The organism is Bacillus sp. PK3_68, assembly GCF_003600835.1.
Taxonomy (GTDB): Bacteria; Bacillota; Bacilli; order Bacillales; family Domibacillaceae; genus Pseudobacillus.
Genome location: NZ_NQYC01000001.1, coordinates 2830253 through 2887923, shown reverse-complemented (window position 1 = coordinate 2887923; position 57671 = coordinate 2830253). Strand labels below are relative to the sequence as shown.

Genomic DNA, 57671 nt, shown 5'->3' with positions numbered 1-57671 from the left:
ATAGTTTGCCGGCTAAAGCAAAGATGATGATCCCTACAAACACAGTATCTGTCTGCATAAAGGAACGGGCATCCTGAATCATAAAGCCAACTCCTTTATCCGCCCCTAACAACTCAGCAACAACTAAGCACATCCATGCAGTGCTCAAAGCCAAACGGATGCCAAGCAAAATGTTAGGCAACGAAGCAGGAATCATCAGCTTCGTTACTTTCTCCAAACGGCTGTACTCCAGGATTTGAGCCACGTCGTATAACTTTTTATCCACATTACGGATACCTAAAAAGGTTTGTAAATACAAAGGGAAAAAGGCCCCTAATGCAATAAGCAACACTTTCGATAACTCGCCGAAACCAAACCACATAATGAACAGAGGCGTGATAACGAGCAAAGGAATGGTTCGTAACATTTGGATACTTGGGTTCAAATATTGTTCTGATTTTTTGTTCATCCCGACAATGATGCCTATGAGCAAGCCCAAAAAGCTGCCTAAAGCGAAGCCAAGAAAAGCGCGGGTTAAACTAATTTGTAAATGAACAGCTATTTCTCCCGACCGAATCAATTCAATAAAACGGCTGATAATCAGGAAGGGCGAGGAAAATAGCTGAGCCGGCAAAAGGCCCATCGAACTGAGCAGCTGCCACAAAAAGATGACCATTGCCGGAAGAGCCGCTCCCCTGAAAATCACCGCTCCCTTCTTTACTTTTACTTTTTTAATAACCATGCTTTTAGTTTGTACCACTGTGTGTGTAGACATATGATCGCTCTCCCCTTTTATTAAATACTCCAGTCTTCTATGTCAGCAGCTTGATGATCCAAATGCTTTAAAATAACAGTTCTGTATTCTTGAAATGACTTCGAAGCCCCTCCTCGCGGATAAGGCAAATCAATGGGGACGACAGATTTAATCCGTCCTGGCTTTGCTCCCATTACTACCACCTTCGTTGACAGAAAGATCGCTTCATCAATATCATGCGTTACGAGGACCATTGTCGCCTGATTGGCCTTCCATATTTCCAGCAGTGCTTCTTGCAGATGCGTGCGGGTAAAAGCGTCCAGCGCGCCGAATGGTTCATCCAGCAAAAGCACTTTCGGATTGCGCAGCAAAGCGCGAGCGATGGCTACGCGCTGGGACATGCCTCCGGACAATTGCCGGGGATACGCCTTTTCGAATCCAGTGAGCTTCACGAGCTCAACTAACTCACCTACTCTGTTGCGAACATCCGGATCTTTAAGAGACAGATTGCCTGCAATGTTTTTCTCCGCAGTCAACCAGGGAAACAAGCGGTGCTCTTGAAAAATAAACCCGCGGTCTTTAGAAGGCCCTTTCACTTTCTCTCCTTCTACGAGGATGTCGCCTTCAAAGTCGGAATCCAGCCCGGCAATCAGCTTTAATAATGTGCTCTTTCCACATCCGCTCGGCCCAATAACGGCTACAAACTCCCCTTTTTTAACAGGAAGGGTCAAATGCTCCAGAACGCGGACATTTTCCTTTTCATTTTGAAACGTTTTGCTGACACGATGAATTTCCAGCGTAGTCACCATAATGAGTCATCATCCTTTCTAAAATAAAATAGGAGACTCAACGAAGGGGCAATTAAGCCCTTTCGCTGAATCTCCAGTTGTCTAGTGGATTCAGTTGGATACTGTATAAACAACAGCTGTTTGAATATTTGATTATTAACTTATCACTTATTTTAAACATTATCAACTATTAATTCTTACTAAACTTATAAGAATTATTAAATATAGTATTGACAGTTTAATTTGTCTGGTGTTACTATGCATTCAAGCACATGAGACTATTTGAATAAATGAAAAGTGAACCGACTGGACGACCAGAGATTCGATAAAGAACAACCTTTTATGTTCTTTATTGGGTCTCTTTTTTTGCCGGTAAACCAAGTAAATCTATGTGCTAAATAAAAATTAAAGGAGGGAGTATATGAAGAAGTATAGCAATTATTGGTTAGCGGTCCTGTTTTTTATCGTAAGTGCCGCCAGCTTATTAGGATGCAGCTTAGCTTCAGGATCAAACTTAACGAAAAAAAACGAACCAACCGAAGTAAATGTCGCCATTAACGGCGGTCTGAACCCTCTCATTATCGGGAGAGAAAAAGGCTGGTTCGAGGAAGAGTTCGCCAAATATAATGTCAAAGTGAAATGGAGTGAGTTTCCGAGCGGACCGCCTTTATTAGAATCACTTGCTTCCAATCGAGTTGACTTATCTTTTCTTGGCGACGGAGCGCTCATAGCTGGCCTCGAAAAAAAACTTCCATTTGAAGTAATTGGGCAAACCGGAACTGGAGAATCCGCCGTACGAATCATCGTGCCGACTAATGGAAAAGTAGAGAAAATTGAGGACTTAAAAGGAAAGAGAATCGGAGTAGCTGCTGGAACAACGGGCCATGTGTATTTAATTAAGGCTTTGAAGAATCACGGCTTATCCATAAATGATGTGAAGATTATCAATCTGCAGCCGGACGATGCCCAGGCGGCCTTTGAAACAAAGCAATTAGACGCATGGGCTACATGGAACCCCTATATCACTAATAACGTCGACAAAGGAACAGCTATCGAACTGAAAGTAAACGGGAAAATATTGGCCCCGGGCGGCATCATCGCCCGCACAGACTTTGGCAAAGAACACCCCGATATAGTCGAAGCTTATTTAAAAATCTATAAAAAAGCGGCGGATTGGCAAATTGAAAACCCCGATAAAGCAGCAGAAATCTATTCAGCAGAAACAAAATTGCCGGTTGAGATGGTAAAGAAAATCATTACCGCTGAACCCCCAAATATGTTCTATACAGAACAAGGAATTAAAGCCCAGCAAGATTCAATTAAAACGTTAGCAAAGGTAGGCTACATTAAACGAGAATTTCAATTTAAAGATCATATAAACAATAAATATATCAATGCGGCATTCAAAAAATAAAAAATTTTTAGGAGTATGTTTATCGTGACAACTATTCCAACAAAACAAATTCAGGTGGTCCCGGCGGCAGGAAGAATTGGAGCAGAAATTCAAGGAGTTCAATTAAGCGCAAATGTGGATACTGCTGTTTTCAATGAAATCAAAAAAGCGTTAGATGAATACAAAGTGATCTTTTTTAGAGGGCAGCATCATGTGGATGATAAAAGCCAGGAGGCATTTGCCAGACTGCTAGGCGAACCTTATGCCCATCCGACTGTCCCAGTGAAAGACGAGACAAATTATATCTTTGAGTTAGACTCCCGCTTAGGAGCCAAAGCGAACCATTGGCATACAGATGTCACTTTCGTTCCGGAAGTACCAGCTTATTCTATTTTAAGAGGGGTGACGATCCCGCAAGTGGGCGGAGACACTGTCTGGGCAAATACAAATTCAGCGTATGAGGACCTGCCCGAGGGGCTGAAAACATTAGCAGAGCAGCTATGGGCGATTCACACGAATGAATTCGATTATGCCAATTTCAACAGGTCTCATTCATTAAATGATGAAGCCAAGAAATACCGTGCTGTCTTTGAATCGACTATTTATCAGACACAGCACCCTGTCGTTCACGTTCATAAAGAAACAGGCAAAAAACATTTGCTGCTCGGGGGCTTTGCCGGAAAGATAGACGGCTACTCAACGAGCGAATCCGAGAAGTTGATCAGCCTCTTTCAATCTTATATAACAAGGCTGGAAAACACCGTGCGCTGGCAATGGCAAGAAGGTGATGTAGTTATTTGGGATAACTTAGCGACTCAGCATTATGCTGTCGCCGATTACGAAGACCATCACCGGGTAGTCCGCCGCGTAACAGTCGGAAAGAGCATTCCCGTCAGCCTTGAGAACAAAGCAAGTACGCTGCTTGCTAAAAAGTAACGAGGAAATCATCAAAAACTGCCGCAGGAACCAGCGAGGAAATGCAAAAAAGTAAGAAGTAAACATAAATATAGAAAAAGGCTTAGATTTTTCTCTAAGCCTTTTTCTATGAAATATACTGTAAATGTATAGATGAAACAACTACGATTAATCGTTAGATATTACATGCGGTTTGCTGTTTTGCACCCCACAAGTAAACCCGTTACTATTTTTGTACAGGGTCAGCCATATCCTTATGAACAAATGCCTTAAATGGAAGAGTGGTCAGTGTTTGACCAGTAGCTGAATCGGTTAAATGTTCTTCTAAATGAAAATCAGCTATCGGCTCAATACGTGAATATTTCTTCACAAAAGAGGTGAGAGCAACCTTTGCTTCCAGACGTGCAAGCGGTGCTCCTAAACAAAAATGCGGGCCGTTTCCAAATGTGACATGTTTCTTGTTGTTTGGCCGGTGAATGTCCACTGTAAACGGATGTTCAAACATCTCTTCATCTAAATTCGCCGCGCTCAGCCAGGCAACCACCACATCTCCTTTTTTCAGATTCACTCCCAACAGATTATTATCTTGCTTTACCGTGCGATCTATTTTAGATAATTGAAAACGATATCTGAGCATCTCCTCTATTGCTTGCGGCACCAGTTCAGGATGATGATGCAGTTCTTCGTAGACCTTATTGTTGTCATATAATAAAGAATAAAACGTATTAGCCAGCAGGTGGCTTGTTGTTTCAATCCCCGCTCCCAAAATGAGCATCGTCGTCCTTATCACTTCATCATCCGTAAAGGTCTCTCCATCCACTTCTGCTTTTAGCAAATCAGATATAATATCATCTGCCGGCTGTTGCCTTTTCTGCACGACAATAGGGTACAGATATTCATAATATTCCCTCGCGGCCACCTGTTTCTTTTTATTAATGTCTTCTTGCTCTTCTTTTTTAAAAGGCAGAAACAAAGTATCTACCCATTTCTTAAACAGTAACCGGTCTTTCGAGGGAACGCCCATCAAGTCAGACATGATAATGATGGGAAGCTGGCTCGTTAGTGATTGGACAATTTCAATTTCAGTGTCTGTTCCTAACTGTGCAATGAGCTCATCTACAATTTCTTGAATGCGAGGTTCCCAGTTTTTAAGACTTCTAGGTGTAAAAGCTGCCGATAGTAACGAACGACGCTTTCTATGCTCCGGTGGATCAGCATCAATGAGATTCGTCTTGTCAGGCGCAAATCCATCTTTGCTGTCCACCCCAACAGCAATTGTCGTACGAGTGCGAGCACTGGAAAAATGTTCATAATCGCTAATCACACGCTTTACATCCTCGTATTTAAAGACATTCCACGTATGGGTTTCTTCATGGTACATTACCGGATTTTTCTCCAGCATCTGTTTGCACCAGGCATATGGATTAAATTCGTCCGAACGCGTCTTAAACGAGGGGATTTCCTTTACTGCAATAATTTCTTTCATCGAACTAGATCCTCCTTCTTTGCAAAGATAATAACAAAAGGCTTACAAGCGCCTTAAGCCTCTCGTTACATAAATTAACTCTATTTCCTTTAAATTCATTACAATTAAATTATAGGATAATAAATTATTGGAAACCATGCTTCATCCTTACCATCCTGAAAACATAAAATTAGGCTCATGAAATTTCATTATTTTTATGTCTCGCTCTAATTCAGATAGAAACCGATTGTAAAATAAAACCGATAGCCAACGGCTATCGGTAAATATTCTTTTCATAGATGGTTGATTTTTTATAAAATAACCGGGACTTTCAACTTGTTATTTCTTATGAACTAACTTCTAAAAATAATATTTACATTTTATCTACCATCGCTACCTATACGGCTCCTAGATAAAACCCAGCCCCTAAGACAGTGTTCTCATATAAGATGGATGACAAAAGCACTCCAATGTATGATCATTAACCATTCCTACCGCTTGCATATACGAATAGCAAATGGTGCTGCCCACAAATTTAAATCCATCCTTCTTTAACTGTTTGCTCATCTTGTCGCTGATGGCATTTGAAACAGGGACTTCTTTTGCTGTTTTCCACCAATTAACGACTGGCTGGTGGTCCACGAATCCCCATATGTAATTAGAAAATGAACCGTACTCTTCTTTCATTCTCAAAAATGCCTCGGCATTCGTTACCACGCTTTTGATTTTTAATTTGTTTCGGACAATTCCTTTGTCTTCTAGTAATGATTGCAATTTTTCGTCTGTATAATCGACTATTTTTTCCGCTTCAAAATCATCAAAAGCTTTTCGGTAATTTTCTCTTTTTTGTAAAATGGTCCACCAGCTAAGTCCCGCCTGTGCCCCTTCCAGGCATAGCATTTCAAACAGTAATCTATCATCGTAAACTGGTACACCCCATTCCTTATCATGATATTCAATGTATAACGGTTCTTTTGTTACCCATGCACATCGTTTACTCATTCGTACCCCATCCTTATATATTTCAACTGAATCATTATTAGAAAGATAGTAAAGCTTTTCTAACTTGATCGCTCATTTCTTTATATTCCCTCGGACAACTAAGCTGTCATATTCTTGACTGAAAGATAACATCCTGTGTAAATAACAGGGTGTTATCGGAAATCCCGCTCATTAAACAGATTTCTTTTTCCTTTGCTGAAGATACTTTTCAGTTAGCATACCGGTATTGTACACGGATGAAATCAACACAAAGTAAAAGAGTATTTTGGAAAACCGCCCCTCTTCCGTGAATTCGATATATGAAAATACTGTGTACATAAATCCAATTGATACTAATATTGATAGAATCAATTGTCCCTTTATAGATTTAACCATAATATCCCTCCCGCCTATTTCGATTATACATTATATGGAAAACACTTTAAATTCCGATCTCTTAGCCGCGAAAATCAAGTATTAGTCTCTACTTACGGGCAAAGAAAGAGTCGATACTGCTTTTTTGAGCATCGACCTTTATCTAGAAAGCATATATTTAAGTCACCTGTACAATCAAGCTATTCGGTATGAATTGCTTAATGTGTGCAGGCTCACTGACACTTGCCTTATTACTAAATACCACACAGCCTTGAGCGTCATGTGCAAAAGCAATGATGGCTTCATCTTCTTTTAAATCAACAAATTGATAGCCTCTTTGATAATGCATCTGCTCGCATTGTGAAAGGGTAAAAGCTTCATTTTGGATTGGCAAATAAAACAATTCCTTAAATACTTTTTCAAGCGCTGCCTCATCACAGATCGCCAATGAAAATGCCGGTACTTCCGCACTGTATACTTTCAAAGCTGTCATCGTTAAAACCGTTCGTTTGGAATCCTGATACCGAATCTGATACGGCTGCCACTCCTTTAACAACTGTTCCTTCATGTCATCATATGCCTCAAAGTGGAGATAAAACGGATAATCAAATAGCTTTTTTGCTAATGCCTTTGCTGTCTCTTCCGTCGCCTTCGTATAGTCATCTGCCCAATTCCAAATGCCTAATGGATGCGCAGCATTCCTTACTTCGATAAGAGCCGCATCATTATCACGATAAATGTCTAAATAAATAGGTTCATTATCTACTTCTATATAGTTCACGTCCGGCAAATCAGCTGACAACTCATAGAAAATGACACCATGATCAAGCAGCGCCATGATTTTGCCTTGATGGTCTAAAAAACAAAGAGAACACGCAGGCGTAAAAGCTTCTTCATATCTTAAAATACCGTCAACGACTACCGGTGATAACTGAATTGTTAGTTCGTATTTTCCATAGGCCATCTTTTTCTTCCTAGCCGTTTCGCCTTTTGCATCAAGAGCTTGCAGCAACCGTTTAAGTTCACGGTGATGAATGTCCATTTGTACACGCAATGTGGCAGCCCGCCGCAAAAAATAATAAAATAGCTGCTGTTTTTGCTGTTCAATTTCTTTATCACGCGCTTCATACTCCACTTCTTCTGTTGACAAAGAAAACATATTTTCAATATTTAAAACGTACACGCTCTACCTCCACTTTTGTAAGCTTATTTACTGTCTTTATATTCACGTGAACAGATAAAGATAGTAATTGATAATCCGATTGCTCTTTTATTATTACTGTGTTTTATCACCTTTCAATAACGAATACATATACAAATCATCAAACTTCCCGCATGTAAACTCTTGCTTTTCAACTAAACGAACCTGCTTTGACAAGAGAGCAGTCAAAAGTAGGCTCTTTTTTATTTTCTATAGATAACTTTTCCCCTGTTAAGATTACTTTTTTAGTATACCCAAGTATTCTTGCCAGGGTCCGACATCACCTCTGTATCTATCGGCCATGACCCGTACAATTTGAGAAATATGCGTCAAGTCATGAACCACCCAGGCAGAGAGTAACTCCCTCAGCTTTACTCTGCCGAATTCGGGATGTATGCCCGTTAATTCAAGGTGCAATTCCGGCTCAATAAGTGCCTTCAGTTTGGTCAGATTTTGTGCTCTAACCTTTTTAAATTCAAGCAAACTTTGTTCTATCGGCTTCTCAGTACCTTCATTTAAATGTGAAAAACGATCAAATGATGGAAAGGGGGCAGCTTCACCTTCCTGAAGGATCATTTCCAGCCTTGGCAGCCAGTTTTCTTTTTCTCCCTCAATGAGATGCTTCACCACTTCACCAGCATTCCACGTTCCATCTCCTTCGTTACACTGTAACCAGTCTTTAGATAAACCAGATAAAAAACACTCCAACGTATGTGGTGTACGCGCCAGTATCTCAATCGCTTCTTCCATTTGAAAATTCATGTTTGCCTCCTACAATGAATCTTACGCCTTTTCAAATCCTATTCCTCTTCCTCGTTACTCATTACCTATTCCCCTTCTCCTCTTAATCTAGTATTCATTTATTTCTCTATCTTACACAAATGTTCAGATGAGTAATATTTCCTTAAAATACTATTGTAATAAATCTAAATATTCACTATAATTTTACTGATCAGAACTCTGCTAAAAATGTAAAATGACAGATCTTTATTTCATTTAGGTACCGCAATTGTTCATTCTTTCCAATGGATAGCCATGCATTTTACTGAATGTAGCAGTTTTTCTTAAACCATTAGAGGAGATGTCTATGAAAAATCAATTTAAGAAGTGGAATCAATTGAGTCTAGTAAAACAAATCATTATTGGGCTGATTGTTGGTATCGTTCTAGCTCTAACAATTCCAGAAGCAGCAAAACCTGTTGTGATTTTAGGCTCATTATTTGTAGGTGCTTTGAAAGCCGTTGCACCTGTATTAGTGTTATTTCTAGTTATGTCAGCGATCGCTCAGCATAAGAGCGGGCAAAAGACAAATATGAAATCTATCATCGTGCTTTATCTTTTGGGAACTTTTTTAGCTGGTCTTATCGCTGTTATCGTAAGTTTTATATTCCCGGTCAATTTAACGCTAGCCAAGACTACAGAAGACTTGGCAGCTCCCGGCGGTGTTTCTGAAGTGCTAAAAACGCTGCTGTTGAATGTGGTGGATAACCCAGTAAATGCCCTTACTAATGCTAACTATATTGGCATATTATCCTGGGCTGTTCTTCTAGGCGTGGCGTTAAAACATGCCTCTGACACTACCAAAACAGTGATTTCTAATTTTTCAGATGCCGTATCTAAAATTGTGACATGGATTATTAAGTTTGCCCCATTAGGAATTATGGGGTTAGTCTTTGAATCCATTACGACGAACGGAGTAGATGCTTTACTCAGCTATGGAAGATTACTTGCCGTTTTAATTGGCTGTATGCTTTTTGTGGCTCTCGTCATCAATCCCGTCATTGTATTTTTAGCTGTACGCCAAAACCCCTATCCACTCGTATTTAAATGTATAAGAGAAAGCGGTATTACCGCCTTCTTCACGCGCAGCTCAGCAGCAAACATTCCAGTCAATATGAGACTGTGTGAAAAATTAAATTTAGACAAGGATACTTATTCTGTATCCATCCCTCTGGGTGCAACGATCAATATGGCTGGTGCTGCTGTTACTATTTCTGTTTTGACGCTTGCCGCAGTTCACACACTGGGCATTCAAGTGGACATTCCTACAGCTATTATTCTAAGCGTACTGTCCGCTGTATGTGCTTGTGGTGCTTCAGGAGTAGCCGGCGGTTCCTTGCTGCTTATTCCACTGGCATGTAGCCTGTTTGGCATTTCAAATGATGTAGCAATGACCGTAGTAGGTGTAGGCTTTATTGTAGGGGTTCTGCAGGACTCTTTCGAAACGGCCCTTAACTCATCTACAGACGTTCTCTTTACAGCAACAGCTGAATTCAGGGAGCGACGCAAACAAGGACAAAAGATCAATATTAAAAAACTAGCTTAAGAAAACAAGGCCCTGGCTTCAAGGAAGCCGGGGCCTTTGCTTTTCATATAGACTTCTACAGTCGCTTGCCTTTTGTCGTTCTTTCCTGCCTGCAAAAAAATCCATTCATCTTTTACGTAAAATATTCTAATTTTGCATCTGGGAAGAACTTTTCCATATAGGAATAAAGATGATTTTTTATATCCTCTTCTTCTTCTTTTTGATAAATGTATTTTCCAATTCCGTACTTTCCCCATTTATACCTTCTTTTCTCTTCATCTAATTCTAATTTTGTCATGGGATAGTTTTTTTCAATGACTCTTTTAGCTGGCTTTGTAAAACGATGCTGAATAAACTCAAACGTCAAATCCTTCCTTGCTTCCGGCGGCAATTCGGCATCCAAGCGCTCAAACATATGAAGGTATCCTTCCTCCCATCCTTCATGAAGATAAATGGGAGCGACGATAAACCCAAGTGGATACCCAGCTCTTGCGACTTTTCCTGCCGCTTCAATTCTCTTTTCTAGAGGAGAAGTGCCCGGCTCAAAGTTCTTGACTACGTAATCGGCGTTCACACTAAAGCGAAACCTTGTCTTTCCGTTGTGCTTCGCATCGAGCAAGTGATCTACATGGTGAAATTTTGTTACAAACCTTAACTTCCCATACTCCGACTCTCCAAAATGCTCGATCGCCCGCTTTAATGTATGGGTCAAATAATCAATCCCCACGATGTCAGATGTACAAGATGCCTCAAACCTTGTGATTTCAGGAGCGCGTTCTGCCATGTACGTATCAGCAGCTTCCAATATTTCGTCCACATTTACATATGTGCGGATGTACGGCTTGCTTCCCATCGTCGTTTGTAAATAACAATAATGACAATGCCCCATGCATCCTGTCGCAAAAGGAATGGCATACTCTGCAGAAGGTTTGGATGTATCAAATTTTAGGGTTTTTCTAATCCCAACGACTAGTGTAGACTTGGCCACTCGGTATCTTTGAAAGTCATTTTCACCTGGAAGATTTCTTACTTGATTGTGAGAGGTCGTATATCGAATTTCGACATCCATCTTTTCGAATTTTTCTTTCAGCTGTTTGCCTAATGGATACTCCAATGCATCAGGTTCAAAATATACAAGCTTAGGGTTAAATGGTTTATTCATTCCAATCTCCCCTCTGATTCCATTCCATAATAGTAATGGTAAGCTTGCTTTGCCTCTTCTTCTGTCGGATAAATAGCCATCTCACTTGACAGCGGATAATAATTTTCATATAAAAACAGAGCTAATTCATTGGAATTGTCAGGATCATTTACGACCGCTGCCGCCTGTATATTGGCTACATCCTGAGTATGTGGATTACGATAGAAAACATAGACAATATCCCCAGCATGATATGTCTGATTTTCGTTGGACAGTTCCATTTCATCACCTTTTCTTTCCATGAACATCCATAAGTTAAGTAATTTGTTATTATCATTTTGCCTTTAGTTCCTGTAAATTATGTTTACCTAATTACGGAAAACAACATCATAACGAAATCAGCCTATCCGTTGTTAATCTACATTCCCAAAAAGAGAAATTTCAACAAAATAGCGAAGGAATCGTTTTAGTACCCATTCTTATTAAGTGACATTAAGGTTGTTTAATTTTTATTGGACGAACAGGGCAGTTTAGTACAACTAGAATAGAGGCCTTAATAACCTTATTATCGAAAAGAATATATAAAACATAAAAGTCATGGGAGGTATAATTTGATATTTAAAGAATAAATAATCGTTTTCAAAAGGTTCTAGTAAGTATAAAAAGGGGAAATGGTACGTTCTCGAAGCAACAGAAACACAGCAACGATTAACCTCCCTTACCGTATCTGAACTAAATCGCTCCGAAAAAATAAGTTGTAACCTCACCAACCGTAAATGGAGATGAGATATATGGACGAAGGAAAAACGGAAACATATTTTAATACAAAGGATATTGCCAAACGTAATGCCTTATTAAAGCAATTGATATTTGACTTGCCAGAGGACGGAAAGGACTTTTTTCTAAAAGCATATAAAAAAGAACGATATTTGGATATGCGGCTTACTGCCATTAGAGGATATGCTGCCTTTGCAAGCGAAGAAGAAGTTGCCGTTTTAATGAACAAGATGTTGGAAATCTTAAAAAAGCGTCCTGAAAGTACACCATATAATTATGAGGAATATGAAATCTTGCGATCAGCTTTTTTGATACCCTACCTGCTGGAAAAATACCCTTATGACTGTTTCAAAAAATTTAATGAACAGTTAGAGAAACAGTACGATGCCATGCCCGAAGTTTTCAAAGGAATCTTCACCTGCAATGATAAAGGTGAACATATCCTGCTAAAATCCCCAGCAATAGTACGGAAACAGATGGAAGATTTCCGGCGTGGTGAACAATAGTACTAATGGGTAATGCGCCGAGCTGGCTTTTTTGGCATCTTTTAGCTGTCAGGTCTAAATCCTACAGGTGCTTGCGTTCTACCTCAGCTACCATTAGTATTCTAGGACCTAAACAAAAAGGACAACCAATATAATATTGGCTAATCTAATCATACGATCGGGGGCTTTAGTTGAAGAAGAATTAAACGGCTTTATTATTGATTTTGAGCGCAAATATACTTAGATGGATAAAAAGTAAATAACTTTAAAGAGCCTTACTACACAATAAAATGTAGCAAGGCTCTTATATCTTCATACCAAAATTACATAACTTTATTAGCTCTTTACAATTCTCACACATCTATGCAGGCGAACTCTACTCCTTACGAAAGCTCCTTTATTTGCCTCGTCAGCTCTTTAAATCTCAAATCAAGCTCCTTGTATGCTTCATCGTTTGGAGTCATAAAGCTAAGCTTTCCTAAAACTTCTTGTCTTTCTGTTTCCAGCTTTAGGCGCAACTCTTCCCGATTATCTCTTTCTCTAGGATTTTCTTTCGATTGCTTTTGGATGCTGTTATTTGTTATGACTAATTTACTACTTGTCGTTTTCTCAAGAAAGTAGCGATCATGGGAAACAACAAGCAGGGTGCCGTCATATTGAGCTAAAGTGCTTTCCAGCTGTTCACGTGAAGGCAAGTCAAGATGATTCGTTGGCTCATCTAAAATTAAGACGTCTCTTTCTTCTAGTATATACGCCATCAGCTTGCACTTTACACGCTCACCCATGCTCATGTTTTCAATGGGTTCTTTCCACTGAGAGGCTGTGAATCCCAAATGCTTCATGACATTTTGAACCCGGCCTCTTGCTTCGTAAGTTTCCTGGTAAAATAGCTGTTCCGGTGTTTGTTCAAGTGGTAAATCAAAGACCTCCTGTGTTAAATAACCAATGGTGGCAGAAGGAGAAACCCACACCTTTCCTTCTGCCGTTTCCTCGCCAACGATCACTTTTAATAAAGTCGTTTTGCCGCTGCCATTTGGACCTGTAATTGCCACCTTCTCCCCGTGCTGAATGGTAAAGTTGGCATTTTCAAATAATGGACGTCCGCTAAACGCCTTGGTTAAGTTTTTAACTTCCAAAAACCGCTTTCCTGTCCTGTTGCTCGCTTTCATTGAAAAGTGCACTTCATATTCTGGTTCAACCCGCTCTGCCTTGGCCTTTTCCAATTCTTTCTCAAGACGCTTTTGTTTTGATTTTACTTGCGCATCCATCCGCTTTGCCTTTACTCGATAGTGCTCTTTGAAACCTTCCTGTTTCGTCGATTGAGCATGGGCTTTTTTCGACCAGGAAGTGAGTTCTTTCATTTGTGATTCAATGCGCTCAACCATTTTTTGCTGCTTTTCATATTCGCGTTGCTGAGTCAGTCTTTTTTGTTGGCGAGCGTCCATATAGCTGGTGTAATTTCCTCTATGCTCAATTAGCTGTTTCCCCTCAATCGACCATATTTTTGTGGCAACCGCATCTAAAAAATAACGATCATGGGAAACGAAAATGATCGTGCCTTTATAGTTCTTCACTTGCTCAATCAATAACTCAGTGCTTTGTTCATCGAGATGATTAGTTGGTTCATCTAATAATAAAAGATGAGCATCTTCAGAAAGCCCCTTCGCCAATCGCGCTTTCAACTTTTCTCCGCCGCTTAATTGCGAAAAATGGCGGGCTGGTACTTGCCATTTTTTTAGCAAGGTCTCTTCTAAAGAGGTCACTTCTCCAAAGGAATACGATTCTTGTTCTTGTTCAACGAAAGCGACTTTCACGTTCGGCTGCAGCCATCGGATCTGTCCTGCCGTCGGAACCAAGTCATTATTAATTATCCTCAGCAAAGTAGATTTCCCAGCCCCATTTTTGCCAATAACTCCGATGATCTCTCCTTGCTGGATGCTGGCAATTACGCCTTCAAAAACCATAAAATCCGTTAGTTCAAAGTTAATATTCTGCAGTTTACATAGCTCTTTCATATAATTGATCCCTCTCTCTTTTAAAGGGAGGACAAAAAAATCCTCCCAATTGATTTGGAAGGATTAGTCGCATTTTTACGTTGCTCAAATAAGCTATTTGATTCAAATAGCTGTACAGTATATAGAAAATGGGCAGACTAATCCTATTTCGTATGATTTGAAATATGCGATTTCAAATGTTGAAAATAAGATTATTTGTCCATCGTCCACCCATCATCCCTTCTATGTTTTAGTAAAGATATTGTAGCATAAGTGTCTAAAAAAGGAAAATGGAGTACGATCATGTTAGCATAGCAAGGCTATAGAAAAGTTATATCCCTCTGTATTCATGAGCACAACACGCCACCCATCCGGATCTTCAATAGTTGTCCCTTTTTCTGCCCAATAGGGATTCTCTGGTTCAACTTCTGGATACCCCATTTGTTCTAATCTTATTTTGATGCGTTCGATCTTTTCTATATCCGGAATATACAATACAAGAAGATTATCTTTTGTCGGAGCAGGACATGGGCTGCCATTAACATGCTCTGTAAATTCCAAATGGTAGCTGGCATTTGGCAAACCTAGCATAAGACCCGAATATCCCTGATGTCCTGTAAATGAACCGATTTTGTGTAATCCGACTCCTTCACAATAAAACCGCTCTATTTCCGATAACTGATCCGTCGGTCTCGCCATACGTACTTGGGAGACTTGTAAATCATCTGTCCATTGCTCACTCATTGTCATTCCCCTATTGTTTTAGATGTTAGCCTGCCAATACTGCCCTTATTTTGAATGCTCTATTGAACAGTATAAATCACTTGGAAAAATATAGCGCTAAATACCGTCCCTCATAATGTAAATTATTTGTTATCATCCATTAGGTTTATTATGATATCTTGTGATAACGGCATCATAAAAGTTTGATCCGTTTCCAACAAAAAAACATCTTCATGAGGCTTTTTCGATTAATAATCATGAATGAAAATCCATAGAAGGGAGGAGAGTTTCGATTTGCGTGCCATTCGGAAGCTTTATCAGTTTTTTGCAGACAAACCGATGAAAAGAGGAACAGTCTTACATGATCGCTATAAGATTTTCCGCGTTATAGGAACTGGAAGCTATGGAATCGTTTATCTTTGTCATGATCTAAAGACACACGACAATAAAGTAATCAAACAGCTTCGTCCGAGCAAGCGTCATAGCAAAAAAGACATTGAATTGTTTGAAAATGAAGTTTCCGTGTTACGTTTGCTGAACCATAGAAGTATCCCAACACTATTTGAAGCTTTTACACATGATAACTATTTGTTTTATGCCATGAATCTTATTGACGGGGATAACCTGGAAGACCAAATTTTTTTAAACAAAAAAACATTTAATGAGAAAGAGTCTTTACTCCTTCTCTCACGACTGCTTGGATTAATAGATTACCTTCATCAGAACAACATTTACCATCAAGATTTACGTATTCCAAACATTTTGCTAAACAAACAGGAGCTTTTTTTGATCGATTTTGGTTTATCAAAGCATGGAGCTGCAGCTGACTCACTTCAGACCTCATTTAATTCTTCATTCAATAAGCAAGAACTGCAACAGCAGGACTACTATGACTTAGGAGAAATATTGTTATATTTGCTTTATACAACATACTCTGCCAAAAACAAAAAAGCTCTTCCTTGGACAGAAGAACTTTCTTTAGAACCAGAAACCGTTTATCTGCTAAAGAGACTATTACGTATTGAAGAGCCTTACTCTAATACTAGTGAAATTTCAACCGATCTTTGCGCGGCACTTAAAGCGGAAGGAAACGCCACTTAACGGCCGGGGGAGAAAGTTAGCTGCTGCTCCGGCCCTTTCGCTTGTAATATTTGCTTCCACTCATCGGTGACCGTTTATGCCGTCGGCTGCTGCTACTGCTGCCCCGGCGATAGTAGCCACTTCTTCGCTCGCTGCTTCCTTGGGAAAGATGCTTAATTTGCTTCAATATTTTTTTAAACATTGTTTACCTCTTTCCATTTTAGTTTAAGCTTGCTATTTATTTTCCAGTCTAACACAGTTTACCCAGAAAACTTAATCATTAGCACAAGGCTGAATGCCTAACAGCCGATTTTTCTACTGCTCCTTTATTCCACAGACAATGTTTGAAATAATTAAACAGCTTGAAGCAGGGATCTTCACTGTTATATGTTGATGAATCCTAAAGTATGTGCATGAATCGCGCCTGTCATAAGAACGATACATCATATGCTCGATTCAATGATTCAATGTCGATTCTATATTCCTGCTGCTACTCCCATGCATAGAATTGTACGTTTACATTTATATCCTAATTATAAAATGCATTTTCCGCCATGATAACAATAGTAAGTTTCCGCTTGAAGATCCTTAATCTTTTTCAAAGACTGCTTGGCATTATCCATATCTAAACAAAAATGTGGGTTAGCAATAACCAATTCATCGTTCTCATTAACAGCCGCATCACCTGTAATGACACTCCCTAAGCTTGGGAAATATAATGAAATATGACCTGAAGTATGCCCTGGTGTGGCTATTATTCTACACTGATTATCTAAAATCAAATCACCGTCCTGTACCTTTTCATCGATTGAAACATGCTCCAAGCTTTTTAATTGCTGTATAAACCACCTGCCAAATTCAATGTCTTCACCTGGCAGATTTTCCAGCATGTCTTCGGCCTGAACTAACCTCTCAGACTTTATTTCTCCACTAATGTATTTTGCTTCCCCTCACTGGCTATAACGTTAATCCACGGGTACTTCTCTTTAAAATCATGTAAAGAACCTATATGGTCATCATCATAGTGGGTAATGATGATATTCTGTAAATTCTTCATCTCATATCCGTTTTTTATTATTTCATTTTCAATTAGAGGCAAAAAGCTGGCATACCCTGTATCAACTAGTGTTAATTCATTATTCAATGCAATTAAGCTAGGGTAAAGGCGGCTTTTTTGCCCATTAAATTCAAACTCAATGGGTAGTTCAATAATCTTCATTTTTCTCCCTCGATCCTGTCTGTTTGCGAAACATTTCATTTATTATACATGATATGGAAAAGGACGATGTGCACTCATACCGCCTTGCTTTTTGGAATCTTTTATTATTCATAAAACCTTTCGATCATCCTGTAACTCCAGCATTCTAGAAATCAACTGTATTCCTGTATAAACATGCGGGTCTCATATCCTCCCTAGCAAGCTCGGCCCCTTCAGTAAAAACGGCTAATTGGGTTCCCGCATATTTTCTTTCTGAAAATGCATCGAGAGTGTAAAATTTCAAATCGTTCATAGTTGACTTCTAATGTCTTATTATTAGAAAAAATTTTACCTTTTCAGATGGTTACTAACCATATAATCCTCTCTGTATCACTCCATAGAGATCACTCTTCTTGTAACTTTATTTGATATAATCAAAGCATGCGAAATTCAGACAATTACAAAAATCCATTTTTTATTAATCTGTGCAGGCTACAGGTTGAAAGGAATTTAAATGAATATGAAATATATGAATATAATGAGCGAGATCAAAAATCAGATCATAGCAGGGACGTTAAAAGCCGGCGATAAAATTCCATCGATCCGCTATTTATCTGAAAAGTATGGTTACAGCAAAAACACTGTTCTAAAAGCGTATGAGGAATTAGAAAAGCTGCATGTGATCTATTCCATTCCAAAAAGTGGATATTTTGTTGTCCATGACTCTCATTTATCAACAAATACATGTAACCAAAATAAGATTGACTTTCTATCAGCTGGTCCGGATAAAAGGGCCCTTCCTTACAAAGATGTTCAACATTGTATGAACCAAGCGATCGATCTATATAAGGAAGAGCTTTTCACTTATTCAGATGAGCAAGGTCTCCTTTCATTGCGTCAAGAGCTTGTTAATCACCTGCAGAACAACCAAGTATTTACAGCGGCGGAGAGAGTGTTCATTACCTCCGGCTCACAGCAAGCGCTGAACCTGCTTGTCCAAATGCCCTTTCCGAATGGAAAATCAAATATTTTAATAGAACAGCCGTCCTATTTTGGCATAGTTGAATCTGTTCAAGTACATGATATTACGACCTTTGGCATTGATTTAACCATGGACAGCATCGACCTGGACCGCCTGGAAAACATGTTTCGCAACAACGATATTAAGTTCTTTTATGTGATTCCTAGATTTCACAATCCCCTCGGACATAGCTATACGAACGAACAAAAGAAAAAAATTGTGGAATTGGCTAATAAATATGATGTGTATATAGTCGAAGATGATATTTTTGGGGATTTGGATTATAACCATAAAATTGATCCGATGTTTGCATTCGATCCTTCAGGAAGAGTCATTTATATTAAGAGCTTTTCAAAGGTAATGCTCCCTGGGTTAAGAATTGGGCTGACTGTTCTTCCAGAATTAATGATCCATTCCTTCCGGCGGTTTAAGTTTTCGGAGGACTTATTCAGCCCATCTATTTCCCAAGGCGCGTTAGAGATCTACCTAAAAAGCGGCATGTTCAACAGTCATATTCACCATATTCGAGACATGTACCGCCGGAAAATGGAGCTAGCGATCGCAGCCTGCCGAGATTATTTGCTGGCCACCGCCTCCTTTACTGAGCCTGCAACAGGTTTCTATTTATCTATTTACCTTCCAAAAACAGTTCATTCCAAACGTCTCGCCCAGTCTTTACAACAAGAAAATATACTTGTCGATCAGGCAGACAGAATGTTCTTGCCCGAATACCGCAAAGGGAACTTAATTCGGCTGTGCCTTTCGCAAGTCGATGAAGAGCAAATCCGCCCGGGAATTGAAAAGATTGCTGCCCACATCGAGGCTATAAGTAAAAAGCAAGTCCATTTCATAGAAGAGGCAAATCGGTTGATATAGTTTGGAAATAGAGGTCATTGCCTGCACATCATTAGTAACAATTAGTTTAGTCGTTGCCGCTACGGTTTTGTCATTACTGATTCGCCGGCGTATGTATGTGAAAACCATGTACGGAGTCCCATTTTACAGTGGATGGGCTCTGTTCTTGCCTTAAGTCACTTTATTTAGCTTCTCTGTTTATCAAGTTGTCTATCAATTGACGATCTTTGAGTTGGATGGGCTGACTTAAAAACCAAGCCAACAGCTCTCTCAGCTCAATGAAACATCGTTCCTTATCTTGCCGGAAACAACTTTTTCATCGCTTCAATAAAATAATAGGCAAAGAAATGAGCATCGTGTGTCCCTTCATCCTTCATCACAAATTCAAACCAATGAAAATTCTCTCGTTTTAACAACTCCGCGGCTTCTTTGGAACATGGTACCATGTGCCGTTGGCGTGTTAAATGGTAGATCCCTTCACAATCCCCGACATACATATACATCTTATGCTTGTCTCGATTGATAACGGATTTTTCTTCTCTTAAAAACTCCATGACTCCTTCATACCACACAGAAGCAGACAATAGAATATACTTCCCAAGAGTATCAGGGCACCAATAAGAAGCAAATAAAGAAACTAACGCCCCAAATGAGCCGCCCGCTATAGCTGTATACCTTGCTCCTGGTTTTGTGCGGTAATTTTTATCGATATATGGCTTAATCCATGTTACTAAAGTATGCAAGTAACTTTCAGCTTTTCCTTCAAAGTCTGATGCGCGCTCAGTGAGTCTTGGAGCTGGCCAAGGTGTATAATCATGGTTACGATCAATCGGCTCTATCCCTACATATATACAGGGTTCTATTTGTTTTGTACGAGCCAAGTAATCCAGCTGATTATAGCCATCCATGACCATATCCCCGCCATCTTGTACATACACCACTGGATAAGCTGTGGCCGACTGTCCGTAATTGTAAGGTAAAACAACCTTTACCATATATCCTTCTATATTGATTGGTTGGATAAGCATCCTTCTCCCTCTTTCAGGTTCCTTCTGTTTTTGACGGCCAGCATTCTCATGTTTTTATTTCGAAACATCATACGAAAGGCAAAGTGGTGTATCGAGTTCTTTGTCGTATATGATTTTTGCTTCAATATTAAACACCTCTTTTAAAACCTCTCGCGTCATAATCGTTGAGGGTGATCCACACTTCATAATGGCTCCGTCTTTCATTGCAATTAATTCATCAGAATAACGTGTTGCATGATTAATATCATGAAGAACCATAATGATGGTACAGTGATGTTCTCTATTTAATTTTTGGACAATATTTAACACTTCCAGCTGATGCGCCATATCTAAGTAAGTGGTCGGCTCATCCAATAAAAGGATGTCAGTTTCTTGGGCAAGCGCCATCGCTAGCCAAACTCGCTGCCGTTGTCCACCGGATAAATCCGCCAACTCACGATTACGAAATTCAAGCGTATGTGTCACTTCCATTGCCCACTCTATCATTTCGGTATCCTTTTTAGTCAATCGGTTGATATTCTTGCGATGCGGATAACGTCCGTACGAGATTAACTCCTCTACTTTTAATTGAAATGGCGCAGTAGGTGATTGGGAAAGAATAGCCAAGCGTTTCGCTATTTCTTTTGTTGAAAGCTGCTGCATATCTTGATCCTGCAAATATATCTTTCCTTTTTCTTTCTTTAGGATCCGACCGATGGTCTTCAGTAAAGTTGATTTTCCGCATCCGTTGGGACCAATGATAGTGGTTACTTTGCCTTGTGCTATTCTCACACTCAAGTTATCAAAAATAATGGATTTATCGTATCCAGCAGTTAGTTCTTCAATGCGAAATGCTGTTTGCATGTTCTTCCTCCTACTTTACTCTCGCAAGTAAATATAAAAAATATGGGATACCAATAATCGATACAACAATCCCAACTGCCAGTTCAGATGGTGCAAAAGCGGTTTTCGCAATAAAGTCCGAGAAAATTAATAATCCTGCACCAGTTAATGCACTTATCGGCATCGCATATTTATGTCGGACTCCTACCAGTTGTTTAGCAATATGAGGCGCCATGAGACCGATGAAACCGATACTTCCTGAAACAGAAACACAGGCACTCACTAATCCTACACTCGCAAGCAGCATACCTATTTTTTCTTTCTCTAGCTTAATACCAAGACTGATAACTGTGTTTTCCTCTAATTGAAAATAATCAAGTAAATAAGCTTTTTTATACAGATAGAAGCCAAGAACAACAATCCAGGGCAGCATCGCTAGAATAAAAATCCAGTTCGCATTATAAATGGACCCAGCTTGCCAAACAGCTGCCGATTCAAAATCCTTTTCATTCATTTTTAAGGAAATATACATGAATAAGGCGCCGAATCCACTATTAATGGCAATCCCTGCTAAAATAAGACGTTGCATGTCAAGACGTCCATTTTTCAATGCCAATACAAAAATAAGAGTGACTGCTACTGTACCGCCAACAAAACCGAATAGCGGCATGACCATAATAGTAACCCAATCGCTTCCATCCGATAGTAATGCTTGGAATTGAAAGAAGTACATAAAAATGACAATAGCAGCGCCTGCACCTGCATTAATACCTAATATTCCCGGATCAGCTAGCCCATTTTTCGTTATTCCCTGAAAAACAACTCCTGCCACAGCTAGCCCAATGCCAACAAGCGCCGCGATGATGATTCTAGGTAATCGAAAATCGAAGATAACCAGCTTAAATTTTTCATTGCTTTCATAGCCTAACAAAGTACGAATGATATCTAAAATAGACATATCAAACATCCCGTTGGTAATATGCAAATAGAAGCCAACGAAAATAATGACCAGGAACATAAAGATCAGCAAAAAAAATCTTTTAGGCGTGGAGTTAAGCATGCTTTTCACCTCCACGTGTCCGAATCAAATATAAAAAGAACGGTACACCAATAATCGATGTAACAACCCCTATTGGTGTTTCAAATGGATAGTTTAAATACCGACTAATTAAATCGCAAAAACTTAAAAAACAGGCGCCCACTACAAGAGAGCTAGGAATAATAAATCGATAGTCCTCCCCTACTAAAAACCGAACAATGTGAGGGATCACTAGCCCAACAAATGCAATTTTTCCAACAAGCGCCACGGCTGTTCCAGTAAGTAACACGACGGAAAACATACTAAGCAACCGTACTGCTTTTGTTTTTTGTCCGAGTCCAGCAGCCACATCCTCACCAAGAGATGTAATAGTGATAGCACGTGCACTGGCAATAGCCAACAGTATCCCAATCACTCCGAATGGAATTGATAACCACAGCATATCTGGGTCGACAGATTGTAGTTTGGTATTATACCAAGCTGCCACTGTTTGTGACACTTGGAAATACATTGCTATAGCTGAGGCGATACTGCTTAAAAATGTTCCAATAACAGTTCCAATAATGGCCAGTCTAACGGGCGAAAGACCATCTTTGATAACCGAGCCAAATCCAAACACGAATGCAGCGCCTATTGCCGATCCCAACATGGACAATAAAATCATTTGATAGCTTGGCAGGCCCGGAAAAAAAACAACGGCTAACGTGATCATAAAAGCAGAGCCGTCGTTTACGCCCATGAGCGTAGGCGAAGCTAAATAATTACGTGTGATTCCTTGCATTACTGCCCCTGCAACTGCTAAAAAAGCACCTACAAGCAAAACTGCTATCGCCCTGGGCATTCGTCCTGTTCTAACAATTTGATGATCTGCATTGTTTGCATCAAATTGACTGATGGAGTCCCAAACCACCCGCATGCTCATGTCCTTTGTTCCCAACATAATAGAGGCTAGAGCGATGAATACAATGAGGATGGAAGACAAGATAAAAATCATTAAGGTTCTTTTGGCAGATTGCTTCAATTTTGACACCTTTTCTCTATAAAGTGAAACTACTGTCTCTTCCCCTCTTACTTATACACTTTCGTTGCCCTCGCTCTATTAAAGCGGAGGTCTGAGAGACAGTTTGAGTAGGACAACCCTTTATTTCACTAGTTTCTCCACTGCTGCATCTAAAAACTTAACTTTTGACCATGCTGTACCGCCTTGTGCAAGTGGATCAATAACATTTACATGAACATCTCCATTTTTAGCTGCTTTTAAATTGGTGAAAATAGGATTTTTTTGCAAATCCTTTAAAGCGCTTGGTGCATCCGCGTTTTCAGATTTTTCAAATTGAAGGAAGATGATATCCGGATTGATTTTCGATAATGTTTCGAGCGTTAATTCCTGTTGTGCTTTAGCAGCTGTTAATGTTTCTGGCACTTTCAAGCCTAAGTCTTCATATAACACCGGATTCAAATAAACGCCTGCAGGATAAATATTCATTAATCCCCCACGAACACGAATAATTAATACTTCTTTATCTGCTGCTGAATTGCCTAACTCAGCTTTCGCTTTTGCCGCTTTCGTATCATAATCTGAAATGACTTTTTCTGCTTCTGCTGTTTTTCCTGTTAATTGTCCAAACGCCAATAAATTATCTTTCCAATTGGTTGAAATATGTGAATAAGGTAAAGTTGTTGCTATCTTATTCATTTTTGCCATGACCTCTTCATTCCACTTGGAAGTCCCGATGATGGCATCTGGATCAAGTGAAAGAATCGCTTCTGCATTTGGTGAAAATTTGTCACCAATTAATGCTGCTCCTTTTAATTCTTTTGCTAAGTAACCTGGAACTTCACCAGCGATCTCTAGTACGCCTACTGGCTTAACCCCCAAGACTGCCGCATCCTCCATCGCTTCAAGGCTTGCCGCTACGATATTCTCAGCTGGATTTGGGAATGTATATTCATCACCTAAATAGCTAATTCTTGTTTCCTTTGCTTGTTCTTCAGATGTAGAAGCCGTATTCTTGCCATCCGCTTCAACTGCTTCTGTTTTGGCACCTGATTCACTTGCTCCTTCTGTCGATCCACATGCTGCAAGAGATATTGCTAAAAGTGCCGTACCTCCTAATAACCAATGCTTTTTCATATGGTTAACCCCCTAATTGATATTGATTATCATTACTATTTATAGATGAATTTTATCAAATAGCTATGGGGAATTGAATGGACAAATTTCCAGAAAACATGGACATTTGCCTGTTTGTTGAAGATGAAGAAGCGATAACGAAAATAGGGTCATTATATAGAAACAGCCTTACATAAGAACAACATATGGTGAAATATGGACTTTTTTCTATTGCTTTCTGTAAATAGAAGGCGGCATTTTAGTAAGTTTTTTGAATACCCGGCTAAAGTAAAAGCTGTCCGGATAACCGACCACTTCTGCAATATCAGCAATTGGCAAATTACTTGTTCTTAAAAGCTCCTTTGCACGCCTAATTCTGTATTCTGTAATGTATTGTATCGGTGTTAAGCCAGTCAGCTGTTCAAACAAATAAGAAAATTTTCTTCTTTCCATGCCAAATTGTTGAGCAAGTTCACTGACACATAGTTCTTTAGCATAATAAAGCTGAATATATTCAAGTGCAGCCAAAATAGGATCCATTTTATTTTCATAGCACTCATTTCTTGCTGACAGCAATATCACTTCCAATAAATTCATAAATACATTTTGCACTTTAAATTTGGATATATTATCTGGTTTTATCTGTTGTTGCAGAAGATAGTGTACAAGTTGCTGAATTTTTGCTGAACCATCAATAGAAATCAAAAAATGGTGGTTCAGCATTTCTTTATAAGCCGGTGTTGTCTCGATAATCCTATAATGGATCACTGCATACTCCCACTCGTTTTCAAACGTTTTAATTTCAATATCCATCCTCGATCCTGCATGAACTATTGTACGCTGATTCATTCTATATGCCGTGCCATTAAGGGAAAAACAGGAAGAACCTTTAATTGGAATAATCATCCCACAAACCCCCGGGGCAGTCTTTCTACCGGTATCCGTTCTCGAAGCATCCAGCCTGCTTATAAAGACATCCACAAATTGTATAGATGAGTGGGCAAAGTATTCAATGATTTGATTGATTGTCAATTCCATCTCTTCACTTCCCATATTGACTATTTAAATGAAAATGATTATCATTCTCTTTATTATAACAATCAACAGGAAATGAGGGTAGTATCTATGAGCCATAGTCAATTGACTTCTAAATACAACAATAAAACATATGACATCGAGATATACATTCCGGAGACAGAACTGCCTAGTGAAGGGTTGCCTATTTACTATGTATTAGACGGGCTGTATTATTTTTCATTTGTCCGCGATGTTGTACGTATTCAACAATTAAATCGAGGGAAAACAGGTGTCAATCCTGCTATTGTTATCGGTATTTGCCATCAAAAAGAAGAAATGCGAGAACAGCGCTTTATCGACTTTACGGCACCAGCTAAACATGTAATTATGCCCGAGCGCGCAAAAGGGAAACTGCCGAGTGGTTATGGTGGAGCTGAACGATTCTTTAAGTTTATTGAATTGGAATTAAAACCTTATATTGAGCAACACTACTCTGTGAACCGCCAAGCTCAATATCTATTTGGTCATTCACTTGGTGGTTACTTTGCTTTATGGTGCTTATACACAAACCCGCGGGCATTTAAAAATTATATCGCGATTAGCCCATCTGTATGGTGGAATAGCGAGGAACTGCTAAACATGGCTCATCTTTTGGTTGAAAACGGAGCAAGCCATGGGAAACATCATGTATTTATCGCAGCCGGTGAACATGAAGGTTTTATGGTAGAGGATGCAAACAGAATCAGGGCTTTACTAAATGAACATCATTTAAGCACAGAACTTTATATAGCTCCTGATGAAAATCATGCTTCTGTCGTGCCAACGGTAGTAAGCCGTGCCGTTCGCTTTTGCTCGAGAAATGAAAAATAAAAAAGACTCTTAACATAAATAGATGGCAGAAAGCAGATGTAACACGCTAAAGGGCCTCAATATGAAACAGCCTCATGTCTCAATATTAGAATGAGACATGAGGCTATTTTCGTTGCTCCGTTAAAGCACCCTTTAATTGCATACTATGACTTCATTAATCAACTTTATAGTAAGCTTAACTTTTTAAGAAAAAGAAAACGGCCGATTACAGTGCTGCAAACAAAGCCGGATTATTACATTCTGTATGTACGATCACATGATGAGTTTTATAGGGGAATGCCCGGTTCCGTCATGCTATCTTTACTGGTAATAAACATATTAAAAGCCAATGACACAAGGCAGATACTAAATAGTAGCATGACTAGAATTAATTTACTGCTGATCTTCAGTGAAAATTTGAAAGTTTACACCAAATTTATCTATAACACTGCCGTAAGCCGGGCTAAAAAAAGTTTCTTGTAAAGGCATAGTCACTTGACCGTCCTGCTGTAATGCCTCATACATTTGTTTTGCTTCTTCTGGATTGTCGGTCGAAATACAGATGGTTACCTGATTTCCAGTCTGATGAGATTGACCAGGAAACGTATCAGAAAACATAAGTAATGTTTCCCCCACCTTTGCTGTCGCGTGCATTACGCGGCCTTTTGCTTCTTCGGGTAAAGGAAAGTCCGGATTTTCTGGGCCTTCTCCAAAAGATTGCATATGAAGAACCTCTGCCCCTAAAGCTTTTTCATAAAACTGGATGGCTTCCTTGGCATTTCCATTCATCACTAAGTAAGGAATTAACTGCACTGTCACTATCATCAGCTCCTACAATCATAATATTTTTTCTATTTGGCCTGCTTCTTGTTGTTATCTTGATTATACAATACAGAACAAATGTTCGCAACTATATTTTGTATTTTTTACATGATTTATAATAAAGAGGCTACATCAACCTCTAAAGATATTTTAAAGAGGTTATTATATGATTTTAGGAACCCTAATAGTATTGATTCAAGCCTTAAAGGAAAGGTTGATCATTTTCTTAGACTCTCGGATAAAGAAAATACATAAGTAGACTGGAAAAATTACATTCAACCCTTTCTCTATTCAACTAAGCCTCCAGCTATTTGATGGATCGAATGGTTGATCGCAATGCTTCCCATATAATCTCTACATCCTTTTCCTCTGTGCGCCAATTGCTGAAAGCAGCGCGGATTGCAGGAACACCACTATAGATAGTGGGCGTCATAAATACTTTTCCTTGCTGATTTAAGGCAGCAAGAAATTGATTGTTCATTTCAGCAGTGATGGATTCTTCGTTTAAAGAAAAGCAAACAACGTTTAATCTTACGGGTGATAATAATTTGAACTCCTGGCTGTTATTTATTTTGTCTCCTAGCTGTTTAGCCAGTTTAACATTTTGCTCAACGAGATTTTGGTAACCGCTTTTACCGTATGCCTTTAGCGTAAACCATGCTGGCAAGGCACGGAATCTTCGGGAGTTTTCGGGTGTAAGATCAAAAAACTCCGGGTTTTCAATCGAACCGCCAAGATAAGCAGCATTATTTTGAAACACTTCTGCTTGAAGTGGCTTATGACGAGTAAATTGCATCGCAGAGTCATAGGGAACGTTCAGCCATTTATGCGCATCAATGGTAATAGAATCCGCATGATTCATTCCTTTTACTAATTCTCTATACATAGGAGAACAAGCGGCAAAACCACCAAAGGCTGCATCAATGTGCAACCAAAAGCGGTAGTGCTTTTTAAGCTTCCCAATAGCATCTAAATCATCATAGTCTACCGTGTTAACTGTTCCGGCATTGGCCACAACAATACATGGTTCACTTTTATGCTGTTCAAGAAATTCAGTTAACTTTTCAATATTGATCGCCTCGCGATTTTCCTGACAAGGTATTAAATGAATCGATTTTCTTCCTATGCCGAGCATGGAAGTTGCTTTGAAAACACTTGAGTGCGGGGCACCGCTCAGAATTTTAACCGGAGGAATATTGTACAGGCCTTCCATGGAGGTGTCTTTTCCATAGTGTTGAGCAATCCATTGCCTTGCTTGAGCAAGACCTGCGAAATTTGCCATAGTTGCCCCGCTTAGGAAGGTGCCACTGTACTCATGCCTTAAATGAAATAATTCCTTTAGCATATCAATCGTTTCCAATTCAATGAACCCGGCAATTGAATCTTGTGAGCCAGCTACATTTTGATCGTAGACACTAACTAACCAATCTCCTACAATAGATGCCGGTGTAGAGCCCCCTGTAACGAAACCTAAATACCTTGAACCAACACTTCCGCTTAAGCCTTTAGCGTAGTGTTGAGTGAAATATTTAAGGGCTGCACTTGCACCCATACCTAATTCAGATAGTTCATTTTTGGGCATTTCATAGTATGGAATCGATACACATCTATCTTCAAGGCCCTGATAAAAATTGGTTACATGCTGTACGAATTCTGCTACTATCTGTTCAAACTCTTTTTGATCTTGATGCATGACATTCATCCTCTGCTCTCTCCTCTTTTAACCATTTTTTCTTGCCTTTCACTATTTTTACGATATATAGTGATATGCATAACAGTCAACGAACGAATATAACAGTAGGAGGAAACATGAAAATCAAGCTTAACCGCCAATCAGATCAATCTTTAATTCATCAGATCTCGAACATTCTAGCGGAGAAAATTCGTTCAGGTTTTTAGAAGAAGGCAGCCAATTGCCTTCAATTCGGAAATTTTCAAAAGAAAATCAAGTTAGCCTCGTTACAGTAAGCAAGGCTTATAGCCTCTTAGAGAGAAATGGATACATTCATTTAATGCATGGCAAGGGGCTTTTGTTCGGAAGACAGAAAAGAGGAAAACAAGGAAAAGCGAGAGTTATGATTGGCAGCTAGCCATTCCAGATTATATTCAGCGTTCACAGTACATGTTAAACTCGGGACCGGAAAATGCGCTTAAACTATCCAGTGCCATTATACACCCCGGATTACTGCCCTCCACTTATTTAATAAAAGAAATAAACCAAGTGTTGCAGGACGATCCACAAATTGTAGCCCGATACGGTCCCATTCAAGGAGATGACGAAGTTCGGGAGGTCATAAAAAAATATTTACAGCTATATTGTAAGCTTCAAACAACAAGCTCAGAAATTATCATTACCAGCGGTGTGCAGCAAGGAATCGACCTAGTGGCAAGAACTTTTATCGGTCCTGGAGACATGGTGATTACAGAGGCTCCTACCTATACGGCAGCACTGGATGTTTTTCGAAATCGAGGAGCACATATTATTCCTATTCCTGTGGACGAAGAAGGCATGCAGACAGATATTTTAGCTTCTTTTTGTTTAGCTAAAAAACCAAAAGTGGTGTATACCATTCCTACATTTCACAACCCAACAGGTACGGTTTTAAGTGAAAATAGAAGAAGAGATTTACTAGAACTGGCCCAGAGGAACGGCTTTCTTATTGTAGAGGACGACTCATGGAATGAAATCTATTTTGATGATACCCCACCGCCACCCACTATTAAATCTCTGGATACTAGCGGTCATGTGATTTATTTAAAAGGGTTTAGCAAAGCTTTAGCACCCAGTTGCAGAATTGGTGTAATGGTTTCAAACGGGACCGTTCACCAGCGATTGCTAACAGCGAAATCTTGTACGGACCTGGGCAGCCCGCTTTTAACACAAAAAGCGCTGATTCCATTTTTAAGCTCAAACAGAATGAATACACATTTGGAAAAGCTGCGTATTGCGCTTGAACTAAGAAGAGACCAAACGATTGCCTTGTTAGAAAAACATGCACCTGAAGGGGTTACATGGATTATACCTAAAGGAGGCCTGAACATTTGGGTATCTTTGCCCGGCAGTGGAAATACAGATGAACTGCTTCTAAAAGCACAACAGTCCAATCTTTCATTTTTGCCCAGTTCTGCCTGTTATCCAAGTGAACCACAGTATAACCATTTGAGAATTAGTTACTCTTATCTAGAGAATCAACAGCTGGAACAAGGCATTATCGAGCTTTGCATGGTTATGGAATGGTATCTTAATGAAACCATATGAACACTAGGGGCTAATCCCTTTTACAGTGAAATAAAAACTTAAGATTGAACTCTGTGCCACTTTTTCTATTGGTCAAGAAAGGGCTATCCGAAAAGCCACAAAACTGGCTTCCCCGATAGCCCCTTCCATGATCATTTGGCGTAAGGCATTTCCGCTTCCTCTGTTTCATCCTTTGGAAGGTATTCAATTTTCAGATTAAAAAAGCCATAAATCATCGCTATAATTGGGCTAAGGAAACAGAAAAAAGCAAACGGTGCATAGGAAAAGGAATGCACGCCCAATGTGGCAAACATAAAGGCACCGCACGTATTCCATGGAATCAGCGGTGAAGTCACTGCTCCTCCATCTTCAATCGTTCGTGACAGGTTCTTAATATGCAGCCCTCTTCTTTTATACTCTGAAGCATACATCCGTGCCGGAAAAATCATGGCGAGATAGGCATCACAGGCCAGTATGTTCGTTATCACGCTCGTGCCCACGGTGGTTGCGATCAGATGTCCTGTAGATTTGACCATCTTAACCAGAGATTCTACAATCGTCTCCAACGTCCTAGTCACTTCAAGGATGCCCCCATAGGCCATGGCAATCATGATCAAAGAAATCGTCCAAAACATCGATTCAATTCCACCATTATTCAACAGGCTGTCGAGGATTTCCACGCCGGTTTCCGCTTCATTTCCGTAATATAACGTATTTAAGGCCGTTGTCCAGGATGCCCCCTGCACCATTACTGTACACACTGTCCCCATAAGACTTCCAATCACAAGACCCGGGATAGCAGGGATTTTCAGAGTAAGCAATACAATGACAATTAGCGGAACAAGCAGAAGCCAAGGTGAAATGACAAATATGTCATCAAGCTGAGACTGCAAAACCATTACCTGGTCAGGAGACCCCTGCGGCGTCAGTGTAAAGCCCATGATAGTATAAATAATAAGCGCAATCGTAATAGCCGGAACTGTTGTGTACAGCAAATGCCGGATATGTTCAAAGAGATTTAATCCGGTGATTCCCGCAGCCAGATTGGTCATCTCAGACATGGGTGATATTTTATCCCCAAAATAGCACCCGGATATGACAGCACCCGCTGCCATTGCTGTACTGATACCAAAGCCTTCTGCCATACCCATGATCGCGATTCCAATTGTTCCTGCAGAAGTCCAGGCATTTCCGGAAGATACCGATACTACCATGCAAATAAGACAGGCAGCCACTAGGAAATAAGTCGGTGACAATAACTTCAAACCATAATAAATCATGGAGGCCACGACCCCGCCTGCTGTCCAGGAGCCAATCAAGGCTCCGATGACCATTAAAATTATAATCGCCTGAATAGGCAGCACAACGGTTTTCAACATTCCCTTTTCAATGTCTTTCCAAGAGTAACCCAAACTCAATCCCAAGACTGTGGCTACAATCGCACTGGCCAAGAGAGGAATTTGCGGATCAAGTTTCAGGAAAAATAAACTAACCAAAAGAGATATCATCATAAACACAATGGGTATAAGCGCAATCAGTAAATTCGGCGTTCTTGGCCTCTTAGCTGTCATTGTTGCTCCCCCTTTCATCCCCGTTTAAAAAGAGCTGATTGCGAATAATTAAACCTGCACTACAGCATGTTCAAGCAGTGATTCTACACTTTCGCGGAAAATCTGTGTATGGTAATCAACATCCGATTCCTTCGTCTGGGAAGAAATAAGAGCCATATTATGAAAAGGAGTCATAAGTATACCGCGGTTCAATGCATAAAGGTGCATGTATCGGTCAAGCTCAAAATCCACAGCCGCTGCCGCTTCCCCGCCATTTTTTGGTGCAGTTTCACGGAACCAGTATTCTGTACGACATCCAAGGCGCTTGACGATCCAAGAAAGCTGTTTCTCTTTAATCACCGATTCGACTCCGTCCGAGAACCGCTCGGCAAGGGCAATATTTCGCTCATAAAATTCATCCGTAAGCACATGTTCCATCGTCGCTCTCATTGCCGCCATGGATAAGGCGTTTCCTGCAAGCGTCCCTCCAATGCCGCCTGTATCAGAATCCTCCAGACTGATCAACCCCTTCATACGCTGTGCCACCTCTTCGCTGAACCCGTAGACCGCTGTCGGTATCCCTGAACCGATCGCTTTTCCGACGGTCAGCATATCCGGCTCCAAACCATGGGCTCCCGTATAACCGCCAGGGCCAGCACTCATGGTGTGGGTTTCATCATAAATAAGCAATGTGCCTGTACGTTTGGTAATCTCCCTTAAAGCCTCCAAAAAGCCCGGTTCAGGGTGGATGATTCCAATATTCGTCATCACCGGCTCAGCCAGGACACAAGCTACATCTCCCGGCGCAAGCGCCTTCTCCAAAGCTTCAATATCATTGAATTCCACTACTTTTGTCGTTTCTGTCGGGTCCACCTGCGGACCAATGTTCCCGCTGCGGCTGGAAAGCTTGCCATTTTCTAAAGCGACGAAAGATTCATCGACCGTCCCATGGTAACAATAATTAAACACCAGGACGTATTTGCGCTTTGTAATATGGCGTGCCAATCTTAACGAAAAGCGGTTAGCATCCGTAGCGGAAATCGCCACCTGCCAATAAGGAAGGCCGAAACGCTTCTTTAGCTCTTTTCCTACCCAGATGGCATCCTCTGTCGGAAGCATGAAGGTGACACCGTTTTGGATCCGCTCTGTAATTGCCGGCACTGCTCCCTCTGGCGCATGTCCAGTCATTGATCCTGTGTCTCCCAGGCAAAAGTCGATAAATTCATTTCCGTCTACATCTTTAAAATAGGCCCCTGCTGCTTCTTTTACAAAAATTGGATAACTTCCGGCCCACTTCACCATCCAGTTCATTGGTACGCCATCAATATAATTCGACTTGGCTTGCTCAAATAACGCCTTGGACGTTGGATGCTTCTTCTCAAATAGCTCCAATTCTTTTTCAAGCAGCTGCGCCAATCTCTCCCTGTTGATTTCCATGTGCTTCATCCTCCTGCATTTTGTTGTCAATATCTATATAGCAGTTTTCATGCCAATTGATTTAGAAAAACGGAAGTCCCCTGTTCATCGATATACAAACCGCTCCGAAAATACAGAAAATATTTTTTGGAGGTTGGATCAAACAGAAAGATTCTATAAAATTATTATTTAAAATTTGTCAATGCTGACAAATGGAGGAATATGATTAACAAAATAAAAAACAAAAAAACGGGCGAAACGCCCGCAAATGCCTAAATTGTCAATATTGACAATTTAATTGTTAGATTTGACAACTATTTAACGATACCCAGCTCTCTTATTCTTCTGTACAATGTGGACTCGCTTATGCCCAGCATGGCTGCAACCTTTCTTTTATCCTGGACAGAGTAACCGTTTTCTTGTAAATGCTTCGTTATGATCTGTTTCTCATATGCCTCTAGCTGCTTCTTTAACGAAGTGCTCTCCAGCCCTTTGTGAGAGCGTAAAATTCTCCCAGGTATACTTTGTTTGGAAATCAAATCATTCGTTTCAATATTCACCGCATACTCCACGGCATTCTCTAACTCTCTTATATTCCCCGGCCATTGATAAGAAACCAGCAGCTCCATCGCTTCCTGTTCAAAGCCTCTAATCTGCTTGCCTATCAAATCATTGTATTTTTGCAGGGCATGGTGGAGCAACAATGGGATGTCCTCCTTTCGCTCAAATAAGGATGGAATTTTAATCGGAATGACATTCAAACGAAAATAAAGATCCTCCCGAAACTCTCCATCCTGCATCATCTGCTCTAAGTCTCTGTTTGTTGCTGCGATGACTCGTACATCAACGGGGAGAACTCTTGTTCCTCCCACTCGCTCAATCTCTCTGTGCTGCAGTACATGAAGCAATTTCACTTGCAGATGAAGAGACATGTCCCCAATCTCATCCAGGAATATCGTTCCTTCATGGGCCAGCTCGAACTTTCCGACCTTGCCGGATTTGTTTGCCCCGGTAAAGGCACCGCCCTCATAGCCAAAAAGCTCGCTTTCCAGCAGTGTATCAGGTATCGCCGCACAATTTACCATGATCAGCGATTTATTTTTCCTCGGGCTGGCGTAGTGAATCGCTTTCGCCAAAAGTCCTTTTCCTGTCCCGCTTGCACCCGTAATCAGCACAGTAGAATTGCTCGGAGCGATTTTTTTAGCTTGCCGCTTCAGCTCTTTCACTTTATTGCTTGTTCCCAGGATTTCTTGAAAAGAATAATATTCTTTATTTTCTGTTATTTCATAAACCATCTTGCGAACATCGGCAATATCACGGAAATACACAACAGCTCCAGTCACTTGTTTGCCATCTTCCTCTGTTCTGTTGAAAATAAGATTAACAGTCGTAAAAAAATGCATGGCCTTGGATTTGCTCGACTTCCCTTTGTAAAATTCCTCCCGGTCAGCGTATCCCTCTCCTGTTTGCAGTGCGGTTAAAACGGGAGAATCAGGCCAAACCGTATGTAAATGCTGGCCAATGAGTTTGTCCCTATTCATATTGATCAGCTGTTCTGCTGAATGATTGCATAGGGTGATCACTCCCTGCTTGTCCACGACAACAATTCCGTCGCGGCTTGTTTCCACAATAATTTTAAGCTCATCGGATATTTTTGATTCTGCTATTTTACTTGAAAGTAAATCGGCCATCCTTCTTAAAAAGACAAGCAAATTATCTTTATTATGCAGCATCACCATCTGCTGCTCTTTTGTAAAGGCGACCATGCCGATTAAACCGACAATTTGCCGATCCAGTTTAATCGGGCAACATACTTCAGCCAATTCATTTTCAACCGCATGGTAAAACGGATTGCTTTGTGCATCCTCTACAATATATTCTGTACCTTTCTTCAAAATATGGCTGTAAATATAACCGGAGTCTAAATTTCCTTCTTCCTCCATTTGCCCTACCTTTTCTTCATATCGACCTGTGCCTGCCACAATTCTCAACTTTTCGTCGATAATTTCAACTTCCATGCCAATCGCCGCTGTAATAGCCTCTGCAATCTCTTGGACAGTATGTTGTATTGCTCTTAAATGAGACATCCCCCTCAAACCCATCCTTTGCTTTTCTCCCATTATACTTTAGTTTTTTCATTCATTTGAATGGTCCAAAGTAAAAAGAGACAAAAATGCCCTCCTTTAGTTGAAGAAGGACAAATCAAAATCCTGTATTCAGTAAAGAACACAGGATTTGAACGATCTTTATTTTAAATCCATAGCAAACTTTATGTAGCTTGGGAATACATTCTTTTATAAAAAAGTTCGATCATTTCTATAATCCTTATCCCATTAAAGCGCCTGATTACGGGATCTATGCTGTCTTTTTTACGCCTTCTATTTTACACTCTTCATGCTCTGTAAAGTTCTCATGTATCCAAGTGACAGCAAAAGAACGCCCGTATATATAACTATACTACCCATAGAGTATAAAGCCGGTAATTTGTTACTGATTGGAGGGTAACCACTATGAGCATTGTAATGCCATTCTGCACCTTCAAATCCTGCATGAATACTGATTAACACAAATACGAATAACACCAAGGCTAAAACAGCCTTTTTATGAAAGATCATTTTAACTAAGTTCTCCTTAAAAATGGAGGAAAAAGATATTTGACCTTGATAACGATCTTTCGATTGTTCTTGTTTTGAAAATGGAACCAAAAAGAAAATCAAAAGCCCACTATAAATCAGCAACAGGACTACAAACTCGGAAAAACTCATGTGAACAACCTCCCTTATCTTTTAATTTTCTTGCTTTCGCCTCTAAATAACATTCATTAATTCGGACTGATTATAGAATAAAAATCCGCCAATACTAAATCTTTGATCAATCTTTTTTATAACTTATCCAACCTTATTATGAAAAGTCAGACTTTTTTAAAATCAATCTTTATTATCGGGGTACAGTTAAGAAAGTGCGGACTTACAACGTTAAGCCCATTTTCCTGACTGTACTCCAGCTCTAAAAAGGGTTGTCAACGTATGGCCCTTTTATTGCAATGCTCATTAATTGTGTTGCCATATATTTTGGCGTATAAGGCATGTCCTTTTCTAACCACCATACAATCACCCCTAGAAAAGCAGCCGCAAAGTACCTCACAGCGATCTCCCGTGGTACAGTAAGCATCTGATCATCCGGCTGCATAATATTCATTCCCTTCGAAATAAAATCGACGAGGACTTCCATCAAACAGGAAGTAAAGTGGGGCATGTTTTTTTCGGTTAGAAAGACTTTATATAATTCACCATTTAAAGAAATCTGTTCAAATAGATTGATGAAATTTTCATTCGGTTGATCGTTTAAAAAGTCAAATTCTTCTTTTCCACCAAAAGACGAGTTAATACTCTCAGTTAAGTCATTTAATATTTCCTCTGAACTTTGATATAGAAGATCAAGTTTGTCACGATAATGCAGATAGAAGGTAGCACGATTTAAAGTAGCGCGGTTTGTAATATCTTGAACTGTAATCTTCTCATATCCTCGCTCGCGGATTAATTCTACGAGTGCATCTCTCAACATTCGTCGGGTTCTTACAACTCGCGGGTCCATTTTTTTCGACATTTTTAATCTCCTTGTATTACTTTTTCTAATTTAACAACACTACTTAATAAACTGTCGATTAAGCAACTGTTCTATAAACTATGTTAATTGCTCTTTTTTAGACAACTGTTATAATTATTTTATCAACGCAACGTTGATAAAACAACTTGTTGTTTATATGTTCATGATATCGTGATAACTATAAAGCTTTATTATATTAAAATTTTGAAGGAAATAAATCTGGATCAATAGCCGGAAAGGTAGCGATTATTACAGATGCTGTATCCGGATGGATTCATTATGAATACTTCGTTGATGGCTAAAATAGTTGGGACAGGAGCAACGAATACTTCCCCTGTATCAAAAGGTAAAGCATGAGTCTTTACAAATTATCCTGATGGTATTGTTCGTAAAACCGAATAGTGAAATAAATGGAAAAGTTTTTTTATTTAATCCAAAAATGAAAGGGTGTTTATATATGGGCCGTTTAAGCGGAAAAGTGGCAATCATTACTGGAGCTGCGATGGGGATGGGTGCTTCTGAAGCAATATTATTTGCAAAAGAAGGAGCAAAAGTGATCGCAACAGATGTTCAAATAGAACCTTTAAATCAAGTCGTAAAGGAAATTAAAGAAAATGGCGGCGAGGCTGTCGCCATTAAACATGATGTTACATCTGAAGAGGAATGGAAATCTATCATTGAGGAAGCAGTGAATTTATACGGAAAAGTCGATATCCTTGTTAATAATGCAGGTGTTTCATCACCAAAAACAATTGCAAACATGGAAATGGATGAATGGAATAAAATTTTGGATATTGACTTAAATGGCTGCGTAATCGGAATGAAATATGTCATCCCTGAAATGAAAAAAGCAGGCGGCGGTTCCATCATCAATATTTCTTCAATCGGCGGCCTTGTCGGTATGGCTGGTACAAGCCCATATACAGCAGCAAAGGGCGCCCTTCGTGTCTTATCAAAATCAGCAGCTGTTGAATACGGAAAAGATAAAATTCGCGTCAATTCTTTGCATCCAGGCATTGTTGTCACACCGATGACAGAACCAACGATGAAAGACGCACTTCCTTACTATAAAACCTATACACAACTTCCATACTTTGGCGAACCAGGAGACATTGCTTATGGTGCACTTTTCCTAGCCTCCGATGAGTCTCGCTTTATGACAGGGTCTGAATTAGTTATCGACGGCGGCTGGACTGCTCTTTAATCTCTATTTAAGGATCATCTAGGAAACCACGCTCTACTCTATTTCAAATCTATACAAATGAAAACAGATAATAAAGTTATTTAATTATGATCTTATAAATGCAATAACCACCTATCGCTTAAATTGATAGGTGGTTTTAAAGTTATTTAATGATTATATTAGCCTTCTACTAATACTTGGAGTTACTATAAGTCAGTTACTAAGATAATAATTAACTTCCATAGATTTAAATATTCTAATCAGAATGTCTAAATTTTATATAAAAATCAATAATTAAAACTAACATAGTTAACCGATTAATTATTGTACTATTGTTTATTTTCAGTTTTTATTATATAATTCAACACATTAAACTAATTTTAAAAGAGGGACAAAATGAAAACTTTAGAACGTTTCAGTCAGTTTGTTAGTAGTACATTTGCTATTTGGGTATTAATTTTTGCAGCATTTGCTTTTTTGTCACCAAATACATTTTCCTGGATTGGCGGATATATTACTATTTTATTAGGAATTGTTATGTTTGGTATGGGTTTAACCATTACCGTAGATGATTTTAAAGAGGTATTAACAAGACCAAAAGATGTTGCCATTGGAGTAATTGGTCAATTTGTTATTATGCCTACTCTTGCTTACCTGTTGGCGAAAGGATTTAATTTACCACCGGAAGTGGCAGTAGGAGTTATATTAGTTGGATGTTGTCCAGGAGGAACCTCATCGAATGTCATGACGTTTTTATCTAAGGGGGATGTTGCACTTTCTGTAACTATTACGTCTATAACAACTATACTGGCCCCCTTTGTTACACCGGCACTTATTTTATTATTCGCCAGTGAATGGGTTGATATAGCCCCAAGCTCTTTATTCATTTCGATTGTGCAAGTTGTCTTACTTCCGATTATCTTAGGAATCATAGTCCAAAAAACATTTAAAAAACAAGCACAAGCAAGCGTGAAAGTGTTACCGTTGGTTTCAGTAATTGCAATCGTAGCCATTGTATCAGCCGTTGTTGCCGGAAGCCAAGCAAAAATCGCCGAAACAGGTTTGCTAATTTTTGCGGTTGTTATTTTGCACAACACACTTGGTTATTTCTTAGGTTACCTATTTGGAAAATTGTTCAAAATGAATTTATCAAAGAAGAAAGCAGTCGCAATCGAAGTTGGCATGCAAAATTCTGGATTAGGTGTCGCCCTTGCAACTGCTCATTTTTCACCTTTAGCAGCAGTACCAAGCGCAATCTTCAGTGTATGGCATAATATTTCAGGCCCCATTTTGGCAACCATCTTTAGACGTATGAAAGATAAAGAAGAGAAAAGCGATAAGAGTATTACTAAAGCAATCTAACGAGAAAAAATAAAGAAATATGAGAGTTACGGCTGCATTTTCTTTATTTTTGAAGCAGAGAGCCTTACTTTGTGTATTATCATACTTAATGTTCAACCAAATTAAGACTCTCATTTGATCATTGAAGAGTACGACCAAGAGAATACGGATTTACAATGATAAGAAATCTTAATATTTAAAGCCCAATTCCTCCACACTAAAATTGAGAAATTGGGCTTTTTTCATTACTCCACAATCTAGCCTTTTAATGGAACAACTTATTGTCACTCAACAGTTCCTTAATCGATTTTTCAATTTCAGATGTTCTTTTCACTATAAATACACCCCTTTAGATAATCTAAAGGGGTGAAACGGTATGATTCTTTATAAACGATATAACTTTATTTCAAAGCCACAAAAATCAGCCTCTATGCCAATCAATTACTCCACTGTCACACTCTTTGCCAGATTACGCGGCTTATCAACGTCACAGTCGCGGTGCAAGGCTGCATAGTAAGCGATCAGCTGTAATGGCACCACAGAAACAAGCGGTGTAAGAAGTTCATGAACAGCCGGGATCACGAAGCGGTCCTCTTCGCTTTCGAGGCCTTTCATAGAAATAATGCAAGGGTTTGCGCCACGGGCTGTTACTTCCTTTACATTGCCGCGAATGCTCAAGCTGACTTTTTCCTGAGTAGCTAGGGCAATCACTGGTGTACCGTCTTCGATTAAAGCGATGGTTCCGTGCTTTAATTCTCCCCCAGCAAAGCCTTCTGCTTGAATATAAGAGATTTCCTTCAGCTTTAAGGCACCTTCAAGGCCCACGTAATAGTCAATGGAGCGGCCGATGAAGAAGCAGTTGCGTGTCGTTGCAAGGTAGTCTCTAGCAATTTGTTCAAACTCATCTTTCGTATCGCAAAGCATTTCCATCGCGTTTGCCACAATGCCCAGTTCATGGACAAGGTTAAATTTTGTTTTAATGCCGAGTGATTCGGCCACAGCGTTCGCTAAGATCGCGAGTACAGATACTTGGGCTGTGTAGGCCTTTGTAGAAGCAACAGCGATCTCAGGGCCTGCATGAAGCAATAGTGTATAATCCGCTTCACGAGAAAGGGTGGAGCCTTGAACATTTGTAATCGTTAAGGCCTGATAGCCCATCTCTTTCACTTTTACAAGCACCGCACGGCTGTCTGCTGTTTCCCCACTTTGAGAAATAAAGATAAATAATGGGTTTTTAGATAGAAGCGGCATGTTGTAGACAAACTCACTTGCCACATGCACTTCTGTCGGGATTTTTGCTAGCTTTTCTAAATATTGTTTGCCAACAAGTCCGGCATGGTAGCTCGTTCCGCAAGCTACGACATATAAACGGTCGGCTCCTTTGATCGCTTCAATGATTTCTTTATCGACTGTCAGCTCTTCTTGCTCGTTTTGATAGGCTTGGATCAGCTTTCTTACTACAAGCGGCTGCTCATCAATTTCTTTCAGCATGTAATGCGGATACGTGCCTTTTTCGATATCGCTGGCATCCAGTTCCGCTGTATAAGGTGCACGTTGAACTTCTTCGCCGTTTAAATTTTCAATTATTACTTTTTCCTTTGTCACGATGACCACTTCTTTGTCCATTAATTCTACAAACTGGTCTGTTACTTGAATCATTGCCATGGCATCGGAGGCAATCACGTTAAATCCTTCTCCGAGACCGACAAGAAGTGGACTTTTATTTTTAGCTGCGAAAATCGTTTCCGGGTCTTCTCTATCCAGCAAACCGATTGCATAAGAACCTTTCAGCAGCTGCAGCGTTTTACGAAAGGCTACCTCTGTTTCCAGGCCTTCATGGACAAAAAGTTCAATCAACTGAACAATCACTTCTGTGTCGGTGTCGCTTTTGAGCGGTACATCGAGCAAATACTCTTTTTTAAGCTGCTCATAGTTTTCGATTACACCATTGTGAACGAGTGTAAACCGGCCGGATAAGCTTTGATGAGGATGAGCATTCTCTCTGCTTGGCACGCCGTGAGTCGCCCAGCGTGTATGGCCGATTCCTGTTACTGCGCTTACCTTCTCGTCTACGATCTTGCGCAGATCAGCAATCCGTCCTTTTTCTTTAAACACATGCACATCCTGCGCATCTCTAATGGCAATGCCCGCAGAGTCATAGCCCCGGTACTCCAGCTTTTCCAATCCGCTCAATAAGATTTCTTTCGCATCCTTATAGCCGATATAACCAACAATTCCGCACATAAAATGTTCCTCCTATAAAGAAGGCAGGCAAAAGCAGAGCGCTTATTTGCCGCTCTTCTTTTTCTATTCTCTTTTTTTGTTCCGCATTTCCATTCCCTTTGTCCACAAGGTTACCCTCGTGATTTAAGGAAGGACTGTCGGTTGTGCGGTGATCAACCGGGAGGCATCCGCCGAACATTTCGATAAACCTCCTCCTCGTCAACTAGTCAGGCTCTCTCCCGCTAGTTCAGGCGCTTTATAAAATAAACTAGTATAAAGTGGGCTCTTCTCCTTTCTTTACTTCATTTGTAAAACAGGATTATCATACACTACCCAATTTCCCGCCGTCAACTACTATTTTCTTTTTTAACAGAAAGCCAATATTATTACATTTATATGAAAAAAGAGACGCTTAAGTGCGTCTCTTTTTTGTCATTCCCGGATACCCCGTTAGTGAAACATTCTTCTATTCGTTCAGGCCCATTTCTGCTTTAACAACATCAGCAATCCGCTCAACAAATAACTTACATTGTTCTTCTGTTTGCGCTTCGACCATCACGCGAACGAGCGGTTCTGTGCCAGATGGTCGAACAAGCACGCGTCCGTTTCCATTCATCTCTGCTTCTACCTCAGAAATAACAGCTTTTACTTGTTCATTTTCCGCTACTTTATACTTATCAGTCACCCGTACATTCTCTAAAATCTGCGGGTACTTCTTCATTTCCGCTGCAAGCTCTGATAAAGGTTTTTTCGTCATCTTCATAATATTAACAAGCTGTAAACCTGTTAGTAAGCCGTCACCCGTCGTGTTGTAGTCAAGGAAGACAATATGGCCAGACTGTTCTCCGCCAAGATTATATTGGTCTTTTTTCATTGCCTCCACTACATAACGGTCGCCGACTGCTGTTTGTACGCTTTGGATACCGAGAGCTTCCAATCCTTTGTAAAACCCAAGATTGCTCATAACCGTTGAAACAACAACAGACTGATTCAGCTGTCCTTGTTCATGCATATATTTAGCACAGATAAACATAATTTGATCGCCGTCTACAATATTACCTTTTTCATCGATAGCAATTAAGCGGTCACCATCGCCGTCAAAAGATAAACCGACATCTGCTTTTTTCTCCAACAAGAAAGCAGCTAGCGCCTCTGGATGCGTAGAGCCGACTCCATCGTTAATATTTAAGCCGTTAGGAGACGTCCCCATCGTTGAAATATCTGCCTCTAAGTCAGCATACAGGTGAGGAGCTAGTGAAGAAGTGGCCCCATGTGCGCAATCAAGTGCGATGTGAATGCCAGAGAAGTCTTCATCCACCGACTGTTTCAAGTACTGGATATATTTTTGACCGCCTTCGAAATAATCGCTGACCTGGCCAAGGTTCGCACCTGTCGGCCGCGGCAAATGATCTGTTTCTTGGTCGAGGAGAGCTTCGATTTCTTCTTCCTGCTCATCGGATAATTTGAAGCCATCTGGACCGAAGAACTTAATTCCGTTGTCTCCTACCGGATTATGAGAAGCTGAGATCATCACGCCCGTTTGCGCATCCATCACTTTGGTTAAATAAGCGACACCTGGTGTGGAAATAACGCCGAGACGCATTACTTCTGCCCCGATGGACAAGAGGCCGGCAACAAGAGCCCCTTCCAGCATATGGCCGGAAATGCGAGTATCACGGCCTACCACAACTTTCGGGCGATCTGCGTTCTTCGTTAACACATATCCTCCGAATCTGCCTAACTTAAAGGCGAGCTCCGGTGTTAACTCCGTATTCGCCACGCCTCTTACTCCATCAGTTCCAAAATACTTTCCCATGTATTGATTCTCTCCTTTGTTTTACCTTCTGTTCAAACGGCTTTATTCGCCGCTTTCCTTTTCTGGTTCATCTTCCGGACTTCCTTCGACTGTCACTTTTACTTTTATGATTTGCGGAGAAACAAAGTTTAAACCTTCGCCAAGTTCAATTGGCACAGTAATGGTCGCGTCTTTTTTTATCCCATCCACTTCCACTGGAACAACTAACTCTTCCATTTCCTTCAAAATAGCTTCTTTTCCGTAAATGGTAATCTCTTCTGTTTCAGGTTTAATGGATTTAATTTTGATTCCCTTCGGTGGTGTTCCTTTCGGAAACATCCTCAGTGCTATTTTTTTGCTTGGATTTTTTACAGAGATAGATACTTGCACCGTCTCCGGCTCCACCTTAACATCCAGCTTATTTAATTCACCGTCCAGCACTTGTACCTTGGCTGTACCAGTTGTTTCTTTGTCAACTTTTTCTTTTACATCTAGGGTCGCTTTCACATAGACAATTTTATTAAGTGCTGCTTTCGATCCAGTCACTTTTACTCGCTTCGGATCTACGGAAACGGCTTCTTCCTGATATCCTTCTGCCAGCATATTATCGTTAAATTCTGGGCTGACAACAAAGTAGTCGGATACTTTTTCTTCAATAGTCACATCTACTGTTTCCGGAATGACCCTTACTTTTAATTTGTCAGACAGCTGTTTATATTTAATTGGTACACGATGCTTTCCTATACTCGTGTTTGTTAAATCAATGAAAAGTTCAAAATCTCTTAACCGCTTCGCCGATTCAATGATACTTTTCGGTCCTTCCAATTCCACTTTTACTTTATCTGGAATGCCCGAGACAAATAAGTTTTCCGTATCATAGTATGCTTGCACCGGTACATCGGTAATTATTTCACTGTTCGTCTGAGAGGATTTATCTGCTTTTTGGATTAATTGAAAATCATTAAAGTTCACAGATATGTACAGCAAAATAGTTAGAAGTAAAGCAACGATACGCACAAACCAGGAGCTTTCCACAAATTTATCCATCGCTTTTTCTCCCCCTCCAGATCCACCGGTTTGAGGAATCGCTTTGCGTTTTAAGCAACTCGTGACTTAACAGTTTTTCAAAATCCTCAGCGGCCAAGTCACGGAATAAGTCACCATTTTTTGTAACCGAAACGGCCCCAGTTTCCTCAGAAACAATAATCGTGATGCTGTCGGTCACTTCGCTGATGCCCAATGCCGCTCTGTGTCTCGTGCCAAGCTCTTTTGAGATAAATGGGCTCTCTGACAGCGGCAAATAGCAGGCGGCGGCAGCTATTTGGTTTTTCTGTATAATGACAGCCCCGTCATGAAGTGGAGTATTGGGAATAAAGATGTTGATCAGCAGTTCTGATGTCACGGCTGAATGCAAAGGAATTCCCGTTTCGATATAATCGTTCATGCCTGTCTCTTTTTCTATGGAGATAAGAGCACCAATTCGTCTTTTGGCCATATAGCTGACCGACTTGGTGAGCGCTTCTATTAAATCCCGCTGCTCTTTATCTTCCTGTGCCACATTCCGAGAAAAGATGCTTCCCCTTCCAAGCTGCTCCAGGGCCCGGCGCACCTCAGGCTGGAAAATAATAATAACCGCCAGGAACCCCCACGTTAATGCTTGTTCCATAATCCAGCTTAATGTATCGAGTCCGAGCAGCCCGCTTAACCCCCGTACGACTATAATAACAAAAATACCTTTCACGAGCTGAACGGCTTTCGTGCCGCGTATGACCATTAAAAGTTTATAAACAACAAACCAAACAAGCAGTATATCAAGCGCATTGGATAAATAATCCAACACTGTAAAATTTTCGAAGTAGTTTGAAAACGGCATATTACATCCTCCAATAATGTAATGACTGCAGCCGTACAGAGGCTTTATCTTTACTTAACCAGCATATTATAACACAGTCTGCCGAAAAGTCAGAATGAAAAGGGACAAAGCTGGTTCTTTAGAAAATAGGCGTTCCTTTTTCTACTCGAACACACCTACTACTGCTTTCTTTAATTTGAACCACATCCAGCCGAAAGCTTCATCAATCTCTTCAATTTCACCTGTGACGTTTCCAGCGGAAGCCATGTACTTTTCACCGTTAATGACAGTAACGTCACCTTGTACCTCTCCTTCAATTCGAATATCGCCATTTCTCACAACAATATCTCCCTGCACTTTTTCGCCGGCCGGGACGATCACTGTATCGTTTTCGATATGAAGATTGTCGTACTTAGTGAAAGCAAAATTATCTGCTTCCTGTTGCCACGAGGATAAAAGGCCCCCCGTCGTTAAAGCGAAAAACAAAGAAGCTGCCGTGAAAAACGGATGCTTTCTGATCCAGCGTTGAACACCAATCACTCTCGTTTCTTTTGGCAAGGAGAGTACGACTTTTTCTGTAAATCTTTCAGGAGCTTTTATATGAGACAGGCTTTGTACAAGCGCAATGGTTTTCTTTAGCTCTAAGAAATGCTGACGGCAATCATCACATGCTTGTAAATGTGCTTTTAACTCGCGCTGTTCTCCGGAAATAAGCTCCCCATCTAAATAACTATGCATCAAGCGAACGATCTCTTTTTGACAAGAAGCCATGATTTCACACATCCCTTCTTACATATTCCGCAAATACTTACGAAGTGCTTCCCGCCCTCTATGTATACGTGTTTTTACCGTACCCAAAGGCAATTCCAAAATATCTGCAATCTCTTGCAGCTGCAGCTCTTCGATATATTTTAAGACGATGACTGACCTGTATTTCTCAGGAAGATTAAAGATAGCTGACTGGATGATTTCTTGCAGCTCCAGATTTTCCACTGCTTCTTCCGGAAGTTCTTCCGTAGAGGCAACTTGCGAATACATGTTGAGACCTTCTGTACCCGAAATTTCGGCATCAAGATGGTAATCCGGTTTTTTCTTTCGAATTCGGTCAATACAAAGGTTGGTCGCAATCCTATAAAGCCATGTGGCGAATTTCTTTCCAGGGTCATACGTATGGATATTAACAAACGCTTTAATAAACGCTTCCTGTGCGGCATCCTCTGCCTCGTGACGATCCCATAGCATCCGGAAGCAGATTTGATATACCTTATCTTTGTAAAGTTCTACGATCTCACCAAAGGCATTTTGATCACCCTTTAAAACTTGCTTGATCCTTCTTTGGACAATTAACTCCATTATTTTTTTACCTCCTGCCCTCGCAGGTATCTTTTCATACGATTATCATCTAAAAAGGTTTCAAAAAAGCACAACTCTATCATAACAAATTACAAAAAAATGTTTACATTTTTTGTAAAAGGGTATAGTAAATGTAATTAATTTAGACGGCGGGAGTTGAATAAGAGCGATGGCTGCAGCGGAATTACTAGAGGAAATTGAAGATTGTCGGAATCATATGGTGAATTTGGCTATGAAAACATCCTTCTCCGATAAAAAAGTAGTAGAAATCAGCGTACGTCTTGATCAACTGCTAAACCAATTCGAACAATTAAAATAACCGGAACCGTTGGCATGAAGCCAGGTTCCGGTTATTTTTTGCCTTCTTATAGAAGCTTGCTTCCAAATAAAGAGGCCATTAAAGCGACCGCTACAGAGGCGGTTTTATTTTTCTCATCGAGAATTGGATTCACTTCCACAAACTCCGCTGAAGTAATTAACCCGCTTTCTGAAAGCATCTCCATCGCCAAATGACTTTCCCGGTAGCTAATTCCGCCAATGACTGGTGTACCAACTCCCGGTGCATCACTTGGATCAAGTCCATCCAAGTCAAGTGACAAATGAACGCCATCTGTTCTTTCCTTTAAGTACTCGATCGTTTCTTCAATGACTCTTGTCATTCCTAAACGATCAACTTCATGCATGGTATATACTTTTATGCCTTTTTCCTTAATAAGGGCTTTTTCTCCTTCGTCCAGATCCCGAGCGCCGATGATAACCACATTTTCCGGTTTTACTTTTGGAGAATCCCCATAAATGCCAGTAAGATCTTCATGGCCAAGACCAATGCTGACAGCTAATGGCATACCATGAATATTTCCTGTAGGAGAAGTTTCTGCTGTATTTAGATCACCATGCGCATCGTACCAAATAACGCCTAAGTTATTATAATGTTTAGCTACACCGGCCAGTGTTCCGATAGCAATACTATGGTCACCGCCAAGCACAAGAGGAAAGCTGCCTGATTGGATAACGTTGTCTACTTTTTCGGCCAACTGATGGCTTGCTTCGGCAACCGCTTTCAGGTTCTTTAAATTTGTATTTTCGCTATGAACAGAAAGCTTTTTGTTAATTTCAATGTCACCGCAATCTTCTACTTCATATTGCAAACCTTCTAGACGTTCACTTATACCTGCATAGCGGATAGCACTAGGACCCATGTCTACCCCTCTGCGTAACTGTCCTAAATCCATCGGTACTCCGATGATTGCTATTTTCTTTTCATTAGTCATAAGAACTCTCCTTTCATGTTGCTCGCTTTATTTTAACCGAAAGAAAGAACTTGACTCAACTGGACACTTTTATGGATAATTATTCACATTTTTTACAAGAAAAAAGCTGTTTTAGTTGAATAACTAAAACAGCTTTTTAAAGAGTGAGCCATGAAGGACTCGAACCTTCGACCCTCTGATTAAAAGTCAGATGCTCTACCAACTGAGCTAATGGCTCGTTATGGCTGGGCTAGCTGGATTCGAACCAACGAGTGACGGAGTCAAAGTCCGTTGCCTTACCGCTTGGCTATAGCCCAATGAAGTATAGACGAAATAAAAAGGACATTATAAATATGCCCGCATTTCATTTGTTTTATTCATAAAAACTGGTGGAGGGGGACGGATTCGAACCGCCGAACCCTGAGGGAGCGGATTTACAGTCCGCCGCGTTTAGCCACTTCGCTACCCCTCCACAATAAAGTGGTGCCGGCAAGAGGACTTGAACCCCCAACCTACTGATTACAAGTCAGTTGCTCTACCAATTGAGCTACACCGGCATAGATATAAATAGCAATGGTGGAGGATGACGGGATCGAACCGCCGACCCCCTGCTTGTAAGGCAGGTGCTCTCCCAGCTGAGCTAATCCTCCATAAATGATGACCCCTACGGGATTCGAACCCGTGTTACCGCCGTGAAAGGGCGGTGTCTTAACCGCTTGACCAAGGGGCCATTCTCAAAAAATAGTAAGCTTCCAACCGGGCTCGAACCGGTGACCTCTTCCTTACCATGGAAGTGCTCTACCTGCTGAGCTATGGAAGCATGGCTCCGCAGGCAAGATTCGAACTTGCGACCGATCGGTTAACAGCCGATTGCTCTACCACTGAGCTACTGCGGAATAATTTCTAGCTGCAGATGTACAACACATTGACTAAAAATCAAGTCGCCTGGCAGCGTCCTACTCTCACAGGGGGAATCCCCCAACTACCATCGGCGCTGAAGAGCTTAACTTCCGTGTTCGGGATGGGAACGGGTGTGACCTCTTCGCTATCGCCACCAGACTATTTAAGACATTTACTATTATAGCAAAATCTTCTTATTTAGCAAGCTTTTTTGTTCTTTCAAAACTGGATAATATGTTCAAGTAACCGGCAACTCCGTGCCATTTCATGTGTGACGCCGTTAGGCGTATCATTTAGGATAAGTCCTCGATCGATTAGTATTCGTCAGCTCCACGTGTCGCCACGCTTCCACCTCGAACCTATCTACCTGATCATCTTTCAGGGATCTTACTAGCTTGCGCTATGGGAAATCTCATCTTGAGGGGGGCTTCATGCTTAGATGCTTTCAGCACTTATCCCGTCCGCACATAGCTACCCAGCGATGCCTTTGGCAAGACAACTGGTACACCAGCGGTGCGTCCATCCCGGTCCTCTCGTACTAAGGACAGCTCCTCTCAAATTTCCTGCGCCCGCGACGGATAGGGACCGAACTGTCTCACGACGTTCTGAACCCAGCTCGCGTACCGCTTTAATGGGCGAACAGCCCAACCCTTGGGACCGACTACAGCCCCAGGATGCGATGAGCCGACATCGAGGTGCCAAACCTCCCCGTCGATGTGGACTCTTGGGGGAGATAAGCCTGTTATCCCCGGGGTAGCTTTTATCCGTTGAGCGATGGCCCTTCCATGCGGAACCACCGGATCACTAAGCCCGACTTTCGTCCCTGCTCGACTTGTAGGTCTCGCAGTCAAGCTCCCTTGTGCCTTTACACTCTGCGAATGATTTCCAACCATTCTGAGGGAACCTTTGGGCGCCTCCGTTACTCTTTAGGAGGCGACCGCCCCAGTCAAACTGCCCGCCTGACACTGTCTCCCACCCGGATCACGGGTGCGGGTTAGAAGTTCAACACAGCCAGGGTAGTATCCCACCGACGCCTCCACCGAAGCTGGCGCTCCGGTTTCAAAGGCTCCTACCTATCCTGTACAAGCTGTGCCGAAATTCAATATCAGGCTGCAGTAAAGCTCCACGGGGTCTTTCCGTCCTGTCGCGGGTAACCTGCATCTTCACAGGTACTATAATTTCACCGAGTCTCTCGTTGAGACAGTGCCCAGATCGTTACGCCTTTCGTGCGGGTCGGAACTTACCCGACAAGGAATTTCGCTACCTTAGGACCGTTATAGTTACGGCCGCCGTTTACTGGGGCTTCAATTCAGAGCTTCGCGTGAGCTAACCCCTCCTCTTAACCTTCCAGCACCGGGCAGGCGTCAGCCCCTATACTTCGCCTTACGGCTTCGCAGAGACCTGTGTTTTTGCTAAACAGTCGCCTGGGCCTATTCACTGCGGCTCCTCAGGGCTATGCACCCCAAAGAGCACCCCTTCTCCCGAAGTTACGGGGTCATTTTGCCGAGTTCCTTAACGAGAGTTCACTCGCTCACCTTAGGATTCTCTCCTCGCCTACCTGTGTCGGTTTGCGGTACGGGCACCTTTCACCTCGCTAGAGGCTTTTCTTGGCAGTGTGGAATCAGGAACTTCGGTACTACATTTCCCTCGCCGTCACAGCTCCGCCTTCATGGTGATGGGATTTGCCTCATCACCGGCCTAACTGCTTGGACGCACAACCAACTGTGCGCTTGCCCTATCCTCCTGCGTCCCCCCATTGCTCAAATGGTGAAGAGGTGGTACAGGAATATCAACCTGTTGTCCATCGCCTACGCCTATCGGCCTCGGCTTAGGTCCCGACTAACCCTGAGAGGACGAGCCTTCCTCAGGAAACCTTAGGCATTCGGTGGAAGGGATTCTCACCCTTCTTTCGCTACTCATACCGGCATTCTCACTTCTAAGCGCTCCACAAGTCCTTCCGGTCTTGCTTCACCGCCCTTAGAACGCTCTCCTACCACGGACACCACAAGGTGTCCATCCACAGCTTCGGTGATACGTTTAGCCCCGGTACATTTTCGGCGCAGAGTCACTCGACCAGTGAGCTATTACGCACTCTTTAAATGGTGGCTGCTTCTAAGCCAACATCCTGGTTGTCTAAGCAACTCCACATCCTTTTCCACTTAACGTATACTTGGGGACCTTAGCTGGTGGTCTGGGCTGTTTCCCTCTTGACTACGGATCTTATCACTCGCAGTCTGACTCCCAAGGATAAGTCTTTGGCATTCGGAGTTTGTCTGAATTCGGTAACCCGAGGGGGGCCCCTAGTCCAAACAGTGCTCTACCTCCAAGACTCTTCCCTTGAGGCTAGCCCTAAAGCTATTTCGGAGAGAACCAGCTATCTCCAGGTTCGATTGGAATTTCACCGCTACCCACACCTCATCCCCGCACTTTTCAACGTGCGTGGGTTCGGGCCTCCAGTAAGTGTTACCTTACCTTCACCCTGGACATGGGTAGATCACCTGGTTTCGGGTCTGCGACCTCATACTCATGCGCCCTATTCAGACTCGCTTTCGCTGCGGCTCCGCCTTTGCGGCTTAACCTCGCATGAAATCGCAACTCGCCGGTTCATTCTACAAAAGGCACGCCATCACCCATTAACGGGCTCTGACTACTTGTAGGCACACGGTTTCAGGTTCTCTTTCACTCCCCTTCCGGGGTGCTTTTCACCTTTCCCTCACGGTACTGGTTCACTATCGGTCACTAGGGAGTATTTAGCCTTGGGAGATGGTCCTCCCGGATTCCGACGGAATTTCACGTGTTCCGCCGTACTCAGGATCCACTCTGGAGAGAACGATGTTTCGGCTACAGGATTGTTACCTTCTCTGATGGGCCTTTCCAGACCTCTTCGCCTACACCGTTCTTTTGTAACTCCGTATAGAGTGTCCTACAACCCCAGAAGGCAAGCCTTCTGGTTTGGGCTGTTCCCGTTTCGCTCGCCGCTACTCAGGGAATCGCGTTTGCTTTCTCTTCCTCCAGGTACTTAGATGTTTCAGTTCCCCGGGTGTGCCTTCTCCTACCCTATGGATTCAGGTAGGGATACTGTTCCATTACGAACAGTGGGTTTCCCCATTCGGAAATCTCCGGATTAACGCTTACTTACAGCTCCCCGGAGCATATCGGAGTTAGTCCCGTCCTTCTTCGGCTCCTAGTGCCAAGGCATCCACCGTGCGCCCTTTCTAACTTAACCTAAGAAAAAATACAAGCGGCGCATTTCGTCTTCAGCTTTCTTCATTCCTTCCCTCACGTATGCAAATACGCTCAGTCAGTCATTCAGTTGCTTCCTCGAACTGCTTGCTTCTCTTCTTTCTTTGAAAAATACCTAAAATGGCGATTACTCGGTTATTGCTTGGTTACTTTTATACGATATTATCCAGTTTTCAAAGAACAAAGTTGCTTACCTATAGAGAAGGAATTCATCCTTCAAAACTGAACAAAAAACAATGCCGTTAATTCGTTTGTGAGAACAGCGTTCTCTGTTGCTACTACGTGCGGCTAAAAGCCTGACACGGTTCACAAGTTCCTTAGAAAGGAGGTGATCCAGCCGCACCTTCCGATACGGCTACCTTGTTACGACTTCACCCCAATCATCTGCCCCACCTTAGGCGGCTGGCTCCCGTAAGGGTTACCCCACCGACTTCGGGTGTTGCAAACTCTCGTGGTGTGACGGGCGGTGTGTACAAGGCCCGGGAACGTATTCACCGCGGCATGCTGATCCGCGATTACTAGCGATTCCGGCTTCATGCAGGCGAGTTGCAGCCTGCAATCCGAACTGAGAATGGTTTTATGGGATTGGCTAAACCTTGCGGTCTTGCAGCCCTTTGTACCATCCATTGTAGCACGTGTGTAGCCCAGGTCATAAGGGGCATGATGATTTGACGTCATCCCCACCTTCCTCCGGTTTGTCACCGGCAGTCACCTTAGAGTGCCCAACTGAATGCTGGCAACTAAGATCAAGGGTTGCGCTCGTTGCGGGACTTAACCCAACATCTCACGACACGAGCTGACGACAACCATGCACCACCTGTCACCGCTGTCCCCGAAGGGAAAGATCTGTCTCCAGACCGGTCAGCGGGATGTCAAGACCTGGTAAGGTTCTTCGCGTTGCTTCGAATTAAACCACATGCTCCACCGCTTGTGCGGGCCCCCGTCAATTCCTTTGAGTTTCAGCCTTGCGGCCGTACTCCCCAGGCGGAGTGCTTAATGCGTTAGCTGCAGCACTGAAGGGCGGAAACCCTCCAACACTTAGCACTCATCGTTTACGGCGTGGACTACCAGGGTATCTAATCCTGTTCGCTCCCCACGCTTTCGCGCCTCAGCGTCAGTTACAGACCAGAGAGCCGCCTTCGCCACTGGTGTTCCTCCACATCTCTACGCATTTCACCGCTACACGTGGAATTCCGCTCTCCTCTTCTGCACTCAAGCCTCCCAGTTTCCAATGACCCTCCACGGTTGAGCCGTGGGCTTTCACATCAGACTTAAGAAGCCGCCTGCGCGCGCTTTACGCCCAATAATTCCGGACAACGCTTGCCACCTACGTATTACCGCGGCTGCTGGCACGTAGTTAGCCGTGGCTTTCTGGTCAGGTACCGTCAAGGTACCAACAGTTACTTTGGTACTTGTTCTTCCCTGACAACAGAGCTTTACGATCCGAAAACCTTCTTCACTCACGCGGCGTTGCTCCGTCAGACTTTCGTCCATTGCGGAAGATTCCCTACTGCTGCCTCCCGTAGGAGTCTGGGCCGTGTCTCAGTCCCAGTGTGGCCGATCACCCTCTCAGGTCGGCTACGCATCGTCGCCTTGGTGAGCCGTTACCTCACCAACTAGCTAATGCGCCGCGGGTCCATCTGTAAGTGGCAGCTAAAAGCCGCCTTTCCATTCTTCTTCATGCGAAGAAAAAGAATATCCGGTATTAGCCCCGGTTTCCCGGAGTTATCCCAGTCTTACAGGTAGGTTACCCACGTGTTACTCACCCGTCCGCCGCTAACTTGAACAGAGCAAGCTCCGTCAAGTCCGCTCGACTTGCATGTATTAGGCACGCCGCCAGCGTTCGTCCTGAGCCAGGATCAAACTCTCCAAAAAGATTGTTTGACTTGCTCATAATTTAAAAATAAGAATTAACTTACTGGCATGTATTTTGTTCAGTTTTCAAAGATCAATTTTTCTTTTGCCTTTAACAGCGACTTGACTATCATAACACTTTTACCACTTACAAGTCAACAGTTATTTTTTATTTTCAAATCTTACATCAGCTGCTTTGTTTTCAGCGACAATTAGTAATTTAACACACATAAAAGATTTTTGTCAACAAGTTATTTTATAATAAATTTTTTCGCTCATAACAAATCATTATTCAATAGAAAAAAGGCTAATCTCTCTACAGAATGACTAGCCTTACCTCTTCTTTGTAAATGGCCAATTACTCCTTTTTACTATACCTTTTAACTGTCTTGAATAGGCTCTTTCCTTCTCTCCATCATTCTTTTTGCGTATTATGCGAAAAACCCCTTTTCTCCAGATTCCATAAATGATCCTTTTATGTCAGGCATCAAAGGAAGAAGCTGACGATTGCTCTTTTTCAGCCGACATTTTATAGGCTAAGTACTTCATACATTCTTCTTCAGCAGCTACTCTTTTAAACAATTTAAACAGCCGCACGTATTTTTTCTTCATAGAGCGCTTAACGGACTCATCTATCCTTGAATCACCGAGATCGAATAGTATTTCATCCATTTCCCGCTTGATCAAATAATAAATTTCTCGCTTTTCTTCTTCGCTAATTAACAATGCCAGCATCTCATCACCCGTTTTTCTTTTTTATTCAATGTCATACTACTATGCTATTCGGCAAATCTATTTGTTTGTCATAATATTTGTGTACATGCTCATAAAGTTGAATAAGATGATTTTAGCGGAGGGAGAACATGACGTTCTTTTATAGTGTGCATATGAAAAAAACGAAGCAGTTCTTGTTACTTATTTCAGTTTCATTCTTTACAGCTATTTTATTGTTTACCCAAAATCTTTTAAGTATTCCTGTTTTTTTAGAAAAAGAGTCTCCAAAAGCAATTTATAAGGGGGAAAATGGAATAGCTTTAACTTTTGACATTGGATGGGGCGATGAAAAAGCGGGACAGATTTTGCATACACTCATTCGTCATAAAGCTAAAGCAACCTTTTTCTTGTCAGCTTCTTGGGCAGAACGCCATCCAGATCTCGTGAAAAAAATGAAAGATCACCACTTTGAAATTGGCTTGTTAGGTTATAACTATGTCGACTACACGTCTATGGAAAAAGCTGAAATTAGGAAAGACTTGCTTAAAGCTCAAGAAGTATTTAAAAAGCTGCAAATCGAAGAAATTAAATTAGTTCGAGCACCGACAGGCCACTTTAACCAAGAGGTATTAAAGATCGTAAACGAAATGAATTTGACTTATGTGCACTGGAGCATTGATACAAATGATTGGAGAAATCCAGGAACTGCTTCAATTCTATCTAAGGTGAAAGCAGCCAAAAACGGTGATATTATCTTTATGCACGCATCCGATTCAGCTAAACAAACAAATGCTGTTCTTCCACAAATTATTGATATCTCAAGATCATCCGACAAACTGGTAACAGTATCGGAACTAATCGCCAATGGAGAAGTCGAAACCAAACTTATCCCCTAATTCAAAACAAAAAAGCAGGGCCTTTAGGCTCCGCTTTTTTTAGATGGGCGTTGATTATATTTAGGCAAAGCCAGCAACTGAAAGGCATTACATGGCAATAGAGTAAACAGCATAATATACAGCCATCTCGTTTCATTCGCCTGAAGTACCGGCAACCATTCTAGAACAGTAACCACTACCATAAAAAACAAAGCAGAAATGAATACGCTCTTGTTGGATTGCTTCGCTTTGAAAAATGCAACTATCAGACCAATTACAAAAAGCAAGACAGCTAAGCCAATGTAGGGAAAAATAGATTCCCCTTTATCAGCAAATGCTTGAAAGCGAAAATAGATAAGATCGAATAAAACAAATGCGATAATGACAAACTGTACACTATTCCAAAATGACCGGAACATGCTTGCTCCAAATTGATGAACAGTTAAATAAGCAAAAAAACCCATTTGACTAATTACGCTAAATGTAAACCCAACAAACACATGCCAAGTTAAAATAGAAAAAAGATCTTTCCATCCCCCTGTACTGATTAACGGAGATAATTCATCCCAGCGAATAAAAAAGCCGAGAATGCTGGCAGCTACTCCGCCAATCAATAATGTATGTACAAAAAACCTGATCCAATTCCGGATTGTCACCTTGTTACCCCCAACTATATAGTTATGCTCTCCTGATTGTAACAATGAAGATAAAAAAAATCTAGGCACGGCTGCAGCCTTGAATAATTTCTTTGTCACTGCTCATATTAAAAATAAGAAAAGGCTAGAAAGGAGCTTCTTTATGTGGAAACCTGTCTTGCCGCTCCTCTTTCTCGTTTTTTCTTGGCGGCTTGCGGAGGGGGTGCGGCCGATGCTGGAACGGCTCAAATGGATTATGATGCGACCAAAAAAATGGTCGTTGATATATTAAAAACAGATGATGGAAAAAAGGCCCTTCAAGACATGATGGAAGATGAAAAAGTAAAGCAACAACTCGTCATGGATCAGGAAATGATCACTAAAACGATTGAAGACACCCTAACCTCCGAAAAAGGAAAAAAGTTCTGGAAAGAAGCTTTTAAAGATCCGGCATTTGCCAGCGCCATTGCTAAGGGAATGAGGAATGAACAAGAGGATTTATTAAAGACGCTTATGAAAGATCCTCAATATCAGGACATGATGCTCAGTATTATGCAGGACCCAGAATACGAGAAAAATGTAACACAACTGATGAAGAGTAAAGAATACCGTGAGCACTTGCAAAAAATAATGAATGAGACTTTCGAGAGTCCTTTATATAAAGCAAAAATACAGGATATTTTACTGAAAGCGGCAGCAGAAGAAGCAAACGCAGGCGGGGGAAAAGAGAAGAAGCAAGGCGGAAGCTCTTGATCCAAGATTAAACCTTAACACTCCTTTACCCACTGATAGATGTACAAAGCCTTTTCCTACAACTAAAACAGCCGGGAGGATTCTCACCGGCTGTCTTTTTTATTTGTCGTTTAATTTATTGACTACTTTTTCTGCGATTTCTTGATAAATCTTCCCAAGCCTGTGATCGGCCGCATAAATGGACGGAGCGAACTCTTCTTCATTCCAATCTGGCTGTTCAAGCGGCAGGCGCCCTAATATTTCCGTGCGAAGCTCTTCTGCCAATTTGTCTCCGCCTCCGCGCCCGAATACGTATTCCTTTTCTCCCGTCTTCTTGCTTTCAAAGTAAGCCATGTTTTCAATGACGCCAATAACTTCATGATCCGTCCGTAAAGCCATAGCTCCGGCCCGGGCTGCAACGAAAGCCGCCGTCGGATGCGGGGTAGAGACAATGATTTCCTTGGAATGAGGGATCATCGAGTGAACATCAAGCGCTACGTCGCCTGTTCCCGGCGGCAAATCAAGCAACAAGTAATCCAACTCCCCCCATTCTACTTCTTGGAAGAAGTTATTGAGCATTTTTCCGAGCATCGGACCACGCCAAATAACAGGAGCATTGTCTTCCACAAAGAAGCCCATAGAAATAACCTTTACGCCAAAGCGCTCAACAGGGACGATTTTATCTCCACGGACAACAGGACGTTGCTCAATTCCCATCATATCCGGTACGCTAAACCCGTAAATATCAGCATCCACGAGTCCAACCTTCTTCCCTAAACGGGCAAGAGCTA

Annotated in this window: 48 protein-coding genes, 8 tRNA genes, 3 rRNA genes and 1 pseudogene (2 of these 60 running past the window's edge); 14 read left to right on the top strand and 46 right to left on the bottom strand. The window is 41.3% G+C overall.

Annotated features, from left to right (window positions below):
• Together CJ483_RS14720 and CJ483_RS14715 are read right to left on the bottom strand one after the other, a co-directional pair.
• Positions 1–754, bottom strand: partial view of an ABC transporter permease gene (locus tag CJ483_RS14720; RefSeq protein ID WP_120035925.1) — the 5' portion only. 65 nt of this gene lie to the left of the window's left edge; 754 of the gene's 819 nt are visible here — the first part of the coding sequence; the start codon lies at positions 752–754; the stop codon falls past the left edge of the window.
• A gap of 20 nt (positions 755–774) precedes the next feature.
• Entirely contained in the window at positions 775–1542 is a 768-nt protein-coding gene (locus CJ483_RS14715; RefSeq protein WP_120035924.1) for an ABC transporter ATP-binding protein, read from the bottom strand.
• Positions 1543–1942: 400 nt separating this feature from the next.
• Here CJ483_RS14715 and CJ483_RS14710 point away from each other — a divergent pair, with 400 nt between their 5' ends.
• Both CJ483_RS14710 and CJ483_RS14705 read left to right on the top strand, forming a co-directional pair.
• Complete coding sequence (locus CJ483_RS14710) at positions 1943–2935, top strand: aliphatic sulfonate ABC transporter substrate-binding protein (protein ID WP_120035923.1); 993 nt, start codon at positions 1943–1945, stop codon at positions 2933–2935.
• A 24-nt stretch (positions 2936–2959) separates the two neighbouring features.
• Complete coding sequence (locus CJ483_RS14705; protein ID WP_259455669.1) at positions 2960–3850, top strand: TauD/TfdA dioxygenase family protein; 891 nt, start codon at positions 2960–2962, stop codon at positions 3848–3850.
• Positions 3851–4055: 205 nt separating this feature from the next.
• Here the strand turns inward: CJ483_RS14705 and CJ483_RS14700 are convergent, their stop codons facing one another.
• From CJ483_RS14700 to CJ483_RS14675, 4 genes are all read right to left on the bottom strand, one after another.
• Positions 4056–5315, bottom strand: coding sequence for a cytochrome P450 (locus CJ483_RS14700; RefSeq protein WP_120035921.1), 1260 nt, complete (start codon positions 5313–5315; stop codon positions 4056–4058).
• A 405-nt stretch (positions 5316–5720) separates the two neighbouring features.
• Positions 5721–6296 carry a DNA-3-methyladenine glycosylase I gene (locus CJ483_RS14695; protein ID WP_120035920.1) on the bottom strand — a complete coding sequence of 192 codons (576 nt, stop codon included), beginning with the start codon at positions 6294–6296 and terminating at the stop codon, positions 5721–5723.
• A gap of 532 nt (positions 6297–6828) precedes the next feature.
• Positions 6829–7833, bottom strand: a complete 1005-nt coding sequence (locus CJ483_RS14685; protein WP_120035918.1) for a hypothetical protein — start codon at positions 7831–7833, stop codon at positions 6829–6831.
• A gap of 255 nt (positions 7834–8088) precedes the next feature.
• Positions 8089–8613 carry a DinB family protein gene (locus tag CJ483_RS14675; RefSeq protein WP_120035917.1) on the bottom strand — a complete coding sequence of 175 codons (525 nt, stop codon included), beginning with the start codon at positions 8611–8613 and terminating at the stop codon, positions 8089–8091.
• Between the two features lie 325 nt (positions 8614–8938).
• Here CJ483_RS14675 and sstT point away from each other — a divergent pair, with 325 nt between their 5' ends.
• Complete coding sequence (sstT, locus tag CJ483_RS14670; protein WP_120035916.1) at positions 8939–10177, top strand: serine/threonine transporter SstT; 1239 nt, start codon at positions 8939–8941, stop codon at positions 10175–10177.
• A gap of 112 nt (positions 10178–10289) precedes the next feature.
• Here sstT and splB read toward each other — a convergent pair whose 3' ends face one another.
• Both splB and CJ483_RS14660 read right to left on the bottom strand, forming a co-directional pair.
• Positions 10290–11318, bottom strand: a complete 1029-nt coding sequence (splB, locus tag CJ483_RS14665; RefSeq protein WP_120035915.1) for a spore photoproduct lyase — start codon at positions 11316–11318, stop codon at positions 10290–10292.
• Positions 11315–11578, bottom strand: a complete 264-nt coding sequence (locus CJ483_RS14660) for a transcriptional regulator SplA domain-containing protein (RefSeq protein WP_120038055.1) — start codon at positions 11576–11578, stop codon at positions 11315–11317. The genes splB and CJ483_RS14660 overlap by 4 nt, the downstream gene beginning before the upstream one ends.
• 510 nt (positions 11579–12088) lie before the next feature.
• Between CJ483_RS14660 and CJ483_RS14655 the strand changes: the two genes are divergently transcribed.
• A complete protein-coding gene (locus CJ483_RS14655; protein ID WP_120035914.1) occupies positions 12089–12580 on the top strand; it encodes a hypothetical protein in 492 nt (163 codons plus the stop codon).
• A gap of 362 nt (positions 12581–12942) precedes the next feature.
• On the opposite strand, the gene abc-f is transcribed toward CJ483_RS14655, so the two are convergent.
• Together abc-f and CJ483_RS14645 are read right to left on the bottom strand one after the other, a co-directional pair.
• Positions 12943–14574 carry a ribosomal protection-like ABC-F family protein gene (gene abc-f, locus CJ483_RS14650; RefSeq protein WP_120035913.1) on the bottom strand — a complete coding sequence of 544 codons (1632 nt, stop codon included), beginning with the start codon at positions 14572–14574 and terminating at the stop codon, positions 12943–12945.
• 285 nt (positions 14575–14859) lie between these two features.
• On the bottom strand, positions 14860–15297 hold the full coding sequence (locus CJ483_RS14645; RefSeq protein ID WP_120035912.1) for a VOC family protein: 438 nt from the start codon (positions 15295–15297) through the stop codon (positions 14860–14862).
• 318 nt (positions 15298–15615) lie between these two features.
• Between CJ483_RS14645 and CJ483_RS14640 the strand changes: the two genes are divergently transcribed.
• Positions 15616–16377 (top strand): protein kinase domain-containing protein, encoded by a 762-nt coding sequence (locus CJ483_RS14640; protein ID WP_259455668.1) that lies wholly within the window; start codon positions 15616–15618, stop codon positions 16375–16377.
• Positions 16378–16393: 16 nt separating this feature from the next.
• On the opposite strand, the gene CJ483_RS24555 is transcribed toward CJ483_RS14640, so the two are convergent.
• Both CJ483_RS24555 and CJ483_RS14635 read right to left on the bottom strand, forming a co-directional pair.
• A complete protein-coding gene (locus tag CJ483_RS24555; protein WP_182917062.1) occupies positions 16394–16558 on the bottom strand; it encodes a hypothetical protein in 165 nt (54 codons plus the stop codon).
• Between the two features lie 331 nt (positions 16559–16889).
• Positions 16890–17575: pseudogene (locus CJ483_RS14635) on the bottom strand (MBL fold metallo-hydrolase).
• A gap of 493 nt (positions 17576–18068) precedes the next feature.
• Between CJ483_RS14635 and CJ483_RS14630 the strand changes: the two are divergent.
• Positions 18069–19451 carry an aminotransferase-like domain-containing protein gene (locus CJ483_RS14630; protein ID WP_120035910.1) on the top strand — a complete coding sequence of 461 codons (1383 nt, stop codon included), beginning with the start codon at positions 18069–18071 and terminating at the stop codon, positions 19449–19451.
• Positions 19452–19723: 272 nt separating this feature from the next.
• On the opposite strand, the gene CJ483_RS14625 is transcribed toward CJ483_RS14630, so the two are convergent.
• The 6 genes from CJ483_RS14625 to CJ483_RS14600 form a co-directional block, all read right to left on the bottom strand.
• Entirely contained in the window at positions 19724–20458 is a 735-nt protein-coding gene (locus CJ483_RS14625) for an alpha/beta hydrolase (RefSeq protein WP_120035909.1), read from the bottom strand.
• 54 nt (positions 20459–20512) lie between these two features.
• Positions 20513–21301, bottom strand: coding sequence for an ABC transporter ATP-binding protein (locus CJ483_RS14620; protein ID WP_120035908.1), 789 nt, complete (start codon positions 21299–21301; stop codon positions 20513–20515).
• A 10-nt stretch (positions 21302–21311) separates the two neighbouring features.
• Positions 21312–22340: a FecCD family ABC transporter permease gene (locus CJ483_RS14615; protein WP_120035907.1), complete on the bottom strand. Its 1029-nt coding sequence runs from the start codon at positions 22338–22340 to the stop codon at positions 21312–21314.
• Positions 22333–23313, bottom strand: a complete 981-nt coding sequence (locus tag CJ483_RS14610) for a FecCD family ABC transporter permease (protein WP_120038052.1) — start codon at positions 23311–23313, stop codon at positions 22333–22335. Before CJ483_RS14610 ends, CJ483_RS14615 begins: the two co-directional genes overlap by 8 nt.
• Positions 23314–23460: 147 nt before the next feature.
• A complete protein-coding gene (locus CJ483_RS14605; RefSeq protein WP_120035906.1) occupies positions 23461–24453 on the bottom strand; it encodes an ABC transporter substrate-binding protein in 993 nt (330 codons plus the stop codon).
• Between the two features lie 207 nt (positions 24454–24660).
• Positions 24661–25470 (bottom strand): helix-turn-helix domain-containing protein, encoded by an 810-nt coding sequence (locus CJ483_RS14600; RefSeq protein WP_120035905.1) that lies wholly within the window; start codon positions 25468–25470, stop codon positions 24661–24663.
• Between the two features lie 87 nt (positions 25471–25557).
• On the opposite strand from CJ483_RS14600, the gene CJ483_RS14595 reads away from it, so the two are divergent.
• Complete coding sequence (locus CJ483_RS14595; protein WP_259455667.1) at positions 25558–26319, top strand: alpha/beta hydrolase; 762 nt, start codon at positions 25558–25560, stop codon at positions 26317–26319.
• Between the two features lie 372 nt (positions 26320–26691).
• Here the strand turns inward: CJ483_RS14595 and CJ483_RS14590 are convergent, their stop codons facing one another.
• Both CJ483_RS14590 and CJ483_RS14585 read right to left on the bottom strand, forming a co-directional pair.
• On the bottom strand, positions 26692–27117 hold the full coding sequence (locus CJ483_RS14590) for a VOC family protein (protein ID WP_120035904.1): 426 nt from the start codon (positions 27115–27117) through the stop codon (positions 26692–26694).
• 310 nt (positions 27118–27427) lie between these two features.
• Positions 27428–28822 (bottom strand): pyridoxal phosphate-dependent decarboxylase family protein, encoded by a 1395-nt coding sequence (locus tag CJ483_RS14585; RefSeq protein ID WP_182917061.1) that lies wholly within the window; start codon positions 28820–28822, stop codon positions 27428–27430.
• A gap of 211 nt (positions 28823–29033) precedes the next feature.
• Between CJ483_RS14585 and CJ483_RS25135 the strand changes: the two genes are divergently transcribed.
• Together CJ483_RS25135 and CJ483_RS14580 are read left to right on the top strand one after the other, a co-directional pair.
• Positions 29034–29210 (top strand): GntR family transcriptional regulator, encoded by a 177-nt coding sequence (locus CJ483_RS25135; RefSeq protein WP_259455666.1) that lies wholly within the window; start codon positions 29034–29036, stop codon positions 29208–29210.
• Between the two features lie 32 nt (positions 29211–29242).
• The gene (locus CJ483_RS14580; RefSeq protein WP_259455665.1) at positions 29243–30379 is read left to right on the top strand and encodes an aminotransferase-like domain-containing protein; all 1137 of its coding nucleotides are present in this window, start codon (positions 29243–29245) and stop codon (positions 30377–30379) included.
• A 131-nt stretch (positions 30380–30510) separates the two neighbouring features.
• On the opposite strand, the gene nhaC is transcribed toward CJ483_RS14580, so the two are convergent.
• From nhaC to CJ483_RS14555, 5 genes are all read right to left on the bottom strand, one after another.
• Entirely contained in the window at positions 30511–31929 is a 1419-nt protein-coding gene (nhaC, locus tag CJ483_RS14575; RefSeq protein ID WP_120035903.1) for a Na+/H+ antiporter NhaC, read from the bottom strand.
• 48 nt (positions 31930–31977) lie between these two features.
• Complete coding sequence (locus CJ483_RS14570) at positions 31978–33345, bottom strand: aspartate aminotransferase family protein (RefSeq protein ID WP_120035902.1); 1368 nt, start codon at positions 33343–33345, stop codon at positions 31978–31980.
• A gap of 293 nt (positions 33346–33638) precedes the next feature.
• Entirely contained in the window at positions 33639–35411 is a 1773-nt protein-coding gene (locus tag CJ483_RS14565) for a sigma-54 interaction domain-containing protein (protein ID WP_120038046.1), read from the bottom strand.
• A gap of 291 nt (positions 35412–35702) precedes the next feature.
• A complete protein-coding gene (locus CJ483_RS14560) occupies positions 35703–36089 on the bottom strand; it encodes a hypothetical protein (RefSeq protein ID WP_120035901.1) in 387 nt (128 codons plus the stop codon).
• 241 nt (positions 36090–36330) lie between these two features.
• Positions 36331–36930 carry a TetR/AcrR family transcriptional regulator gene (locus CJ483_RS14555; protein WP_120035900.1) on the bottom strand — a complete coding sequence of 200 codons (600 nt, stop codon included), beginning with the start codon at positions 36928–36930 and terminating at the stop codon, positions 36331–36333.
• Between the two features lie 457 nt (positions 36931–37387).
• On the opposite strand from CJ483_RS14555, the gene CJ483_RS14550 reads away from it, so the two are divergent.
• Together CJ483_RS14550 and CJ483_RS14545 are read left to right on the top strand one after the other, a co-directional pair.
• Positions 37388–38134: an SDR family NAD(P)-dependent oxidoreductase gene (locus CJ483_RS14550; RefSeq protein ID WP_120035899.1), complete on the top strand. Its 747-nt coding sequence runs from the start codon at positions 37388–37390 to the stop codon at positions 38132–38134.
• 375 nt (positions 38135–38509) lie between these two features.
• A complete protein-coding gene (locus tag CJ483_RS14545) occupies positions 38510–39475 on the top strand; it encodes a bile acid:sodium symporter family protein (protein WP_120035898.1) in 966 nt (321 codons plus the stop codon).
• A 420-nt stretch (positions 39476–39895) separates the two neighbouring features.
• Here the strand turns inward: CJ483_RS14545 and glmS are convergent, their stop codons facing one another.
• From glmS to sigW, 6 genes are all read right to left on the bottom strand, one after another.
• A complete protein-coding gene (gene glmS, locus CJ483_RS14540; protein WP_120035897.1) occupies positions 39896–41698 on the bottom strand; it encodes a glutamine--fructose-6-phosphate transaminase (isomerizing) in 1803 nt (600 codons plus the stop codon).
• Positions 41699–42143: 445 nt separating this feature from the next.
• Positions 42144–43493, bottom strand: coding sequence for a phosphoglucosamine mutase (gene glmM, locus CJ483_RS14530; RefSeq protein WP_120035895.1), 1350 nt, complete (start codon positions 43491–43493; stop codon positions 42144–42146).
• Between the two features lie 42 nt (positions 43494–43535).
• Positions 43536–44519: a CdaR family protein gene (locus CJ483_RS14525; protein ID WP_120035894.1), complete on the bottom strand. Its 984-nt coding sequence runs from the start codon at positions 44517–44519 to the stop codon at positions 43536–43538.
• Positions 44512–45345, bottom strand: coding sequence for a diadenylate cyclase CdaA (gene cdaA / locus CJ483_RS14520; protein ID WP_120035893.1), 834 nt, complete (start codon positions 45343–45345; stop codon positions 44512–44514). The genes CJ483_RS14525 and cdaA overlap by 8 nt, the downstream gene beginning before the upstream one ends.
• A gap of 141 nt (positions 45346–45486) precedes the next feature.
• Complete coding sequence (locus tag CJ483_RS14515) at positions 45487–46095, bottom strand: anti-sigma factor family protein (RefSeq protein WP_120035892.1); 609 nt, start codon at positions 46093–46095, stop codon at positions 45487–45489.
• Positions 46096–46113: 18 nt separating this feature from the next.
• Positions 46114–46677 carry an RNA polymerase sigma factor SigW gene (sigW, locus tag CJ483_RS14510; RefSeq protein WP_120035891.1) on the bottom strand — a complete coding sequence of 188 codons (564 nt, stop codon included), beginning with the start codon at positions 46675–46677 and terminating at the stop codon, positions 46114–46116.
• 169 nt (positions 46678–46846) lie between these two features.
• Here sigW and CJ483_RS14505 point away from each other — a divergent pair, with 169 nt between their 5' ends.
• Positions 46847–46996 (top strand): aspartyl-phosphate phosphatase Spo0E family protein, encoded by a 150-nt coding sequence (locus tag CJ483_RS14505; RefSeq protein ID WP_120035890.1) that lies wholly within the window; start codon positions 46847–46849, stop codon positions 46994–46996.
• Positions 46997–47042: 46 nt separating this feature from the next.
• On the opposite strand, the gene rocF is transcribed toward CJ483_RS14505, so the two are convergent.
• From rocF to CJ483_RS14440, 13 genes are all read right to left on the bottom strand, one after another.
• Positions 47043–47948 (bottom strand): arginase, encoded by a 906-nt coding sequence (gene rocF, locus CJ483_RS14500; RefSeq protein WP_120035889.1) that lies wholly within the window; start codon positions 47946–47948, stop codon positions 47043–47045.
• 144 nt (positions 47949–48092) lie between these two features.
• A tRNA-Lys gene (locus CJ483_RS14495) sits at positions 48093–48165 on the bottom strand.
• 4 nt (positions 48166–48169) lie between these two features.
• Positions 48170–48244: transfer RNA gene (locus CJ483_RS14490), tRNA-Gln, on the bottom strand.
• A gap of 70 nt (positions 48245–48314) precedes the next feature.
• Positions 48315–48399: transfer RNA gene (locus tag CJ483_RS14485), tRNA-Tyr, on the bottom strand.
• A 9-nt stretch (positions 48400–48408) separates the two neighbouring features.
• A tRNA-Thr gene (locus CJ483_RS14480) sits at positions 48409–48484 on the bottom strand.
• 17 nt (positions 48485–48501) lie between these two features.
• Positions 48502–48577: transfer RNA gene (locus CJ483_RS14475), tRNA-Val, on the bottom strand.
• An 8-nt stretch (positions 48578–48585) separates the two neighbouring features.
• A tRNA-Glu gene (locus CJ483_RS14470) sits at positions 48586–48657 on the bottom strand.
• Positions 48658–48674: 17 nt separating this feature from the next.
• Positions 48675–48747: transfer RNA gene (locus CJ483_RS14465), tRNA-Thr, on the bottom strand.
• A gap of 1 nt (position 48748) precedes the next feature.
• A tRNA-Asn gene (locus CJ483_RS14460) sits at positions 48749–48823 on the bottom strand.
• A 47-nt stretch (positions 48824–48870) separates the two neighbouring features.
• Positions 48871–48986 (bottom strand): 5S ribosomal RNA (gene rrf / locus CJ483_RS14455).
• A gap of 135 nt (positions 48987–49121) precedes the next feature.
• Positions 49122–52053: ribosomal RNA gene (locus CJ483_RS14450) — 23S ribosomal RNA — on the bottom strand.
• Between the two features lie 338 nt (positions 52054–52391).
• Positions 52392–53945, bottom strand: a 16S ribosomal RNA gene (locus tag CJ483_RS14445).
• Together the 16S, 23S and 5S rRNA genes with 8 tRNA genes alongside form the textbook arrangement of a ribosomal RNA operon.
• A gap of 459 nt (positions 53946–54404) precedes the next feature.
• Positions 54405–54659 (bottom strand): hypothetical protein, encoded by a 255-nt coding sequence (locus CJ483_RS14440; RefSeq protein ID WP_120035888.1) that lies wholly within the window; start codon positions 54657–54659, stop codon positions 54405–54407.
• Positions 54660–54787: 128 nt separating this feature from the next.
• Between CJ483_RS14440 and CJ483_RS14435 the strand changes: the two genes are divergently transcribed.
• Positions 54788–55534, top strand: a complete 747-nt coding sequence (locus CJ483_RS14435) for a polysaccharide deacetylase family protein (RefSeq protein ID WP_120035887.1) — start codon at positions 54788–54790, stop codon at positions 55532–55534.
• 23 nt (positions 55535–55557) lie between these two features.
• On the opposite strand, the gene CJ483_RS14430 is transcribed toward CJ483_RS14435, so the two are convergent.
• Positions 55558–56169: a KinB-signaling pathway activation protein gene (locus tag CJ483_RS14430; protein ID WP_120035886.1), complete on the bottom strand. Its 612-nt coding sequence runs from the start codon at positions 56167–56169 to the stop codon at positions 55558–55560.
• Positions 56170–56313: 144 nt separating this feature from the next.
• Between CJ483_RS14430 and gerD the strand changes: the two genes are divergently transcribed.
• Complete coding sequence (gene gerD, locus CJ483_RS14425; RefSeq protein WP_120035885.1) at positions 56314–56901, top strand: spore germination lipoprotein GerD; 588 nt, start codon at positions 56314–56316, stop codon at positions 56899–56901.
• Positions 56902–57000: 99 nt separating this feature from the next.
• Here the strand turns inward: gerD and CJ483_RS14420 are convergent, their stop codons facing one another.
• A protein-coding gene (locus tag CJ483_RS14420; protein ID WP_120038044.1) for an Mrp/NBP35 family ATP-binding protein crosses the window boundary here: on the bottom strand, positions 57001–57671 show its 3' portion. Its footprint extends 388 nt past the window's final position; 671 of the gene's 1059 nt are visible here — the last part of the coding sequence; the start codon falls outside the window, past its right edge — the gene reads right to left on this strand; its stop codon occupies positions 57001–57003.

Coding starts and splice junctions, on each gene's coding strand:
- CJ483_RS14715 (WP_120035924.1), bottom strand. CDS start 1,542: ATGGTGACTACGCTGGAAATTCATCGTGTCAGCAAAACGTTTCAAAAT.
- CJ483_RS14710 (WP_120035923.1), top strand. CDS start 1,943: ATGAAGAAGTATAGCAATTATTGGTTAGCGGTCCTGTTTTTTATCGTA.
- CJ483_RS14700 (WP_120035921.1), bottom strand. CDS start 5,315: ATGAAAGAAATTATTGCAGTAAAGGAAATCCCCTCGTTTAAGACGCGT.
- CJ483_RS14695 (WP_120035920.1), bottom strand. CDS start 6,296: ATGAGTAAACGATGTGCATGGGTAACAAAAGAACCGTTATACATTGAA.
- CJ483_RS14675 (WP_120035917.1), bottom strand. CDS start 8,613: ATGAATTTTCAAATGGAAGAAGCGATTGAGATACTGGCGCGTACACCA.
- sstT (WP_120035916.1), top strand. CDS start 8,939: ATGAAAAATCAATTTAAGAAGTGGAATCAATTGAGTCTAGTAAAACAA.
- splB (WP_120035915.1), bottom strand. CDS start 11,318: ATGAATAAACCATTTAACCCTAAGCTTGTATATTTTGAACCTGATGCA.
- CJ483_RS14660 (WP_120038055.1), bottom strand. CDS start 11,578: ATGGAACTGTCCAACGAAAATCAGACATATCATGCTGGGGATATTGTC.
- CJ483_RS14655 (WP_120035914.1), top strand. CDS start 12,089: ATGGACGAAGGAAAAACGGAAACATATTTTAATACAAAGGATATTGCC.
- abc-f (WP_120035913.1), bottom strand. CDS start 14,574: ATGAAAGAGCTATGTAAACTGCAGAATATTAACTTTGAACTAACGGAT.
- CJ483_RS14645 (WP_120035912.1), bottom strand. CDS start 15,297: ATGAGTGAGCAATGGACAGATGATTTACAAGTCTCCCAAGTACGTATG.
- CJ483_RS14640 (WP_259455668.1), top strand. CDS start 15,616: ATGAAAAGAGGAACAGTCTTACATGATCGCTATAAGATTTTCCGCGTT.
- CJ483_RS24555 (WP_182917062.1), bottom strand. CDS start 16,558: ATGTTTAAAAAAATATTGAAGCAAATTAAGCATCTTTCCCAAGGAAGC.
- CJ483_RS14630 (WP_120035910.1), top strand. CDS start 18,069: ATGAATATGAAATATATGAATATAATGAGCGAGATCAAAAATCAGATC.
- CJ483_RS14625 (WP_120035909.1), bottom strand. CDS start 20,458: ATGCTTATCCAACCAATCAATATAGAAGGATATATGGTAAAGGTTGTT.
- CJ483_RS14620 (WP_120035908.1), bottom strand. CDS start 21,301: ATGCAAACAGCATTTCGCATTGAAGAACTAACTGCTGGATACGATAAA.
- CJ483_RS14615 (WP_120035907.1), bottom strand. CDS start 22,340: ATGCTTAACTCCACGCCTAAAAGATTTTTTTTGCTGATCTTTATGTTC.
- CJ483_RS14610 (WP_120038052.1), bottom strand. CDS start 23,313: ATGATTTTTATCTTGTCTTCCATCCTCATTGTATTCATCGCTCTAGCC.
- CJ483_RS14605 (WP_120035906.1), bottom strand. CDS start 24,453: ATGAAAAAGCATTGGTTATTAGGAGGTACGGCACTTTTAGCAATATCT.
- CJ483_RS14600 (WP_120035905.1), bottom strand. CDS start 25,470: ATGGAATTGACAATCAATCAAATCATTGAATACTTTGCCCACTCATCT.
- CJ483_RS14595 (WP_259455667.1), top strand. CDS start 25,558: ATGAGCCATAGTCAATTGACTTCTAAATACAACAATAAAACATATGAC.
- CJ483_RS14585 (WP_182917061.1), bottom strand. CDS start 28,822: ATGAATGTCATGCATCAAGATCAAAAAGAGTTTGAACAGATAGTAGCA.
- CJ483_RS14580 (WP_259455665.1), top strand. CDS start 29,243: ATGTTAAACTCGGGACCGGAAAATGCGCTTAAACTATCCAGTGCCATT.
- nhaC (WP_120035903.1), bottom strand. CDS start 31,929: ATGACAGCTAAGAGGCCAAGAACGCCGAATTTACTGATTGCGCTTATA.
- CJ483_RS14570 (WP_120035902.1), bottom strand. CDS start 33,345: ATGGAAATCAACAGGGAGAGATTGGCGCAGCTGCTTGAAAAAGAATTG.
- CJ483_RS14565 (WP_120038046.1), bottom strand. CDS start 35,411: ATGTCTCATTTAAGAGCAATACAACATACTGTCCAAGAGATTGCAGAG.
- CJ483_RS14560 (WP_120035901.1), bottom strand. CDS start 36,089: ATGAGTTTTTCCGAGTTTGTAGTCCTGTTGCTGATTTATAGTGGGCTT.
- CJ483_RS14555 (WP_120035900.1), bottom strand. CDS start 36,930: ATGTCGAAAAAAATGGACCCGCGAGTTGTAAGAACCCGACGAATGTTG.
- CJ483_RS14550 (WP_120035899.1), top strand. CDS start 37,388: ATGGGCCGTTTAAGCGGAAAAGTGGCAATCATTACTGGAGCTGCGATG.
- CJ483_RS14545 (WP_120035898.1), top strand. CDS start 38,510: ATGAAAACTTTAGAACGTTTCAGTCAGTTTGTTAGTAGTACATTTGCT.
- glmS (WP_120035897.1), bottom strand. CDS start 41,698: ATGTGCGGAATTGTTGGTTATATCGGCTATAAGGATGCGAAAGAAATC.
- glmM (WP_120035895.1), bottom strand. CDS start 43,493: ATGGGAAAGTATTTTGGAACTGATGGAGTAAGAGGCGTGGCGAATACG.
- CJ483_RS14525 (WP_120035894.1), bottom strand. CDS start 44,519: ATGGATAAATTTGTGGAAAGCTCCTGGTTTGTGCGTATCGTTGCTTTA.
- cdaA (WP_120035893.1), bottom strand. CDS start 45,345: ATGCCGTTTTCAAACTACTTCGAAAATTTTACAGTGTTGGATTATTTA.
- CJ483_RS14515 (WP_120035892.1), bottom strand. CDS start 46,095: ATGGCTTCTTGTCAAAAAGAGATCGTTCGCTTGATGCATAGTTATTTA.
- sigW (WP_120035891.1), bottom strand. CDS start 46,677: ATGGAGTTAATTGTCCAAAGAAGGATCAAGCAAGTTTTAAAGGGTGAT.
- CJ483_RS14505 (WP_120035890.1), top strand. CDS start 46,847: ATGGCTGCAGCGGAATTACTAGAGGAAATTGAAGATTGTCGGAATCAT.
- rocF (WP_120035889.1), bottom strand. CDS start 47,948: ATGACTAATGAAAAGAAAATAGCAATCATCGGAGTACCGATGGATTTA.
- CJ483_RS14440 (WP_120035888.1), bottom strand. CDS start 54,659: ATGCTGGCATTGTTAATTAGCGAAGAAGAAAAGCGAGAAATTTATTAT.
- CJ483_RS14435 (WP_120035887.1), top strand. CDS start 54,788: ATGACGTTCTTTTATAGTGTGCATATGAAAAAAACGAAGCAGTTCTTG.